This is a genomic window from Kitasatospora sp. NBC_01539, assembly GCF_045040525.1.
Classification (GTDB): Bacteria; Actinomycetota; Actinomycetes; order Streptomycetales; family Streptomycetaceae; genus Kitasatospora.
In genome coordinates this window covers 7,553,479-7,609,636 of the sequence record NZ_CP109390.1, presented here as the reverse complement: position 1 = coordinate 7,609,636, position 56,158 = coordinate 7,553,479, and the positions used below count along the sequence as shown (strand labels likewise).

The window sequence follows — 56,158 nt, the reverse complement described above, 5'->3', positions numbered from 1 at the left end:
GGTGAGGTGGGTGCTCGGCAGGTGTGCGGCCATCGCTTCGGCGCGGGCGCCGGCGGGGGGCGGGTCGGTGAGTGCGTCGAGGTCGGCTTCGGTGTCGAACAGCTTGAGGAGCGCTTCGAGTTGGGGCCGGTGGATCTGCTGGTCGATGGGCATGTTGCTGGCCAGGGTGCTGACGACGAGGGCGTTCGGGTCGGCCTTGAGCACCGGGGGCAGCAGGTAGTGGTAGTAGGGCTCGTAGGCCTGGACGACGACGGGTTCGCCGGCGAAGCGGTCGCGCAGGAAGCGCAGGCCGGAGACCTGGAAGACGAGCGGTTTGAAGAAGGCGAGGTCGGTGCCCTCGCTGCTGCGGGCGGGGTAGATGCGCTCGGGCAGGAGGTCGAGGTATTCGTCGGAGAGGAAGTAGAGGTCGACGCCCTCGTGGCGCAGCAGGTGGGCGCGGGTGGTGAGGTGGAGGTCGATGGCGGGCGGGTGTCCTGGCCAGACGTCCGGGTCGAGGACGAGGGGCACGGTGTGCCGGTCGGTGTGGTCGAGGTCCTCCAGCGGGTAGCGGGCCCGCAGGTGGTCGAGGCAGCCGTGGGCGGGGGTGATCACCGAGACGCGGTGGCCCTGGTCGGCGAACTCGCGGGCGAGGTTCCAGACCAGCGAGGCGAGCCCGCCGCGCATCATGCGGACGTCGAAGCCCACGCTCTCGAAGGCGAATTGGACGATGTGCACCGTCGGCGTTCCTCTTTCTCGTCGCGTGTCAGGCCGGGTCGGCGGCGTGCAGCCCGAGGAGGGCGTGGGCGGCCAGGGTGGCCGCGTCGGTGATCCGTCCGGAGCGGACGAGGTCGCGCCACTGCGCCGGGTCGGCCCAGCGCTGGCGCATGTCGGCCTCGGTGGGTTCGCGTCGGGGCGTGCCCGCGGTGAGGTCCTCGGCGAGGAAGACGTGGCAGCCCTGGCTGGCGTAGCCGTAGGCGACGTGCAGGCGGCCGAGGTAGGTCATCCGGGCGGCGCGCAGGCCGGTCTCCTCGCGCAGTTCGGTGCGGGCGAGTTCGAGCGGGGCGTCGGGGTGCCGGGCATCGGCCCAGGAGCCCTGCGGGAACTCCCAGTAGCGTCCGCCGACGGGGTAGCGGTACTGCTCGACGAGGTGCACGCGGCCGTCCTGGCGGGGTACGACGAGGGCGTAGTCGGGTTTGTCGACGACGCCGTAGCGGCCGGGGCTGCCGTCGGCGTGCTCGATGTCGTCCTCGCGGACGCTCATCCACGGGTTGCGGTAGACCTCGCGGGAGCGGACGGTGCGGATCACGGGGCGGCCTCCAGCAGGGTGCGGACTCCCTCGGCGACGCCGCGTACCCGCAGGCCGTGGGCGGCGAGCAGGGTGTCGAGGCGGTCGCTGGTCAGGCAGGTGTTGGCGGGGCGGCTGGCGTAGCGGCCGGCGGCCCGGGGCACGGGCCGGACGCGGTTCCGGGGCACGCCGAGGCCGTCGGCGACCGCCTGGGCCCAGGCGGCGCGGGAGATGCGGTCGGGGCCGCCGAGGTGGAGCAGCGGGGGTGTGCCGGCGGTGAGGGCGGCGGCGGTGACCGCCGCGACGTCGTCCACGAGCACGGGGGTCGTCCACTGGTCGTCGGGCGCTTCGACGGTGTCGCCGGCGCGCAGCCGGTGGGCGCAGGAGGCGAAGAAGTTGAGCCACTTGCCGCTCTCGGGCGGCTCCCATCCGTAGACGAGGCTGACGCGGAGCACGGTGGTGTCGGGGGCGGCGCGAACAACGTGTTCGGCGCGGAGTTTGGCGCGGCCGTAGGCGTTGGCGGGGGCGGTGGGGGTGGATTCGTCGTTGTGCGGCGAGGTGCCGTCGAAGACGTTGTCGGTGGAGACGAGCACGGTGCGCAGGCCGGGGGCGGCGGCGGTGAGGTTGGCGGCGGCCGCGGTGTGCAGGGCGGCGGCCCGTGCGGGGTCGGCCTCGCACCAGGTGACGTCGGAGGGGCCGTGCACGAGCACCAGCCGGTCGGGCCGCACCCGGTCGACGGTGCGGGCGCAGGCCTCGGCGTCGGCGGCGTCGAGCGGCACCCAGTCGAGCGGCACCCAGTCGAGCGGCACCCAGTCGAGCGGCTCCCGGGGGCCGGCCGGTACGGCGGGCGGGCGGCGGGAGGCGAGGACGGGGCGGTCGCCGGTGGCGGCGAGGCGGGTGGCGACGGCGCGTCCGACGAAGCCGCTGCCGACGATCAGGGTGCGGGTCATGCGACCGTCACCGCCTGCCGGGTGGTGCTGCGGGCGGCGAGGAGGCGTCCGGCGCCGATCAGGCCGTGGTCGTCGTCGGGTGCGCCGAGTTCGACCATGCGGCGGATCTCCTCGGTGGTGAGGCCGAAGCAGCCGAGGCGTTCGATCTCCTCGGTGAGGAGCCGGGCGAAACGGGGGCCGACGGCGAGGGCGAAGCCGCCCATGAGGACGTAGCGGCGCACGCCGATGGAGGTGAAGACGGAGGTGACGGCGGAGGCGAGGTGGGCGAGTCCGCCGCGCAGGACGGCGGTGGCGAAGGGGTCGTCGGCGCGGATCGCGGCGACGAGGGTGCGGTTGTCGAGCAGGTCGGCGGCGGGTGCGGCGAGGCCGAGGTAGGAGCGGGCGTAGCCGTCCGGGTCGGCGAGGGCGGCGCGGCGGGCGGCGGCCTGCAGGCCACGGCCGGAGGCGATGCCGCCGAGGTGGCCGCGGCCGCCGCAGTCGCAGAGCGGGGCGTGCGGGGAGGGGTCGCACGTCCAGTGGCCGATTTCGCCGCCGTGGCCCTCCGGGTCGAGGAGCACCTCGCCGGCGCGGTAGACCTTGCTGCCGATCCCGGAGCTGACGGTGATCAGGCAGAACGGCTGCTCGCCCGGGCCGGTGACGTAGCGCCAGACGGCGGCGGTGAGGTCGTTGACGACGACGACGGGCAGGCCGAGGCGTTCCTCCAGGCGCAGGCGCAGCGGCAGCGGGTCGCCGCGTTCGCCCCAGACGGTGGGGGCGGTGACGACCCGGCCGTCGGCGGTGACGGGGCCGGCGAAGGCGACGGCGAGTGCGGTGCTGCCGTGGCGTCCGACGGCTTCGGCGGTGAGGTCGGCGAGCTGGCGTACGACGCGGTCCTGGAGTTCGGGCACGGGTGCGCCGGGGTGGCGGGCCATGCCGTCGGTGGGGGTGCGGCGGATGTCGGTGAGGGTGCCGGTGCCGGTGTCGTAGCGGGCGGTGCGCAGGGTGGTGCCGCCGAGGTCGGCGACGGTGAAGGCGGGTTCAGACACGGGCCTCTCCCCGGGCGTACGGTGTCTCCATCTGCTGGACGAAGCCGTCCTCCAGGACGATCGCGGAGTCGATCGCGGCGCCGTCCGGCACGCTCGCGCCGGGCAGCAGGACGCTGCGGGTGACGTGGGCGCCGGCGCCGATGCGGACGCCGGGGAAGGCGACGCTGTGCGCGAGGCGGCCGTGGTTGACGAGGTCGGCGGGGACGATGCTGCGTTCGACGCCGGGGGCGTCGGCGACGAGGCTGCGCGGCACGCCCGGGGCGAGGGTGCGGGGCAGCCGGTCGAGCGGCAGGGCGGGCGGGTCGCCGAGGAGCGCGAGGTGGGCGCGGTGGTAGCGGTCGACGGTGCCGATGTCCTCCCAGTGGCCGTGCACCTCGTGGCCGAGGATGCGTTCGCCGCCGGCGAGCATGGCGGGGATGACGTCGCGGCTGATGTCGTGCTGCCAGTCGGTGCCGTCGAGCCGTTCCAGGTAGCGGTGGAGCACGGCGGCGTCGAAGACGCAGAACGCGGCGAAGACGAGGTCGCTGGTGGGGTCGGCGGGCTTCTCGACGAAGCGGGTGAGCTGTCCGTCGGCGTCGAACTCGACCATGCCGAAGAGGTGCACCCAGCGGCGGTCGATCCGCTGGTGGGCGACGGTGAGGGCGGCGCCGGAGGCGCGGTGCCGGGCGATCAGCGGGCCGTAGTCGTAGCGGTAGACGTGGTCGGCGTGCAGCACCAGCACCTCGGAGGTGCCGGGGCCGAAGACGTACGGGGCCTTGCGGATGAGGGCGTCGGCGGTGCCGCGTTCGGGCGGTCCGGCGGGCGGCGGCGGGCGGCGGCCGGTGCCGTCCCGGTAGGCGCGGTCGTACGGGCCGAAGTGCACCCGGAAGCCGGGGCGCCGCCAGGTGCGGTGGAGGTCGTCCATGAGCTGCCGTTCCTCGTACTGGGAGAGCAGCAGCACCTCGTCGAGGCCGGAGTCGGCGGCGTTGGCGAGGGAGAAGTCGATCAGGCGGCAGGACCCTCCGAAGGGTACGAGGGGCTTGAGCCGGCCGTGGCCGAGGCGGCCCATCCGGCGGCCTTCGCCGCCGGCGAGCAGCACGGCGCGCACTCCGTCAGCCATGGCGCACCACGTCCCAGGTGGTGCGGCCGCCGGTGAGGGTGAGCAGGAGGTGGAGTTCGGTGCCGGTGGCGGGTGCTGCGCCGGTGAACTCGTCTCCCCGCTTGTCGAGTTGCCGGACGGTCACGGTGCGGCGGCCGCTGCCGTGCGGGGCGGGTTCGACCAGTTCGACCCGTTCGGCGTGCGGCAGCCGGTAGGTGACGATCCCGTCGTCGACGGTGCAGCGGCCGTCGAGCCGGGCGCGGAGCGCCGGGTCGCTGTCGGCGGTGCGGGCGCAGCGGGCGAAGTCGGCGCGGGCCCAGGCGGCTTCGAAGAGGGCACGGGTGGTGGCCGGGTCGGGTGCGTGGCAGCGGCGGTGGGTGTCGGCGTCGCCGAGGCGGAGCGCGGCGGCGGCGACGGCGTCCCGGTGGGTGGTGCAGGCGTCGTCGGGCAGCAGGTCGAACCAGCCGTGGCGGAGGATCAGTTCGGTGCGCAGTGCGGGGCGGCGGCCCTCCCACAGCGGGGTGAACGCGTCGAGGTGCAGCCGGGCGGCGCGCTCCCAGGTGAACTGCCGGGCGTTGGCGGTCGCGTTGGCGCGTAGCCGCCGGTACTCCTGCGGCTGTTCGTGCAGCAGGGCGGCGGCCTGGTGGATGCGCCGGGCGAGGGCGTCGGTGAGCAGCGGGTCGTCCTCGGTGAAGGAGCGGTCGACGGCGAAGCCGGTGGCGGTGGCCGCGCCGGGGCCGGTGAGCGGGTCGGCGGTGTGCCCGAAGTGCGCCATGCCGAGCTGGGCGGTGGCGATCGGGACAGCTCCGGCGGCCATCGCCTCGCCCTGGGCGATGAGGAAGGTGTCCATCTCGAACTTCGACGGGAAGAGGCAGTAGTCCGAGGAGGAGGCGTACTCGACGATGCGCCGTTCGTCGACGCGCTGCCACTCCAGGTGGACGCGGTCCTTGTGGCGGGCGGCCACGTCGTGGACGTACGGGTCGGGGATGCCCTCGTCGCTGATGCAGCGCAGCACGAAGTTGGCGGCGAGGCCTTCGGTCAGCACCCGGTCGACGGCGCGGAACAGCTCGACCTGGCCCTTGTGGTTGACCGCGTAGCGGGCGTTGTGGAAGAAGGTCGGCAGGGCGGGGTCGAGGCCGAGGCCGCCGAGCACGGCGGCGCGGTCGACGGCGGGCAGGTCGCCGCTCGTCCAGGTGTCGCCGACGGCGCAGCCGCCGACGAAGCTCTTGTGGGCGTTGCGGCGCACGGTGTCGTGGACGGGCAGCCGGGTGAAGATCTGCTCGAACGGCGTGTCGGCGAAGTCGGTGTAGAAGTCCTGGTGGCCGGGCGAGAGGAAGTCGACGAGGTCGGCGTGGTCGGCCACCAGGTCGTAGACGCGCACGTGGCCGGGCCCGTACTCGTAGTGCAGGTGGGTGTGCTGCTGGTAGGTGCTCATCACCTGCTCGTGCTCGGTGAGCGGCAGGTCGGCGTCCTCGGCGGGCAGGGTGACGTCGGCGCCGAGGAACTCCAGCAGGCGTTCCACCTTGGGGCGGTAGACCTTCTTGGTGATCGGCATGTTGCTCTGCACCGTGCCGGCGACGAGCTTGTCGGGGTCGGCGCGGAAGGCGGCGGGCAGCAGGTAGTGGTAGTACGGCTCGTGGGCGTGCACGACGGCCTTCTCGCCGGCGAAGTGCGCGCGGATGAAGCGGATGCTGTCGACCTGGTAGGCGAGGGGCTTGAAGAAGACCAGGTCGTGGCCCTTGCTGGAGTAGGGCGGGTAGAACCGGTCGGGCAGTCGGTCGAGCAGGTCGTTCGAGAGGAAGTACAGGTCGACGCCTTCCAGGCGCAGCCGGTGCGCGGTGGTCGTCAGGGGGATGCGCACCTCGGCGGGGAAGCGTTCGCCCCAGGTCTGCGGGTCGAGCACGAGCGGCAGTTCGTAGCTGTCGCGGTGGTCGAGGGTCTCCAGCTCGTGGTAGCGCCGCAGGTCGTCGAGCCGGCCGTGGGCGGGCGTGACGATGGAGACGCGGTGGCCCTGGTCGGCGAGGGCCTTGGAGAGGTTCCACAGGTAGACGGACGTGCCGCCCTGGATGAGGCGGTGGTCGAAGCCGCCGCAGTCGAAGTAGGTCTCGATGATGTGCACGGGTGTCAGTCCTTCGCCCTGGTGTCCGGCCGGCCCGCGGGGGCGGGCAGGGGTGCGGCGGCCGGCCGGGCCGCGGTGTCCGGCGTGCCGTCCGGTGCGGCGGCGGCCTCCACCGCGTGCCGCAGGTTGATGGCGGCGTGGTAGCCGCGGTCGTGGGCGTACGCGTGGTCGAGTTCGTGGATCAGGCGGCGCAGCCGGAAGAGCCGCCAGGCGGGGTGGCCGGCGAGGGGTTGCGCGTCGGTGACGAGGAGGCCGCCGATGCGGGCCGCCCAGAGCCGGGCGGCCTCCTGCAGGCGGGCGAGTTCGGCGAGGTCGTGCCGGGTCCAGCCGGGGGTGTCGGGGCGGATGCCGGCGGCGGCGAGGAGGGCGGTGCGGCAGGTGTCGTCGGGGTCCTTGCCGAGGACGTGCGCGGCGCGGTCGGTGAACTCGTCGGCGGTGAAGATCTCCAGGCCGCGTTGGAGGGCGGCGAGGTCCTGCCAGGGCGACTGCGCGGTGGCGGGGTCGTCCGGGTCGGGGTGCGGGGTGGAGAGGTCGATGATGCACAGCTCCCAGCTGCCGTCGGGAAGTTCGCGGCGCAGCAGGTGGGAGAGGTGGAGGTCGCCGTGGCCGGGTCCGGCGGGCCAGGGCTGCGGTGGTGCGGCGGCGGCCAGGACGAGTTCGCGGTCGAGGCCGGCGGCGGCGGCGCGGCGGACGGCGCCGGGGTGGCGGTCGTCGCCGAGCAGGTGGGGGCGGAGTGCGGCGATCCGCGCGGCGGTGTCGGCGAGGACGGCATGTACGGGGAAGTCGGGGTGCGGGCCGAGCCGTTCGGCGAGGTCCTGGTGGAAGGCGCGCAGGAACAGGCCGGTGTCGCGCAGCGGGGCGAGGAGCGCGCGCTGGGACGCGGTGACGGCGGCCTGTGGGTCGGCTCCGTCCCGGAGGAGCGGCCAGAGTGCGCGGATGCCGTCCCGCAGCGGCACGTTGAGGCCGTCGCCGTCGGCGTAGCGGTAGAGCACGCCGAGCGGGTCGCGGCGGCCGGTGGCGGTGTCGACGTAGGTGTACTCGCCGACGGGCTGCTGGGTGCGTCCGCCGGGGGCCATCAGCCGGAGCAGTTCGGGCTCGCGGGTGCCGGTGCCGATCCGCCGGTACGTCTTGTGGGCGTGCGCGGTGCCGCCGAGGTCGAGCAGGGAGAGCGTGTTGGAGGACCAGCCGGGGTCGAAGGGCAGTTGGCTCCGGAACTCCGCGGGTGTGCCGTCGAATTCGACGAGGTTGCCGCGCCGGGTGGGCAGGCGCAGGCCGTCGCGGAGGGCCTGGACGACGAGCCGGTCGAAGTCCTCGGTGCGGTCGGCCGGGCGGCCGGGGTCGTCGTCGGCGACGGGCACGAACCAGCGGTCGGTGCCGCCGCCGGCGGGGGCGACGAGCAGCAGGCGGACGGGGCCGAGGAGGGCCTCGTCGAGGAGGTCGAAGCCGGGTGCGCGGCGGGCGGTGCCGTCGGTCCAGGCGGCGCCGCGGAGGAGTTCGACCGTGGCGGGCGGGGGGCTGCCGAGCAGCAGGGTGTCCATGGTTCAGCTCCCGGTCATCTCGTAGCGGTCGACGCCCCGGTGCCAGACCAGCAGGGCGATCGCCGCCAGGGCGGCGGTCACCACGGGCAGCCACGGCAGCAGCTCTGTCCGCCCGAAGAGCAGGTAGGACGCGGGGACGTAGGCGGTGAAGGCGTAGGGCAGCGCCCAGGTGAGCAGCCACCGCAGGGAGGGGTGGTACAGGTCGAGGGGGTAGCCGGAGAAGTCGCCCAGCTGGTTGGCCGAGTAGAGGGCGGGGAAGCTGCTGGTGGTCCAGAAGGCGAGGGCGGCGAACGTCGTCTTGATCGAGGCGAGGATGACGGCGCCGCACAGCGCGAGGAGCGGCAGCAGCAGGAGTTGGCCGAGGGTGAGGCCGACGGGCAGGCAGCTCGCGGCGTACCAGAGGATGGCGATGCCGGTGAGGAGTTCGCCGAAGCCGTCGGGGTAGAGGAAGCGTTCGGAGAGCACGGCGTAGAGCGGGTGCACCGGGCGGATCAGGTAGCGGTGGAACTCGCCGGACTGCACGAGGCGTTGGGCGAGGATCCACAGCTGGTCGGTGAAGAGCCGGTCGAGGCCGCGCGGCAGCAGCGAGAAGCCGATCAGGAAGAGCACCTGGTGGTAGTTCCAGCCGGCGACGAGCGGCACCTGCCGGAAGACCATGGAGACGACGGCGAGTTGGCAGCCGACCCGGAGCAGCAGGCCGCCGGCGCCGAGCAGGAAGTCCATCCGGTACTCGGTCAGCCGGCTGAGGCTGACCACGCTGAGGTGCCAGGTGAGCCGGGTGTAGCGCAGGGTGGTGGCGACCGGTGTCATCCGCCGAGCACCTCCAGCCGGCGTACGGCGGAGCGCCAGGCGAGGGCGGCGAGCCCGGTCAGGAGGGCGGCCCACGCGGCCTGGACGGCGAGGATGCCGGCCGCCCCGGCGGGTCCGGTGTAGTGCCCGAGCAGCAGGCGCAGCGGCCCGTCGACCATGCCCTGGAAGGGCAGCGCGTGGGCGACGGCGGCGAGCGGGCCCGGCATGAGGGCGAGCGGCACGACCTGGCCGGCGAAGAACGCGACGACGCCGTCCTTGATGATCCGCACGCCCCAGATGTTGGTGGTGACGAAGGCGGCCAGGCCGACCAGCAGGTTGACGGCGAAGCCGATGACCAGGGAGAGCGCGGCGGAGACGGCGAAGAGCACCGCGCCGGCCCAGGTGGGTGCGGTGAGGGGCAGCAGCAGCGCGTACAGGGCGACGACCGGTGCGGCGACGAGGGCGGCGTTGGCGAGCGAGACGGGCAGGCCGGTCGCGAGGCGGGTGAGCGGGTAGTGGACGGGCCGCAGGAGGGAGACGGCGATGTCGCCGCGTCGCACCTCCTCGGAGACCTCCTGGTCGACCCGGTTGGCCTGCAGCAGCGCCAGCATCTGGGCGAGCAGCACGTAGGTGGTGAGCTGCGGCAGGTCGTAGCCGCCGGGCAGGGCGCCGGTGCGGCCCGCGTACACGGCGCGCCACAGGAAGACCTGCAGGCCGACGGCGGTGGTGGCGGTGACGGCGTTGACGAGGAAGGTGGAGCGGTACTGCAGCAGGCCCTGCAGGCTGCCCGCGGCGAACGGCGTGTACCGGCGCAGGCCGGCGGCGGCGGTCACACCGGCACCCCCTCGGCTGCGGGGCGGCCGGTGTAGATGCGGCGCAGCACCGTCTCCAGGTCGGGTTCGGGGGCGACGCAGTCGACGAGGTCGAAGTGCTCCAGGAGGAAGCCCATCACCTGCCGGGCGGACCACCGGCCGACCGGGTAGTCGACGCGGATCCGTCCGCCGTCGGCGGCGCGGGCGGTGACGCCGGGGAGGCTGCTCTCGACGAGGGCGACGGCCTCGGCGGTGCCGGGGCCGTCCTGGTGCTCGAAGACGACCGCCCGGGTGTCGGCGGTGCGCAGCAGTTCGTGCATGCCGCCCTGGTGCACGACCTCGCCCCGGTTGACGACGAGCACCTGGTCGCAGATCGCGGTGATGTCGCCGATGTCGTGGCTGGTCAGCATGACGGTGGTGCCGAGTTCGGCGTTGACGTGGTTGACGAGTGCGCGGACGGCCTCCTTGAGCACGAGGTCGAGGCCGACGGTGGGTTCGTCGAGGAAGACCACCGCCGGGTCGTGCAGGAGGCTCGCGGCGACCTCGGCGCGCATCCGCTGGCCGAGGCTCAACTGCCGTACGGGGGTGGTGCCGAGGGCGTCGAGGTCGAGGAGCCGCCGGTAGAGCTCCATGTTGCGGTGGTACACCGTGTCGGGGATGTCGTAGATGCGGCGCAGGATGCGGAAGGAGTCGGCGACCGGGAGGTCCCACCAGAGCTGGCTTCGCTGGCCGAAGACCACGCCGATGTTGGCGGCGTTGCGCCGCCGCTCCCGGTAGGGTTCGAGGCCCGCGACGAGGCCGCGGCCCGAGGTGGGGCTCATGACGCCGGTCAGCATCTTGACGGTGGTGGACTTCCCGGCGCCGTTGGCGCCGATGTAGGCGGCCTTGACGCCGGCCGGGATCTCGAACGACACCCCGGAGACGGCGCGGACGATGCGGTGCTCGCGGCTGAGGAGCGTGCCGAGGCTGCCGAGCAGGCCCGGCCGGCGCTCGTACACCCTGAACTCCTTGACGAGGTTCTCGGCGACGATCATCGGGTGGCCTCCGTGACGCGTTCGATGGCCCGGCCGAGGAGGGTCACGCCTTCGTCCAGGAGGGCCCGGTCGATGGTGAACGGCGGTGCGAGCCGGATGATGTGGCCGCCGATGGAGGTCCGCAGGCCGAGGTCGAGGGCGGCGAGGTAGACCGCGCGGGCGATGTCGGGTGCGGGCTCGCGGGTCTCCCGGCTGCGGACGAACTCCAGTCCGTGGAGCAGGCCGAGCCCGCGGACGTCGCCCAGCACGTCGAAGCGGGCGTGGAGTTCGGCGAGCCGCTCGTCGAGCAGTTCGCCGAGGCTGCGGACGTTGTCGATCAGGGTGTCGCGGGCCACCACCTCCAGGGTGGCGCGGGCGGCGGCGATGCCCAGCGGGTTGTTGGCGTAGGTGGAGGCGGTGGAGCCGGCCCGGGCCGCGTCGGGGTGGCGCAGCACGTCGGACCGTCCGGCCAGCACGGCGAACGGGAAGCCGGAGGCCATGCCCTTGGAGAGGGCCACCAGGTCGGGTTCGAGGCCGAACTGCTCGACGGCCAGGAAGGTGCCGGTGCGTCCGCCACCGGTCAGCACCTCGTCGGCGACGAGGAGCACGCCGTTGTCGCGGCACGCGTCGCCGATCTGCTCCCAGTAGCCGGGTGGCGGCACGATGACGCCGGCGGCGCCGAGCACGGGCTCGAAGACGAGCGCGGAGACGTTCGGCTTCTCGGCGATGTGCTTGCGGACGAGCGTCGCGCAGCGCACCCCGCAGGAGGGGTGTTCGAGGTCGAGCGGGCAGCGGTAGCAGTACGGGGAGTAGCCGAGGATGCTGTTGCCGGCGTGCGCCTGGTTGCCGATGTCCCAGTGCACGAGCATGCGGGCGCCCTGGGTCTTGCCGTGGAAGCCGTGCCGCAGCGCCCCGATGCGGTTGCGGCCGGGTTCGGCGACGGCCTGCACGGCGCGCAGGGCGGCCTCGACGACCTCGGCGCCGGTGGAGAAGAAGCCGTAGGTGTCGAGCTGTTCGGGCAGCAGGCGGGCGAGGAGGTCGCAGAGTTCGGCGCGGCCCGCGGTCGAGAAGTCGTGGACGTTCCAGAGCCGGGCGGCCTGTTCGGTCAGGGCGGCGACGACCTCGGGGTGGCAGTGGCCGAGCGACTGGGTGAGGGTGCCGGCGGCGAGGTCGATGTACTGGTTGCCGTCGAGGTCGGTGAGGACGGCGCCGCGGCCCTCGGTGAAGACCCGGCGGCCGAGCGCGGACTCCTCCGAGGCGCCGGGGGCGAGGTGGGCGGTCTCCCGGGCCAGCAGGTCGAGCTGGCGGGGGCCGGTCACCGCGCGCCGCCCAGCGGGCCCATCTCGAAGACCAGCAGCTGGAGGTCGTCCTCCGTGTGGTTGGCGAGCGCGTGCTCGCCGTACGGGCGGTTGGTGACGACGTCGCCGGCGCGCACCTCGAACTCCTCGGCGTCCAGGGTCATCCGGCCGCGGCCGGTGAGGATCACGTACGTCTCCTGGTCGTCGGCGTGGCGGTGCAGGCCGATCGAGGTGTGCGGGGGGAGCACGACGAGGTCGATGAAGGCGATCCCGGCCGGGGCACCGTCGCGCCGGTAGGCGCGGTGGGCGTGGATCGTGCCGGCGCCGCCGTGGTCCGACGTCACCGCGCGGAGGAGTCCCTCGTGCAGGTTGGAGACCCTGCTGCGGGTCACACCCCGGGCGGGCGGCGGCGGTTCGGCGAGGCTCATCGGTGTGGCTCCTGTGGGGCGACGGCAGGCGGCGGGCGGACGGGCAGCGGACGGGCGGACGGGCGGTCCGGCAGCCTGCGGGGACGGCCGGGAGCGGGGACGGGGACGGGGGCGTGCGGGAACGGCCGGGAGCGGGAGGGGCCGGCCGTCAGCGGGCCACGGCGAGCGGCCCGGGCCGGACGGCGAGCGCGTCGAGCGCCTCCTCCAGGGCGGCGGGCGGCACGTCCTCCAGGTCGTCGACGAACACCGCCGAGCCGATCCCGTCGGGCACGACCAGGTGCAGGCGCCGTCCGCGGCGCTCCCAGGAGGCCCGCAGGGCACGGTCCATGAGCTCGGGTGTGCACGTGGCGGGGTCGTGGACGGGCAGGCCGAGGGCGGCGACGAGGCGGACGATCCGTTCGCACTCCTCGGCGCCGATCAGGCCGAGCACCCGGGCGAGTTCGGTGGAGATCGCCATGTCGATGGCGACGGACTCGCCGTGCGCGATCCGGTAGTCGCTGGCCGTCTCGACGACCGGTCCGAAGGTGTGTCCGAAGTCGACCAGGCGGGCCAGGTCGTGCTCGCGGAGGTTCGGGCGGAGCTCCTCCATCATGAGCGCCATGGAGGTGCGCAGCACGTAGTCCTCCAGGCCGCGTCCGCGGGCCGCGGCCGGCAGCCACGCGGGCTCCGGGGCGGGCTGCCGGAACACCTCCGGGTGCTCCTCCAGCGCACGGAAGAGGTCGGCGTCCCGGATGATCGCCATCTTGGCGATCTCGCCTAGGCCGCAACGGATCTGACGGTCCGGCAGGGTCCGGAGGAGGGCCGGGTCGTTGATCGAGGCGTGCGCGGGGTGGTAGGCGCCGAGCATGTTCTTGGTGCCGAGCGCGTTGACGCCGGTCTTGACGCCGACACCGACGTCGACCTGTCCCACCAGCGTGGTGTTGACCTTGACGTAGCGCACGCCCCGGCTGTAGATCGCCGCGGCGAACCCGACCAGGTCGCACGTGACACCGCCGCCGACGGCGATCATCACGCCGCGCCGGTCGAGACCGGCGGCCTTGGCGGCGGCGCAGATCTCCTCGACGGCGTCCATCGTCTTGTGGTCCTCACCGCCCCCGATCCGCACCACCCGCCAGCTGCCCGGGGCGAGGTGCGCGGCCAGGTACCGGCGCAGCCGCTCGCCGTACAGCCGGTCGACGGTCGGGCCGAGGAAGGCGACGGCCCTGCGCCCCTCGACGGCGCGCGCCAGCAGGGGGTTGTCGGGGTCGAGGACCCCGTCGGTGATGTCCACGCGATAGGAGATCCCGTCCGGCGAGGTGAGGGTGAATCCCCCCTCGTCGGACCTGACACCGTCTTCGGCGACTGTTGTCTGCGCCGTCACGACACTCCTCGGATCGGCCGGCTCGATGCCGGACTGACCGTCAACTGCGGTAACCGGGGCTGATTCAAACAGTCGATCGACCCCGACGGCAAGGATCTTCGGAAATTTGCTGCAAGTACTTGCAGGCATGCCGACCCGCTGCGACCATCAGGTTCATGACCGGTCCGTGTGCCTCCCGTCCGGGGCATTCACCGGTCTCCCCCACCGCGCGGACCACGCCCCGACCCCGCCTGACCAGCCGTTCCCGTACGGCGTTCCACGCGGTTCACGCTTCGGCGGCCCCACGGCCCGGACCGTCACGCCCGGTACCGCCGACCCGCGCGCCCGGCCGTCCGGGCGCCCGGACGGCCGGGCGCCACGGTGCGGCCGCCAAGGCCGGGGCACCGCCGTCCGGGTGGGCCGGACCGGGCACGGCCGCCCCCCACCCACCCACCGCCAGCCGAGGAGATCTCCCATGACCGCACCCACCACCACAGCCCCGGCCAGGGGTCGCACGCATCCGGGCTGGTGGCAGGAGGCCGTCATCTACCAGGTCTACCCGCGCAGTTTCGCGGACGCCGACGGCGACGGCTGCGGCGACCTCGCCGGCATCCGCAGCCGGCTCGGCTACCTGCGCGACCTCGGCGTCGACGCGCTCTGGATCTCGCCGTTCTACACCTCGCCGCAGGCCGACGGCGGCTACGACGTCGCCGACTACCGGGCCGTCGACCCGGTCTACGGCAGCGTCGCCGACGCCGACGGCCTCATCGCCGACGCGCACGCCCTCGGGCTGCGGGTCGTCGTCGACGTCGTCCCCAACCACTGCTCCGACCAGCACCCGTGGTTCCACCAGGCGCTGCGCGAGGGCCCGGGCTCACCACTGCGCGAGCGCTTCCACTTCCGGCCCGGCCGCGGCGCGGACGGCACCGAGCCGCCGAACGACTGGATCTCGCTCTTCGGCGGCCCCGCCTGGACCCGGACCACCGACCCCGACGGCACCCCCGGCGAGTGGTACCTGCACCTCTTCGCCCCGCAGCAGCCCGACCTCAACTGGGACTCCCCCGCCGTGCAGGACGAGTTCCGCTCGATCCTGCGGTTCTGGCTCGACCTCGGCGTGGACGGCTTCCGCGTCGACGTCGCCCACGGCCTGGTCAAGGCCCCCGGCCTGCCCGACCTCGGCCACTGCGAACAGCTCGCCCTGCTCGCCGAGAAGCGGGTGCCGTACTTCGACCAGGACGGCGTGCACGAGATCTACCGGTCCTGGCGCACCGTGCTGGAGGAGTACCCGGGCCAGCGGATCGCCGTCGCCGAGGCCTGGACGGACACCCTCGACCGCACCGCCCGCTACGTACGCCCCGGCGAGCTCCACCAGGCCTTCAACTTCAAGTTCCTGAACGCCTCCTGGGACGCCGACCAGTTGCGTGAGCTCGTCGCCCTCTCGCTCGACGCCATGCGGGCCGTCGACGCACCCACCACCTGGACGCTCTCCAACCACGACGTCGTCCGGCACGCCACCCGGTACGCCGACGGCGACCCCGCCCGCGGCGTCCGCCGGGCCCGCGCCGCCGCCCTGCTGATGCTCGCCCTGCCCGGCTCCGCCTACCTCTACCAGGGCGAGGAGCTCGGCCTCCCCGAGGTCACCGACCTGCCCGACGAGGTCCGGCAGGACCCGTCGTTCCTCCGCCCCGACGGCGGCAACGGGCTGCGCGACGGCTGCCGCGTGCCGCTGCCCTGGTCGGGCGCCGAGGCGCCGTACGGCTTCGGCCCGGTGCCGGGCGGCCCCGCCTGGCTGCCGCAGCCCGCCGCGTGGGCCGGGCTCAGCGTGGAGGCCCAGGCCGGTGACCCGCGCTCCGTGCTGGAGCTCTACCGCAGCGCCCTGCGCGTGCGGCGCAGCCACCCGGCGCTCGGCGCCGGCCGCGCGGTGGAGTGGCTCGACCTCGGCCCCGGCGTGCTCGCCTTCCGCCGCGAAAGCCCGGAGGGCGCGCTGATCTGCACCGTCAACACCGCCGGCCACCCGCTGCCGGTGGACGGCTCCGCGCTCGGCAGCCTGCTGCTGAGCTCCGCCGAGCCCCCGTCGTCCATCGCCGCCGGGAACGCCGGGAACGCCGCGGGCGGGGCCGGGATCCTGCTGCCGGCCGACAGCACCGCGTGGTGGCAGGCCCCCTGACCGGCGGGGGCGACCACGGCCGGGGCGACGGGCGCGCGGCGGGCGCGTGCCGGGCGGGCGCACGCCGTCGGCCCGACGCCCGGCACCCGGCCGGCCCGGCACCCCGGCCGGCCGGGCGCCTCAGCCCACCTCGGCGGTGATCGCGCGGACGAACCGGGCGAGCTCCGCCCGCGCGGCCGGGTCCGGCACGGCCTCCGGCAGCTCCCGGAGCGCGGCCTCGGCGTGCTCGCGGATCCGCTCCTCCAGCCACGCCCGGCCGCCGCACTCCTCGACGAGCGCGGCGGCCCGCCGCAGCTCGGCCGGGCCGGGCTCGGCGGTGTCGTCGTAGTACGCGGCGAGCTGGTCGCGGGCCGGCCCGGCGGACTGCAGGGCGAACGCCGCGAACGCCCGGGCCTTGCGCCGCCGGAGGTCGGCGAAGGCATCCTCCAGGTCGTCCCGCGAGGTGCCCCAGACCCCCTCCCAGTCGTCGAAGTAGGCCATCGCCATGCCCGCGTGGTAGCCGAACCGCTCGGCCGCCGCGACCGCGTCCTCCGACGCCCCGCGGACCACCGCACCGACCACGCAGACCCCGGCCGTGGGCATCGCGATGGTGCTCTCCAGCAGCCGCTGCGCCGCCGGCAGGCTCATCCGCGAGGAGCCCTCGCACTCCAGGTCGAGGATCTGCCCCGAGCAGCACTCGCGGACCGCGAACGCCGCCCGCCGGGCCAGCTCCCGCGCGGCCTCGCCCGGTTCGGCGGCGAGCAGCTCGAACGCCAGGCAGTGCAGGGCGACACCGACCTGGACGGCGGAGGGCACGCCGACCGCGTTCCACAGCGTCGGCCGGCCCTTGCGCACCATCTCGCGGTCGCCGATGTCGTCGTGCACGGTGCCCGCCGCGGAGAGCAGGGTGCCCGCGACGGCCGCCGTCCGCACGGCGTCCCAGGCCGCCCGGCTGCTGCCGGCGCAGAGCAGCGCGAGCAGGGCCGGGCGCCGCCGGAACCCGACGGGCACCGAGGGCCGTCCCTCGGCGTCGACCCACCCGAAGTGGTACTCCGCCATCCGGCGTACGGGCAGGCTCAGCCGTCCCACGGCCTCGCGCAGTGCGGGCTCCAGGTAGGCGGTCACGTCCTCGGCGGTCTGCTGCGCGGTGCGGTCGGTCTGCACGGGGCTCTCCCGGGGGGTCGGTATGCGGGACGGAGATCCGTCCCGCCCTGCCATGACCGCCCGGCGGTCCACCGCGCGCAACCCGGCGCCGCCCGCCGTGCACGGGCCACCGGGCCACCGGGCCACCGGGCCACCGGGCCACCGGGCCACCGGGCCACCGGGCCACCGGGCAGGATCGGCTACCCGGCGAGTGCGCGCAGCGCGCCGGGCCGGCGTCCGGCCAGCCGGTCGAGCGCGGCGGCGGTCCGGTCGTCGGCGGGGAGGTGGACGACGAGCCGCAGGCCGTCGTCGGCGGGCAGGTCGAGGATCTCGTAGGCGAGCCGGAGCGTTCCTTCGTCCGGGTGGAGCAGCCGCTCGACCCCGGTGGTGCGCGGCAGGCCGGGCACCTCGGCAAGGCGCCGGGTGAAGGCGGCGCCGGCGGCGAGGGCGAGTTCCTCGGCGAGCGCGGCGATGTGGCGGTCGGACCGGCCGGGGCCCTGCTTGAGCGCCGCGACCTGCTGGTCGGCGACGCACTCCCAGTCGGGGAGGGCGGTGCGGGCGCGGCCGTCGGTGAAGACGAAACGGGCGAGGTTCGGCGGGGTGCCGTCCAGGAGGCCCACCGGTCCGACGAGGCGCCGGTAGCCCTCCGTGCAGGCGACGACGTCCGAGAACCGGTTGAGCAGCACGGCGGGGGCCGGCTCCAGGCGGTCGAGCAGGGCCTGCACGGTGGGCCGCACGGTGGCGGTGGGCCCGGCCCCGCCGGTGCAGGTGAAGCCGCCGTCGGCCGCCTTGGTGAGACGGTGCAGGTGGACGCGTTCGGCGGTGGTGAGGCGGAGGGCCTCGGCGAGCGCGGCGAGCACCGGGGCGGAGGGCCGGCGGTCGCGGCCCTGCTCCAACCGGGTCACGTACTCGACGCTGACGCCGGAGAGGGCGGCGAGTTCGGCCCGGCGCAGGCCGGGGGTACGGCGGCGGGGGCCGGTGGGCAGGCCCGCCTCGGCGGGGGTGACGGCCTCCCGGCGGCTGCGCAGGAAGAGTCCGAGCTCGTTGTCGCTCACCGGTCGAACGTAACAGCCGACCGCCGCCCGGGTCGTGGCCCTGCCACTACCAGTCCCGGCCCGGTCTCCCTGCGGGCGCAACGGACCGGCAGGTTGGTGGTGCGGGCTCCGGCGGATGCCGTCCGCGCCCCGCCCGCCATCTCCGTCCCCACTCGCCAGGGAGCCTTCCCGTGCCAGACACCCCTCTGCAGCTCCTCGTCGTCACCGGCAGCGTCCGGGAGGGCCGGTTCGGCCCCACGGTCACCCGCTGGTTCGCCGAACAGGCCGCGCTGGACAGCCGGTTCACCGTCGACACCGTCGACCTCGCGGACGTGGAGCTGCCGCTCGCCCTGCCCGCGGTCCCGCCCGCGCTCCGGCCGGACCTGCCGCGGCCCACCGGAATGGCCGCGCTGACCGACCGCCTCGACGCCGCCGACGCGGTCGTGGTGGTCACGCCCGACTACAACCGGAGCTTCCCCGCCGCCCTGAAGGCCGCGATCGACTGGCACTACACCCAGTGGCAGGCGAAGCCGGTCGGCTTCGTCGGCTACAGCGGCGCGAGCGGCGGCCTGTTGGCGATCGAGCAGCTGCGGCAGGTCTTCAACGAGCTGCACGCGCACACGGTGCGCGCGTACGTCTCGTTCCCCCGTTACTACGAACTCTTCGGGCCGGACGGCACGTTGAAGGATCCCTCGGGGCCGGCCGGCGCGGCACGGCTGATGCTGGACGGCCTGCACTGGTGGGGCGAGGCACTGCACGAGGCCCGACGGGCGCGGCCGTACCCGGCCTGACCGCGGCCCGGCCGGGCCAACCGCACACCGGCGGTCGGGCGGCGCGCCTCGGCGCGGCACGCGGTCGGCGGGTGCGGCCCCGGAGGGGACATCGGTGGAACACTGCGGAGCGGTCGTCCTCCACGGCCGCAGGTCGTCCGCCCCCGCCCTCGGGGGTCCGGGGCGGCTCCGCGGCCACCCGGTTGGACGGCACCCGCCGGATTCGTCTACATTCCTGTAGACATAAACGGCGGGCCGACGCCGACTCCCCGGGGACCACCGCACCAGGCCCGTCCGCCGCGTGCCCGCATGCCCGCCGGACGGCGGGCGCCGGGTGTGCGCGGCATCCCTCGGACCATGGGTAGGCGCACGTGAGCGTGATCACCGTCGGGCAGGCCGTCGTCCTGGGCGTGGTCGAGGGGGTGACGGAGTTCCTGCCCATCTCCTCCACCGGCCACCTGAAGATCACCGAGGGCCTGATGGGCATCCCGGTCGACGACACCTCGGTCATCGGCTTCACCGCCGTCATCCAGGTCGGCGCGATCGCCGCCGTGCTCCTCTACTTCCGCAAGGACATCGCACGGATCGTCACCGCCTGGGGCCGCGGCCTGGCCGACCGCGAGGAGCGGTACCACCACGACTACAAGTTCGGCTGGTGGGTCATCTACGCCACCATCCCGATCGTCGTGGTCGGCCTCGCGGCCAAGCCGCTGATCGACGGCCCGCTCGCCTCGCTCTGGGTGGTCGCGGGCTCCCTCATCGCCGGCAGCGCGGTCATGTGGGCCGCCGACCAGATGGGCCGCCACAAGCGGGGGGAGGACGACACCGGCTTCAAGGACACGATGATCGTCGGCTCCGCCCAGATCCTCGCCCTGCTCTTCCCCGGCTTCTCCCGCTCGGGCGCCACGATGTCGGCCGGCCTGATGCTCGACCTCGACCGGGTCGCCGCGACCCGGCTGTCGTTCTTCCTCGGCATCCCCGCCCTCACCGGCGCCGGCCTGTACGAGCTCAAGGACGCCCTCGGCTCCGGCATCGACCCGCTGCCCCTCGTCGTCGGCACCGCCGTCTCCTTCGGCGTCGCGTACGCGTCGATCGCCTGGCTGCTGAAGTACGTGGCGAAGCACTCGTTCAACGCGTTCGTCGTCTACCGCGTCGTCATCGGGCTGCTGCTCCTCGGCCTCCTCGGCACCGGCACCGTCAGCGCCTGACGCCGCCGTCCGCGCCCCCGGCACCGGCACCGGACCCCGCCACCGGACCGGCCCCGGCACCCCGCCGGGGCCGAAAACCGGTGGACCCCGCTGACATGATCAGTGGCACGGCGGCGTTCACGGCCGCCGGGCGGCGCCCCGCGGCACGGCAGCGCGGCGGCAGGCGCGGCATCGGGCGACGGAGCGAGGGGTCGATGGGTTTCATGCTGGAGGGGCCGGTGCTGGAGGGCGGGCTGGTGCGTCTCGAACCCCTGCACCGGCGCCACGCCGCGGAGCTGGCCGCCGCCTCGGAGGAGGACCGGAGCACGTACGGCTTCACCTGGGTGCCGACGGCGGCCGAGGTCGGGCCGTACATCGAGGCGCAGCTCGCCCGCGCCGCGACGGGCAGGCTCGCCCCGTACGCGCAGATCGACCTCGCCTCCGGGCGGGCCGTCGGGGCGACCTCCTACTGGGAGCCGCGGCTTCGGCCGGAGACGGACGAGCTGTACGCGGTCGAGGTGGGCTTCACCTGGCTCGCGCGCTCGGCGCAGGGCACGGGGCTGAACACCGAATCCAAGTACCTGCTGTTCCGCCACGCCTTCGAGAACTGGGGCGTGGCCCGGGTCGACCTGAAGACGGACGCCCGCAACGCCCGGTCGCGGGCCGCGATCGCCGGGGTGGGGGCGCAGTTCGAGGGAGTGCTCCGCAACTGGTCCCGCTCCTGGGCGCCCGGCGAGGACGGGCTGCTGCGCGACGCCGCGATCTTCTCGATCATCGCCGGGGAGTGGCCCGAACGACGGGCCGCACTGGAGGAGCGGATCGCCGCCCGCCGGGCGACGCCCAGCAGGTAGCGGGTAGCGGGTGGCCGACGGCTGCCGGGCGTCAGCCGTACCAGGACGCCTCCGTCGGCCGGGCGTGGCGGGGAATCTCCCGCTCCGGCAGCGGCAGCTCGGTGCCGTCGACGACCAGCACGCAGACCGGCACGCCGTCCTGCCCGCCGGCCAGGTCGACCCGCACCTCGGCGGGCCGCGGCGGGTACGTCGGCAGCGTCGTCGCCAGCACCATCTGCTCCACGTGGTGGTCGTGCGCGCGTTCGAGGCCGACCTCCTTGCCGTCGACGAGCAGTTCCACCTCCGGGTGCCGGCCCAGGCGTACGCCGACGGTCACGGAGCAGACCTCGTACTCGCGGTGGAAGTGGTACGCACGGCCCATGACCGCCTCCTCGTTCGCGCGACCGGTGCCCTCCATCGTGGCACCGGGCGGGGTCGGCGGCAGATCGGGCGGCGACGGCCGGGCCCTGCCCGGCCCCGGCCTACGCGCGCTGCGCGCCGTCGGTGAAGGCGTCGGTGAAGGCGTCGGTGAAGGCGTCGGTGACAGCGTCCGTGGCGGCGTCCGTGACAGCGTCGGGCAGGACGTCGGGCAGCGGGTCGAGCAGGGAGTCGAGCAGGGAGCCGACGAAGCGGCCGCGCGGCTCGGGCCGGTCGGAGAACCACGCGCCGAGGCGGTGGTCGGCCCCGGTCTGGAGGAGCCGGGCGAACCGGGCGCGGCCGCTCCCGAGAGCGGCGGCGACGGCGTCGGTGACGGCCTCGGGGACGACGGCGTCGGTCTCCGGCACGGCGAGCACCGCACGGCTCCGCACGGAGCGGAACACGTCGAACGCCGGGGAGCTGCGCCAGCTGCCGGAGGCACGGATGATCCGGGTGAAGTCGGGCCCGAAGGGCACGGACCAGGCGTCGGCCGCGTAGACGGCGGGCGCGCACAGGCCGAGGGCGGCGACCCGGGTGCCGTGGTGGGCTGCGAGGTCGGCGACGGTCTGACCGCTCATGCTGAAGCCGACCAGCACCAGCCGGTGGCCGCCGGGCACGTGCCGGTCGATGACGGCGCGGGCCTGGTCGAAGCGCCGCTGCAGGCTCTGGCCCGGCAACCGGCCGGTGCTGTCGCCGTGGCCGGCGAAGTCGAAGGTGAGGGCGTGGACGCCGCGGGCGGCGAAGTCGGCCATCATGCCCGCGAGCGGCGCCCGGTCGGCGGTGCCCGCGCCGTGCAGCAGCACCGCGGTCAGGGCGGGCCCGGCGGCCGCGGCCCGCGCCGCCGGGGCGGCGGCGGAGCAGCCGAGCTCCTCGGACCCGACCCGGGGGCGGAAGTGCCGGAGCGGCACGCCGGGGGCCCCGGTCACGCGGCCTCGGCCTCCTTGCGGCCGGCGGTGCCGGTCGGCGCGGTCCGCGGGCGCGGGGACGCCAGGATCCCGGCGGCGCACACCGCGGCGGCGCAGCACGCCACGGGCAGGAGGAGCGCGAGGTTGAGCGGGACGAGCCGGGTCAGCGGCCCGATGACGGCCGGGCCGGCGAGCATGCCCAGGTAGCCGAGGCCGGCGACCCGGGAGACGTTGGATCCGGCGGCGTCCGGGTCGAGGTGTCCGGCGGCGCTGAACAGCTGGGGGATGCAGCCGGAGAGTCCGATGCCGAAGACGACCCAGCCGGCCAGGGCGAGCGGGACGCTCGTGGAGAGCGCCGCCGTGGTGAGTCCGGCCGCGGCGACGGCGGAGCCGTACCGGAGCACGGCGGCCGCCCCGATGCGGGCGGTGACGCGGTCGGCGAGCAGCCGGCCGACGGTCATGGCGGTCGCGTAGGCGCCGTAGGCGAGGGCCGCGGTGGCGGAGGGCGCGCCGAGGACGTCCTGGAGGTGGAGCACGCTCCAGTCGTTGGCGACGCCTTCGCAGAGCATCAGCAGGAAGGCCAGCGCGGCCAGCAGCCAGATCCGGGCGGGGGTCCGGCGGCGGCCGGCGGGACGGTCCGTACCGGCGGCTGCCGCGTCGGTGTCCACCGCGTCCAGCGCGTCGGCCGCGTCGGCTGCGTCGGCTGCGGGCCCGGGCTCGGGCCGCAGGAGGGCGGGGGCCGCGGCGGCGGAGGCTGCGAGGCAGAGCACCGCCGTCACGGTGAGGGTCGCGGCCGGGCTCCATCCCGAGGCCAGGGTGCGGGCGCCGGCCAGTGCGGCGAGGACGCCGCCGATGGAGAAGGTGGCGTGGAAGGCCGACATGACGGGCCGTCCGTAGCCGCGTTCCACCTGTACGGCGTGGGCGTTCATGCTGACGTCGAGGAAGCCGTTGCCGACGCCGAGGGCGAACAGCGCCGCGCCGAGCGTCCAGGCGTCGCCGGCGAGGCCGGGCAGCAGGACGGCGGCGCTGCAGAGGGCCGCGCTGAGCGGGACGACGGTGCGGACCCCGAGGCGGTCGGTCAGCGGTCCGGCGATCTGCATGCCGGCGAAGGCGCCGGCCCCGAGCAGCAGCAGGAGCTGGCCCAGGACGGCGTGGCCGATCCCCGCGCGGTGCTCGATCGCCGGGATGTGGACGACCCACATGCCGAGGACGAAGCCGTTCAGCGTGAAGTAGGCGAACGTCGCGAGGCGGGCGTCGCGCAGGTGTCTCTCCATGCCGCACAACGTATCGAACATTTTCTGTGTTCGTAACCTTGCGATCCGAACATCACAGGTGTTTGATGTGCGGTATGGGGAGTGCAGAACGACTGCGAACGATCACCGAGGCCGTACGCGCGGCCGGCACCGTCGGCGTGGCCGACCTCGCCGAACTCACCGGGGCGTCGGAGATGACCATCCGCCGCGACCTGGAGGCGCTGGCCGCCCAGGGCGTGCTGGAGCGCTACCGCGGCGGGGCGCGCAGTCTGCTGCTGCGCGGCGAGGAGCCGCCGTTCGCCCTGCGCACGCAGAACGGCGTGGAGGCCAAGCGCCGCATCGCCGCCGAGGTCGCCGCACTGATCGGCGACGGCGAGTCGGTGGTCCTCGACAGCGGCACCACCTGCCTGGAGGTCGCCCGTGCGTTCGAGCACCGGCGCCTCACCGTGATGCCGCTGTCGCTGCACGCCGTGAACGCGCTCACCGCGGCGCCACAGGTCTCCCTGCTCGTGCCCGGCGGCCGCCCGCGGCCGGGGGAGCTCGCCCTCACCGGGCCGCTGGCGGAGCAGTCGATCGCCTCCCTGCGCTTCGACACCGCCGTCATCGGCTGCTGCGGCCTGAACGCCGCGCACGGGCTCACCGCCTACGACCTGGAGGAGGCCACCCTCAAGCGCGCCGCCATCGCCTCGGCCCGCCGGGTGATCGCCGTCGCGGACGGCGCGAAGCTCCACCGCACCGCCCTCGCCCTGGTGGCACCCGCCGCCGCCCTCCACGTCGTCGTCACCGACGAGGACGCCCCCCGGGAGGAGACGGACGCCCTCGCGGCGGCCGGCGTCACCGTCCACCGGGCCTGACCACGGCCCGCGTCCGCCCACGAGCCCCTCGGCCCGTCCGTCCGCCCGCCCGCCGGTCCGCCCGCCGGTCCGCCCGCCGGTCCGCTCGCGGCGTTCGCCGGAGTGCGGAGCCCGCGTGCGGCGCGGTCAGCGCAGGCTGCGCAGGAACTCCCGGTTGAGGCTGCCGATCGCCGACAGCGGGATGCCCTTCGGGCAGGCGGTGGCGCACTCCCCCGTGTTGGTGCAGCCGCCGAAGTCCTCGGCGTCCATGGCGGCGACCATGCCGCGCACCCGGCTGCCGCGTTCGGGCGCACCCTGCGGCAGCACGTTGAGGTGCACGACCTTGGCCGCGGTGAAGAGCATCGCCGAGCCGTTCGGGCAGGCCGCGACGCACGCGCCGCAGCCGATGCACGCGGCATGCTCGAAGGCGGTGTCCGCAGCCTCCTTGGGAACGGGCGTGGCGTGCGCCTCGGGCGCGCTGCCGGTCGGGGCGGTGACGTAGCCGCCCGCGCCGATCACCCGGTCCAGGGCCGAGCGGTCCACGACCAGGTCGCGGACGACCGGGAAGGCCGCGGCCCGCCACGGCTCGACGTCGACCGTCTCGCCGTCGCGGAAGTGCCGCATGTGCAACTGGCAGGTGGTGGTGGGCTGGGGGCCGTGCGCCCGGCCGTTGATGACCATGCCGCAGGCCCCGCAGATGCCCTCGCGGCAGTCGTGGTCGAAGGCCACCGGTTCCTCGCCGCGCAGGATGAGTTCCTCGTTGAGCGTGTCCAGCATCTCCAGGAACGACATGTCCGGGCTGATGTCGCGGACGTCGTACGCGGCGAAGCCGCCGGGTGCGTCCGGGCCGGCCTGGCGCCAGACCCGCAGGGTGAGGTTCATGCGTAGCTCCGCTGGGTGGGGTGGACGTGCTCGAAGTCGAGCCGCTCGCGGTGCAGGACGGGCGCCGCTCCGGTGCCGGTGAACTCCCAGGCCGCCGCGTAGGAGAAGGCCTCGTCGTCGCGGAGCGCCTCGCCCTGCTCCGTGCGGCTCTCCTCGCGGAAGTGGCCACCGCAGGATTCGGTGCGGTGCAGCGCGTCGAGGCACATGAGCTCGGCGAGTTCGAAGTAGTCGGCGACCCGGTTCGCCTTCTCCAGCGACTGGTTGAACGCGTCGCCGGTACCGGGCACCATCACCCGCCGCCAGAACTCCGCCCGCAGTTCGGGGATCCGCGCGAGGGCGCGGCGCAGCCCGGCGTCGGTGCGCGCCATCCCGCAGTCGTTCCAGAGCAGTTCGCCGAGCTCGCGGTGGAAGGACTCGGGGGTGCGGTCGCCGCGCACGGCGAGCAGCCGGGAGATCCGGCCGGTGACGGCGCGCTCGGCCTCGACCACGGCCGGGTGGTCGGGGGCGACCGGCTCCGTGCGCTGCCGGGCGAGATGGTCGTTGACGGCGGGCGGCAGCACGAAGTACCCGTCCGCGAGGCCCTGCATGAGGGCGCTGGCGCCGAGCCGGTTGGCGCCGTGGTCGGAGAAGTTGGCCTCGCCGATCGCGAACAGGCCCGGGATCGTGGTCTGCAGGTCGTAGTCGACCCAGAGTCCGCCCATCGTGTAGTGCACGGCCGGGTAGATCCGCATCGGCACCCGGTACGGGTCCTCGGCGGTGATCCGCTCGTACATCTCGAAGAGGTTGCCGTACCGGGCGGAGACCGCGTCGCGGCCGAGCCGGGCGATCGCGTCGGCGAAGTCGAGGTAGACGCCCTGGCCGCCGGGGCCGACGCCGCGGCCCTCGTCGCAGACGGCCTTGGCGGCGCGGGAGGCGATGTCGCGGGGCACCAGGTTGCCGAACGACGGGTAGACGCGCTCCAGGTAGTAGTCGCGCTCGTCCTCGGGGATGTCGGCGGGCGGCCGGGTGTCGCCGGCGGCCTTCGGCACCCAGATGCGGCCGTCGTTGCGGAGCGACTCGCTCATCAGCGTCAGCTTCGCCTGGTGGTCGCCGGAGCGCGGGATGCACGTCGGGTGGATCTGGGTGAAGCAGGGGTTGGCGAACCACGCGCCGCGCCGGTGGGCCCGCCAGATCGCGGTGGCGTTGGAGTTCTTGGCGTTGGTGGAGAGGTGGAAGACGTTGCCGTAGCCGCCGGTGGCGAGGACGACGGCGTCGGCGAGGTGGGTGGAGACCGCACCGGTGACGAGGTCGCGGGCGACGATGCCGCGGGCGAGGCCGTCGACGACCACGAGGTCGAGCATCTCCGTGCGCGGGTGCATCTCGACGGCGCCGGCGGCGATCTGCCGCGACAGTGCCTGGTAGGCGCCGAGCAGGAGTTGCTGGCCGGTCTGGCCGCGTGCGTAGAAGGTGCGCTGCACCTGCACGCCGCCGAACGAGCGGGTGTCGAGCAGTCCGCCGTACTCGCGGGCGAACGGCACGCCCTGCGCCACGCACTGGTCGATGATCTCGACCGAGATCTGGGCGAGGCGGTGCACGTTGGACTCACGGGCGCGGAAGTCGCCGCCCTTGACGGTGTCGTAGAAGAGCCGGCGCACGCTGTCGCCGTCGTTGCGGTAGTTCTTGGCCGCGTTGATGCCGCCCTGCGCGGCGATGGAGTGCGCCCGGCGGGGGGAGTCCTGGAAGCAGAACTGCACGACGCGGTAGCCCTGTTCGGCGAGGGTGGCGCCGGCGGAGGCGCCGGCCAGACCGGTGCCGACGACGATCACCGTGTTCCGGCGCCGGTTGGCCGGGTTGACCAGCTTGGCCTCGAACCGCCGCTGGTCCCAGCGCTGTTCGATCGGCCCGGCGGGCGCCCTGGTGTCGGCGACGGGCTCGCCGACGGTGTGGTCGAGGTAGGAGGTCACTGCACCGCTCCGATCATCACGGCGACCGGCACGGCGAGGAAGCCGGCGGTCAGCACCAGCGCGAGCCCGTTGGCCGTCGCCTTCAGCACCCGGTCGCGCCGCGGGTTGTTGAGCCCCAGGGTCTGGGCGGCGCTCCAGAATCCGTGCCGTACGTGCAGGCCGAGGGCGAGCATCGCGACGATGTAGATCCCGCCGCCGTACCAGGTGGAGAAGGACGCCACGATGTTCTGGTAGGGGTGGCCCTCCTCGGCCCGCGGGTTCACCGTGAGCGTGGTGAGGTCGAGGATGTGCCAGACGAGGAAGAGCGCGAGGATCACGCCGCCCCAGCGCATCGTGCGGGTCGCGTAGCTCGAACGCGCCCTCCGGCGGGCGTACTTCTGCGGCCGTGCCGCCAGGTCGCGGCGGCTCAGCTGGTACGCGGCGACGCCGTGCGCCAGCACCGAGGCCAGCAGGACCACGCGGGCGATCCACAGGAACCAGGCGTGGCCGAGGAACGGCTGCCCGACGGTGCGCAGCCACGCCGCGTAGCCGTTGATGTCGTCGGGCCCGAAGAAGACCTTCAGGTTTCCGAGCATGTGGGCCACCAGGTAGAGCAGCATCACGGCACCACTGGCGGCCATCACCGCCTTCTTGCCGATCGTCGATCCCCACAGCGCCGCCACCGCGGGCTGCCGCCGATCCGTTCCACGCGCCAGAGCCATGACGACCACGGTAGGAAGCGGCCGGGGGTGACGTCCAAGACATGGTGGGGCTCGTCACGATAGGGAGGGACTATCGTGCGGCGCCTACGATGGCGCCATGCAGCTCCAGCAGCTCCGCTACTTCGCCGCCGTCGCGGACCTCCGCAACTTCACCCGCGCCGCCGAGCGGCTGCACGTCGCCCAGCCGTCGCTGTCGCAGCAGATCCGTTCCCTGGAGCGGGAGCTGGGCGGTGAGCTGTTCCACCGCACCCGCGGCAACATCGCCCTCACCGACGCGGGCGAGGCGCTGCTGCCGCTCGCCCGGCGCATCCTCGCCGACACCGACAGCGCCCGCCTCGCCGTGCAGGAGACCGTCCAGCTGAGGCGCGGCCGGGTGCGGCTCGGTGCCCCGCCCAGCCTGTGCACCAGTCTCGTGCCGGACGTGCTCGGCGCGTTCCGCAGCCGGCACCCCGCGGTGGACCTCCTCGTCCGCGAGGGCGGCTCCGGCGACCTCACCGCCGCCCTCACCGCGGGCGAGCTCGACCTCGCCCTGCTCATCGACCCGGCGAGCGGCGAGGCACCGGCCGGCCTCACCGTCACCCCGCTGCTCCACGAGGACCTGGTGCTCGTCAGCGCGGCGCCGCTGCCCGAGGGCCGCATGCCGGTGGCCGCCCTGCGCGACCGGCCGCTGGTGATGTTCCGCGAGGGGTACGCGCTGCGCGACAGCACCCTCGCCGCCTGCCGCGCGGAGGGTTTCGAGCCCCGCTTCGCCGTCGAGGGGGGCGAGATGGACGCGGTGCTCGGCTTCGTCCGGGCGGGTCTGGGGGCCGCGGTCGTTCCGGCGATGGTCGCCGCCCGGTCCGGCCTCGCGGCGGTCCGGTTCGGCGGAGCCGGACTCGGCCGCACCGTCTCGCTCGCCCACGGGCGCGACATCCCGCTGGGCCGGGCGGCGGACCGGATGCGCGCGACCGTGCTCGACCGGGTCGCGGCCCTGGCCCAGGGCGGCGCGCTGCCGGACGGTACCCGGCTGCTCACCCCCGGCCACCAGGGGTGTTAGACCGTGCGTACACGGGCAGCACAGAGGGAGGGGGCCACTGCGGACACGCGCGGAGGTGGGACGGTGGACGGGCCCTCACTCTCGTGGCACGAACTCAAGCTGCTCCAGGAGATCGAGCGGGAGCTGCGTACGGACACGGCGCTGGACCGCCGGCTCAGCACCATGCGCACCGGCCGGTTCGCCTCGACGTACCACTCGCTCGTCCGGGGACCGGTCGCCCCGGTCGTCCTGCTGCTGGTGGGCTCCTTCGGCCTGCTGGCCCTGGGCGCGACCGTACCGGCCGCCGCCGCGTGGACGGTCTTCGGCGCGGTCTGGCTGGCCGCCGCGATCGAGGTCGTGCTCGGCGTCCGGCGGCTCGCCGCACGCCACCGCCGCCACCCGGAGCCGCCGGGGGCGTGACCGCACACGGGCCGGGCGGACCGCGCGGGCCCACAGGTGCCAGGACAGGCGCACGGGCGGACAGGACCGGCAGGGTGAGGGCCGCTGCTCGACGCCGCGCTGACGGAGCCTCCGCCGGGCCGTCCGCGGAGGGGCAGCGGGCGCAGTGGAAGGCGTTCCGCACCGAGGTCGCCGAGCACGTGCGCCGCAACGTGGCGGAGACCGCCTCGGCGGCCGCCCGGCACGCCGTGCCGCTGTTCGACGCCGCGCTGACGGAGCGGGTGCGGCGCATCGACCGGGTGGCGGGCCGCACGGTCCCGGCGGAGGAGGCGACCGCCCTCGCCCGGGATCTGTACGCCACCGCCTCGCGCCGCCAGGCCGCCGCCGAGGCGGACTCCCGTACGGCCGACTGGCAGGCGTTCGAACCGGCCGCACTGCGGCTCACCGCCAAGCTGCGCAGCGGGCTGGACACCGTGCGGCGGCGGATCTCCGTCAACCTGACCCTGCCCAGGGACGAGGCGGCGAAGGTCGACGCGGAGATCCGCCGGCTGCTCACGGAGACGCAGGACGCGCTGGCCGCCGCGGCCGGGCCGGGATTCCACCGGCTCGGCACCGACCTGCTGGGCGTCACCGCGGAGGCCCTCACCGCGTACGACGCCCGCCTCCCCACCGGAACGGCACAGGCTCCGGACGCCCCCGTGGAGGCCGGCCCGCTCGCGGTCGGTTCGTATTCGTACCAGAGCGCGGGTGACATCTTCAACGAGATCGGGGAGGACGGCGTCTCCGGCTTCCTCGTCGCCCTGCTGCCCACCACGTGGGGCGGGCTGATCGGGTTCCACTACCTCGGCGGCGGCCACCTCGGACACACCCTGCGACTGCTGCGGGCGACCCGCAAGGAGATCGAGGCCAACCTCGCGCCGGCCGCCGACACCGGCTGCGCACCGACCTGGCTGGCCGCCCGCCGGTCGATGGCCGCCGGCGCCGGGACCGAGGTGCGGCGGCTGCTCTCCGCACGCGCCGTCGTCGCCGCGGCACCGCCCGCCGACGCCTCGGCACGGCTGGCCGCCGAGCGCCGCGGCATCGAGGCGGCCCGCCGCGACCTCGCGGCGCAGCGGGACCGCCTCGACGCCCCCGGCCGTCAGTAGTCGACGGAGAGGTCACCGCCCCACGAGGAGAGGTCGGTCACGGTGCCGTCCTCGATCGTCCGGGTCTCCTCGTGGTGCACCTCTCCGGTGACGGAGACGCCGCCGTCGCCGCCGGTCCCGTCCCACGCGTCCGGGTAGTCGAGGGTCACCCCGCCGCCCACCTCCTCCCGGTCGGTGCTGCTGCCGCCCCCGACGGTGTGCGTCTCCTCGACGTACGCCTCGCCGGACAGCGAGAGACCGTCCGGCCGGGCCGCCTCCCCGCCTTCCCCGCCGCCCGACTCCGGCTGGTAGTCGTCCCAGTTCTCCGACCCTGCCATGGCACACCCCTCCCGACGTACGGAACCGTGGGCACCGGCCTACCCCTCCGGCGCGTCCGGTACGCCGCGGGCCGTCCGGGCGGGACCGACACCCCCGGACGGGGTAGACCCCCAGGGAGAGTTCCCGACCCGGAGGACCGCCCCGTGCACCCTGGCGACTGGCTGCTGACCCCCGACGAACGCGGCAACCCCGCGACCGGGATCGACGACGGCCGCCCCGGCGGCAGGGCGTGGTCCGACGGCAACCTCGTACGGCCGCTGGTGCACGGCGCCGCGTACTTCGCCGAGCTCCTGGCCGCGGTACGGCGGCTGCGCGCGGGCGACCTGCTGCTGTTCACCGACTGGCGCGGCGACCCGGACGAACGGCTCGCCGGCCAGGGCACCGAGGTCGGGGACGTGTTCGCGGCCGCCGCGGCACGGGGCGTCACCGTCAAGGGACTGGTGTGGCGCTCCCACCTGGACCGCCTGCAGTTCAGCGAACGCGAGAACCGCCACCTCGGCGAGGAGATCGAGGAGGCGGGCGGCGAGTGCCTGCTCGACATGCGGGTGCGCCCCGGCGGCGCGCACCACCAGAAGTTCGTCGTGCTGCGCCACCCCGGCCGCCCCGAGCAGGACGTCGCGTTCGTCGGCGGCATCGACCTCTGCCACGGCCGGCGCGACGACGCCCGCCATCAGGGCGACCCGCAGGGCCGGCCGATCGCGGACGCCTACGGCCCGCACCCGCCCTGGCACGACGTGCAGCTCGCCGTCCGCGGCCCGGCGGTGGGCGTCCTCGACGCCTGCTTCCGGGAACGCTGGGACGACCCCGCCCCGCTGAGCCGCAGCCCGCTCACCCGGCTGCGCAGCCTCGTCCACCGCGAGGACACCGCGGCCGGCACCCTGCCGCCCCGGCTGCCCGACCCCCCGGCCTGCGGCCCGCACGCCGTGCAGGTCCTGCGCACCTACCCGAACCGGCTGCTGCGCGGCTTCCCCTTCGCGCCGGACGGCGAGCGCAGCATCGCCCGCAGCTACCTCAAGGCCCTGTCGCGCGCCCGCGCCCTCGTCCACCTGGAGGACCAGTACCTGTGGTCGCCGGAGGTGGTCTCCTGCTACGCCCGCGCCCTGGCCGACTCCCCGGGGCTGCGCCTCGTCGCGGTGATCCCCTCGGTGCCCGAGCAGGACGGCCGGCTGACCCTCCCGATGAACCTGATCGGCCGGATCACCGCCCTGGAGGAGCTGCGCCGGGCCGGCGGCGACCGGGTCGCGGTGTACGGCGTCGAGAACCACGCCGGCACCCCGGTGTACGTGCACGCCAAGGTCTGCGTCGTCGACGACGTGTGGGCCTCGGTCGGCTCCGACAACATCAACCTGCGGTCGTGGACGCACGACTCGGAGCTCAACTGCGCCGTCCTGGACGGCACGCCGGACGGCCGGACGCCCGCCGACCCGGGCGGCCTCGGCGACGGGGCCCGCCGGTTCCCCCGGGAGCTCCGGCTGCGGCTCGCCCGCGAACACCTCGACGCGGGCGAGGACGCCGCGACCACGGCGGTGCTGTGCGATCCGGCGGGCGCGTTCCGGGCGTTCGCCGACTCGGCGGCCGCACTCGACGCCTGGCACGAGGGCGGGCGGCGCGGACCGCGGCCGCCGGGCCGCCTGCGCGCCTACCGCCCGCCGGAGCTGTCGCGGACGGCCACCACGCTCGCCCGGCCGCTCAACCGGCTGGTGGCCGACCCCGACGGGCGGCCCCGACGGCTGCGGCGCCGCCGCACGTTCTGACCGCCGCCCCGCCCGGGATGATCCGGCTGCCTCAGGCGTGCGCCGCCGCGCACTCCGGGTGGCCCCAGCCCGCGCCGACCTTGGTGATCGTGTCGCCCTTCGCGTACGGGCGGGCGCACGGGCACGTGCCGGGGAACCGCGCCGCCAGCGTGCGGGATCGACCCGCCCCGCCGGTCGCGGTGCCCGTGCGGGCGCCGCCCGACGCCGCCGGGCGGCGGGCGCCGCGGGCCTTCGGCGCCGCGACCGGGTCCGGCACCGGCAGGTCGGCCGCCGTGCCGCCCGCCGCCTGCTGGGTCCGGGCCACGTCGCTGGCGGCCTTGTCGGCGATCGCGTTCAGCGGATCGCCGTCCACCTGGTGCGCGGCCACGTACACGAAGGTGACGTCGCGGCCCTCCAGCAGCGCGTCGATGCGCTGGATGAGCTCCTGGTTGGCGACGGGCTTGCCCGCGGCGGTCTTCCACCCGTTGCGCTTCCAGGCGGCCAGCCACTTGGTCACCGCGTCGCGGGTGTAGGTGCTGTCGAGGCGCACCTCCAGCGGAGCGGCGGGCGGCACCGCGCCGAGCAGCTGCTCCAGCGCGGTCAGCTCGCCCACGTTGTTCGTGCTGTGCCCGAGCGGACCGGCCTGCCAGTGCTGCGGCGCGCCCGCCGCGTCGGCGACCACGTACGCCCAGGCCGCCGGGCCCGGGTTGCCCTTGGCTGCTCCGTCACATGCTGCGATGACTCGTTCGACCATGCCCTCCATGATCCCAGACCCGGCGGCCTGCTCCGAACGGCTCCGCCGGGCCCGCCTACGCGGCCGCCGGGTCGGGCCTGCGGTCCGTCCACGGCGCGGCGCGTTCGAAGGCCGCGGCGACGCGCAGCACGGTGGCGTCGGCGAGGTGGCGGCCGACGATCTGCAGGCCGACCGGCAGACCGTCCCGCGTCCACCCGGCGGGGACGCTGACGGCCGGCTGGCCGGTGAGACTCGCCGGGTAGTTGAAGCCGATCCAGGCGTTCTCCCCGACCTCCCGGCCGTCGGTCACCGTCGGGCCGGCGATGCCGACCGGGAACGGCGGCACCGCCGCGGTGGGGGTGACGAGCACGTCGTACCCGGTCATCAGCCGGGCCATCCGGTTCACGAGGGCCTTGCGCGCGATGTTCGCGTCGGTGAGCTGCTCGGCGGTCCACGGGCGACGCATCCAGGCCACCAGGTGCGGGGACATCCGCGGCCCGTGCTCGTCGATCGTCCGACGCATGCCGCGCAGGTCGGTCTCGGCGACGACCAGGGCCTCGAAGGCCGCGGCCGGGTCGTCCCAGCCCGGTGTCACCTCCTCGACCCGGCAGCCGAGTCCGCGCTCCAGCACGGCCACCGCCGCGCCGGTGACGCGGCGCACCTCGGGGTCGACCGCGAGGTACCCGAGGTCCGGACTCCAGGCGACGCGCAGGCCCGCAACGCCGTCCGCCGCGCCCCGGCGGACGGCGTCCTGCCAGTCGACGTCGCCGCACGGGATGGAGTGCCGGTCCCGCGGGTCGGGCCCGGCGAGCACGGAGAGCATCAGCGCCGCGTCGGCGACGGTGCGGGTGAGCGGGCCGATGTGCTCCAGGCTCTCCCAGCCGGAGACGCCGGGCAGCCGCTCGTCCCGGCAGCCCGGGTAGACCGGCACCCGTCCCATCGACGCCTTGAAACCGACCAGGCCGCAGTGGGCGGCGGGCACCCGTACCGAGCAGCCGCCGTCGCTGCCGAGCGCGACCGGGCCGAGGCCGGCGGCGACCGCCGCGGCGGATCCGGCGCTCGAACCGCCCGGCGTCAGCGCGGTGTTCCAGGGGTTGCGGGTGGGCGGGAAGAGCGGGTTGTGGCCGACGGCGCTGTAGCCGAACTCCGTCGTGTTGGTCTTGCCGAGCAGCACCGCCCCGGCCGCCGCGGACCGTTCGACGACGATGTCGTCCTCGTCGGGCACGTGGTCGGCGTGCACCACCGAACCCGACGTCGTGCGCACCCCTGCGGTGGAGAGCAGGTCCTTCACGCCGATCGGCACCCCGGCGAGCGGACCGGTCGGCCGGCCGTGCACCAGGTCGTCGGCGAGCCGGCGGGCGCGCTCCCGGGCGATCTCGGGAGTCGGCGTGCAGAACGCCCCGAGCAGCGGGTCGAGTTCGGCGGTGCGGTCGAGCACCGCGTCCACGATCTCGACCGGCGAGAGGGTACGGCGCCGCACCTGCGCGACCAGGTCGGTGGCGGGCAGGAAGCAGATCTCGTCCCGGGCGGCGCGGTTCACCGGCCCTCCCCCGCCACCGGCACGGCCACCAGGGCCGGGCCCTGCGCCAGCCCCTGCGCCGTTCCCTGCACGGGCGGTTGCTCCGCGACCGGGCGGCGGAGCAGCGCGAGCCCCGCGTACGCGGCGCCGGCGACGGCGATCCCCACGAGCGCGTCGACGGAGCCCGGTGCCAGCGCGTGCACCAGCGCGGCCGCACCCGCACCGGCCCCCCAGGCTGCGAGGGCCGACACCCGGAAGGCCTCCGCGGGCCGCCCGGCCGCACGCCACCGCGGCATCAGGTGGTCGGCGATCAGCACCGCGCCGATCGGGGGCACCACGATGCCGAGCAGCGACAGCCACTCCACGATCGAGCTCCACACCCCGGTCAGTGCGACGGCCAGGCCCACCGCCCCGAGGACGAGCGCGAGCGTACGCATCCGGGCCCGGGTGACGCCCGACCACCCGACGGCGCCGTTGTAGAGGCAGTGCGCGGCGACGGAGCCGAGGTTGGTGAGGACGAACAGCACGGCGACCCCGGTGAGCAGCGCGCCGTGCCCGGTCAGCAGGCCGAGGAACGCGCCGCCGTCGTGCGCGGGGTCCGCGGCGCCGCCGACCGCGACGACGAGCCCGCCGACCAGGTAGGCCGCCGTGTTGGCGAAGGGGAACGCGGCAGCAGTGGCGGCGACGGCCGACCGACCGTCACGGGCCCACCGGGTGAAGTCGGCCGTCATCGTGCCGGAGTCCGCGAACCCCGCGATCACGATGCTGCCGGCCGCCCAGAACGGCAGGGCGTGCCCCTCGCCGCCGTACGCCAGCGCGGTGGAGAGCGAGGCGCCGTCGCGGGTGCCGAAGTACAGCGCGACCGCCCCCAGGACGAGGAACAGCGGCGTGCCGATCAGCCCGATCAGCGACAGCGCCCTGATGCCGGCCACCGCGGCCGCCGTGTAGAGGAGACAGCCCAGCAGCGCGCCCCAGGCGGGCGCCCAGCCGAACAGCTCGTGGAACGTGCTGCCGGTGAGGCCGATCTGGTACGAGAACCAGCCGATCACCACGGTGGAGAGGAAGCCCACCACCAGGGCCCGGCCGCGGTGTCCGAAGGTGGTGAGCGACTGCAGCGAGAAGTTGTCGCCCGTCCGGCCGGAGAGGTGGGCGAGCGTGCCGACGTACCCGAGGAGCACGAGGTTGCCCACGAGGACGGCGAGCATGCCACGCAGCAGGCCGAGGTTGTAGACAATCAGGCCGCCGAACACGGCGTTGCCCAGGCACATGGGGAATCCGCCCCAGACCGCGGCGACGGAGAGCAGGCTGCGGCGCGCCTCGGGCGGCACGGGCCGGTGCTCGTACTCGTCCGCCCCGCCGCCGCTCGGGGCGGTGTACGGGGTGGTCTCGGGTGCGGCGTCCGGTCTCATCGGTCTCCTCGGATCCAGGCGATCGCGTTTTTGTATACGAAATCGCGGTGCGCCCGACCGTAGGTCCGCCGGATTGCCTGGACCGTTCCGCCGTGTAACACCGGCGTATCGGACCCCTCACGGCCCCCTCCCTGGTGGCCGGCGGCCGGCGGACGGCGGGCCTGCCGTCACACGGTCGTGCCGGAGCTGCCGACGCGCTCCTCGACGGCGACGCCCGACCCGGCGCCGGCCGCCCCGGCTGCTGCCGCGGACCCGCTCGCGTCCGGGTGATCCGCCGCCGCCCAGCGGCGGGCGAGCACCGTGCAGGCCATCAGCTGCAGCTGGTGGAAGAGCATCAGCGGCAGGGCGATCAGGCCGAGATCGGTGGGCGTGAACAGCACCGCGGCCATGGGAAGTCCGCTCGCGAGGCTCTTCTTGGAACCGCAGAAGACGACGGTGATGCGGTCGGCACGCGAGAAGCCGAGAGCCCGTGCGCTCCGGTCGGTGACGGCCAGGGCGGCAGCCAGCAGCAGCGCGCAGACGGCCAGGAGGAGTCCGACCCGGCCCGGCGAGGTCGTGCGCCAGACCCCGGCGACCATGCCCTCGCTGAAGGCGCCGTAGATGACGACGAGGATGGATCCGCGGTCCACGGCGGTCACGACCGGCTTGTGCGCGGCGATCCACGAGGCCGTCCAGCGGCGGGAGAGCTGGCCGAGGAGGAACGGCAGCAGCAGTTGGAGGACGAGGGTCAGCACCGCTCCCCCGTCGAGCCGCACCGCGCCCGCGCCGCCGAGCAGCACGGAGGCCAGCAACGGGGTGACGACGATGCCGAGCAGGCTGGAGAAGGACGCGGCGCAGACCGCGCCCGCGGTGTTGCCGCCCGCGATCGCGGTGAAGGCGATCGACGACTGCACCGTGGAGGGCAGCAGCGAGAGGAAGAGCACGCCGCGGGCGAGTTCGGGCCCCAGCAGGGGCGACGCGAGGGCGTGCGCGGCCAGGCCGAGCAGCGGGAGGACGACGAACGTGGCGGCCAGGATGGTCAGGTGGAGCCGCCAGTGGGTGGCGCCCTCCAGTGCGGCGCGGGGCGAGAGCCGGGCGCCGTAGAGGAAGAACAGCAGGCCGACGAGCCCGGAGGTGGTGTCGGCGAGGCCGTGGGCGGCCGCGCCGCGGGCCGGCAGCAGGACGGCGAGGCCGACGGTGGCGAGGATGGCCAGCAGGTAGGGGTCGATGCCGAGTCGTGCGGTGACGGTTTTCATCGGGGGCCTTTCGCTGTGGTGCCGTCCGGGGGCGGCCCTCCGGCCGGCCCCGCACCGGTCGGCCCCGCACCGGTCGGCGGGTCGAGCGCGGCGAGCAGGTCGAGCAGGTGTTCGTCGGAGCCGGGGGCGGCGACGAGGCAGAGCCCGAGCGGGGCGCCGTCGAGGCGGACGGCGGGGAGGCAGAGGGCGGGTGCGCCCGCGGCGGAGGCGAGGCAGGTGAGCAGCACGGTGGCCGCCCGGCGGTCCGCCGCGGGCGGCACCGCGGGAGCGGCGCCGCCGGTGAGCAGCGGTGCCGGGCCGGGTGCGGCGGGGAGCAGCAGCAGGTCGCCGTCGTGGAGGAGTTCGAGCAGCGGCGCGATGTCGGCGGCCAGGTCGGTCCTGGCCTGTGCCGCCCGGTCCGCCGTGACCTCGGCGGCGGCGGCGAAGCGGGCGCCGACTCCGGGCCCGAACTCCGGTTGCCGTGCGGTGATCCAGGCGCCGTGCGCGGCCCACGCCTCGGCCGCCTGGACGGTGGAGAACGCCTCGCGGGTGCGGTCCCAGCCCGGTGAGGCGGCGGCCCGGAACGTCCGCCGGTCGGTGGGGGCCAGGTGGGCGAGCGCGGCCACCGGCCCGGCGAGCGCGGCGGTGACGGCGTCGCCGGCGCGGGCCCACAGGTCGTCGGGCACCAGCAGACGGCGTACGGGCCGGGGTGCGCGCGGGTGCTGCTGCTCCGGGCCGGTGCCGAGGAGCACCCGCAGGCCGGCGTCGAGCACGGCGGGGTCGCGGGCGAGCAGGCCGGGCACGTCGAAGGACGGCGCGAGCGGGACGATCCCTGCGCGGGGTGCCCGCCGGTGGGTGGGCCGGAAGCCGTACAGGCCGCAGTAGGAGGCGGGGACGCGGACGGACCCGGCCGTGTCGGTGCCGAGGCCGAGGTCGGCGGCGCCCGCGGCCACGGCGGCGGCCGTACCGCTGGAGGAGCCGCCGCAGACCCGGTCGGGTGCTGCGGGGTTGGGCACGGCGCCGTAGTGGGCGCTGGTGCCGCCGAGGCTGTAGGCGAGCTCGTCGGTGTGGGTCTTGCCGACGAACGCCGCACCGGCGGCCCGCAGCCGGGCCACGGCCTCGGCGTCCCGCTCGGCGGGCGGGTGGGTGAGGAGCCGGAGCGGGTGACCTGCGCCGGTGGGGAGTCCGGCGACGTCGACGACGTCCTTGACCGCGAGCCGGACGCCGGCGAGCGGGCCGTCCGGCGCGGGCGGGGCCGGGTCCGGCGGCGACGGGTCCGGCGGCGCGGGGAGCCATTCCACGAACGGGCCGGGACGGGGCGTCATGCCGTGTCTCCTTCACTGCGGGGGTTGTCGGTGCCGCCGGTCCCGAGGCCGGCGAGGTCGGCCTTGGGCAGGACGAAGTGGACGCCCTTGACGCGGTCGACGACCTGGGAGATCCGGACGTCGCAGGCGGCACTGAGGTAGGCGAGCGCGACGGCGGGCGGCAGGCCGTGCCGGGCGCGGAGGAAGGCGACGGCGTTGCGGGTGGCCTGCCGGACGGCCGTGTCGAGGTCGGGGTCGAGGCCGAGCACGAGGTGGGCGTCGGCCGTCTCCGCGAACGGCAGGGCGAGGTCGGCGGCGAGGCGCCGGACGGCCTCGTCGCGGTGCACGGTGAGCCGCAGGGTCGCGCGCAGCGGCGCCTCGAAGGCGGTCAGCGAGACCTCGCCGTCGCCCTGCGAGAAGTGCGGGTCGCCGGTGTAGAAGAGGGCGCCGTCGGCCTGTACGGGCAGGTACAGCCGGGCGCCCTCGGTGAGCATGCGGATGTCGAGGTTGCCGCCGTGGGGGCCGGGTGGCACGGAGTCGTGCGGCCGGTCGCCGGCGGTGGCGACGCCCAGGATGCCGAGGAACGGGGCGAGCGGGAAGTGCAGGTGCCGGCCGTCGCCGGTGGGCAGGACGCCGCGGCCGTCCTCGTCGACGTGGGCGACCAGGCTGACGGTGGGTACGGGCTGCCCGGCGGGCCAGCCGTGCGGGGGTATCGGGTGTTCGCCGGCGAGGGCGCCTCGCCCGTGCCGGTTGCTGATCACGCCGTAGGGGGCGCGGCGCAGCAGGCTCAGCACCTCGACCTCCAGGACGTCGCCGGGGCGGGCGCCGCGGACGGCGACCGGTCCGGTGACGATGTGCGGGCCGGTGAGGTCGGGGCGGTGGGTGAGGGCGGCCGCGATGTCGCGGGCGTCGGAGAGCAGGTGGTTGCGGGCGATGCCGGCCGCGCCGAAGAAGGCGGCGGGGTCGCCGCCCTGGTCGGCCAGCAGGCCCTCGTGGCTGACGGTGTCGAAGCAGACCGTCGAGCCGGAGTCGACCGTGAGGACGGGCCGGTCGGCCGCGGTGGGCAGCAGGCCCCAGGAGACGGTGTCGGGAGTGGAGCGCAGGTACGCGTCGCCGTGGATCGGGCCGGTGCCGGGTTGTAGTACGTTCGCCACGCCAAGCTCTTTCGCCGAAGGAGCGGCGATTGTATCCAATCGGGGATGATCATGGGTGACGAGGCTGGACAGTCCGCGTCGGACCGGGGGCGGGTGTCGCCGCAGGCGGTCGTCCGGGCGATCCGCGAGGACCTGATCCGGGGGGTCCACCGGCCGGGCCAGCGGCTCACCGAGGAGGCGATGGCCGCCCGGTACGGCGTCTCACGGGTGCCGGTGCGCGAGGCCCTGCGCGCGCTGGAGGCGGAGGGCTTCCTGGCGAGCCGGCCCTACGCGGGCATCGCCGTGGTGGAACTGAGCGACGACGAGGCGGAGGACCTGCTGGAGATCCGCGGCCTGCTGGAGCCGCTGGGTGCGGGCCGGGCGGCGCTGCGCCGGACCCCCGAACAGGTGGGGCGGATGAAGGAGCTCGTCTCGCTCGGCTTGGAGGCGGCCGAGGACGGCCGGCTGGAGGAGCTGGCCCGGCTGAACAGCCGCCTGCACGAGGTGATCGCGACGGCCTCCGGCAGCCGCACGCTCAGCCAGCTGGTGACCCAGCTCAGCCACAAGATCGCCTGGGTGTACGCGGCCGAACTCCCGCGCCGGGCCGTCGACTCCTGGCGGGAGCACGCGGAGATCGTGGCCGCGATCGAGGACGCCGACCAGGACCGCGCCCGCGACCTGGTGGCCCGTCACATCGTGAAGGCGCAGTCCGCGTACCGGCGACGCGAGCCGGGCACCGCGGCCGCGGACGGACCGGCGTAGGACCCGTCCCGCCCGACCGCCTCCCGCCGACCGGCCGCACCGAAACAGGGGTGTATCCGGGGAGGCGTTTTCGCGCAACAAACGACTTGTATACAACCGGTGGACAAGCTCGGCGGCGCCTCCGGAGGACCCCTCTCCCGCGGCGCCCCGCCCCGGAGGGATCCGCCCGTATGCACACGCGCCGCCTGCCCGACCTCGTCCTGCGCGACGCCCGGATCGCCGACCGCGCCGAGCCCGTCGACATCCACCTGGGCAACGGCCTGATCCGCTCGATCGGCAGCCGGTCCGCCGCGGCGCCGGACGCCGAAACCCTCGACTGCGCAGGGCGCGTGGTGATACCCGGCCTCATCGAATCCCACCTGCACCTCGACAAGGCCCTGCTCGACCGTGAACGGCCCAACCCCGACGGCTCGCTGGCCGGGGCGATCGCGGTCACCGGGGAACTCAAGCGTTCCTTCACCGCGCAGGCCGTCCGCGGACGCGCCAGGAGCGTGATCGAGCAGGCGGTGGCGCACGGCACCACCCTGATCCGCGCCCACCCCGACGTCGACCCGATCATCGGCCTGCTGGCCCTCGACGTCGTGCTGGAGCTTCGCGAGGAGTACCGCGACGTGGTGGACCTCCAGGTGGTGGCCTTCCCGCAGGAGGGGGTGCTGCGCGCCGAGGGCACCCTGGACCTGCTGCGCGAGGCGCTGCGCCGCGGTGCCGACGTCGTCGGCGGCTGCACCTACAACGAGGCGGACGTCGCGGACTGCCGGCGCCAGGTCGACCTGGTGCTCGACCTGGCCGTCGAGTTCGGCGTGCCCGCAGACCTGCACGCCGACTTCGCGGACGACACCGCCGATCCGCGGTTCGCCATGGCGGAGTACATCGCCGGGGCGGTGGTGCGGCGAGGTCTGCAGGGCAGGGTCGCGCTCGGCCACATGACCTCCCTGGCCGGCCGCCCGCCCTCCGAACGCCGGAAGGTGCTCGCCGCCCTGGCGTCGGCCGGGGTGGCGGTCGTCCCGCTGCCCGCCACCGACCTGCACCTCAACGGCCGCGCCGACCCGGTGAACGCACGGCGCGGCGTCGCCCCCGTCCGCGAGCTGTGGGAGGCGGGGGTGACGTGCGCGTACTCCTCGAACAACATCCGCAACGCGTTCACCCCGTACGGCAACGCCGACTTGCTCGACATCGGGCTCCTGCTCGCCCAGACCGGCCACCTGGCCGGGCCGGACGACCTCGCCCGGGTGCTCGCGATGGCCACCACCGAGGCGGCCCGGGTGGTCGGCGTGGCCGACCGGTACGGCCTCCGGCCGGGCGCCGCGGCCGACCTGGTGGTACTGGACACCCTGGACGTGCACGACGTCCTGCTGGACCGTCCGGTGCGCACCGCGGTCATCAAGGGCGGCCGAGTGGTCGCCCGTTCGACCCGGAGCACCGAGCTGCTGTTCCGCACGGCCTGACCCGGCCCGGGCCGTCCTCCCCCACCGCGACTCGCTCCCTCACCGATGCACTCGCTCACCGACTCACTCGCTCACCGATGCACTCCCTCACCGATGCACTCGCTTCCCCACTCACTCCCTCACCGACTCACTCCCCACGTCACCCTCCTTCCCCACGGAGTCCCCCCCCATGCGTGAACGGATCCCCCACGAGATCGCGGCGTCCGTCCTGGCCGCCTCCACCGCCTTCATCGGCGGCACCGCCCTCGACCTCCCGCCCTGGGCGATCTTCATCTCCTGGGCCGCGACCTTCCTCGCGGGCGGCCCGAGCCTGCCGGTGGCCCGGCGGCTGTGGGTGGCCATGCCGGCGGGGTCGTTCTTCGCCCTGGTGATCGTGCTGGTGATGCAGCGGGTCGGCGGCCTGGTGTCCGGGCAGCTCGCCCGGGACGCCGTGCTGGCCGCCGTCATCCTGGTGGTCAACACCGTTCTGATGTACACCGGCCGGCTGCGGCTGTTCTCCCTCGTGCCCGGCATGTTCCTCGGGTTCGCCTCGTACTTCGCGACGTTCTTCGGCGGTTTCGGCTTCCGTGCCGGCGACCCGTGGGCGGCCTGGCTGTCGGTGGTGGCGATGAACGCGCTCGGCCCGGTCTTCGCCCACCTGGCGGGCAGGCTGACGTTCCCCGTCAGCGAGCACGCGGCCGCGGCCGCCGACGGCGACGCCCCGCTCGGCGCGGCGGCCGCCCGGTGAGCGGGGCCACGGAGCCGGCGGAACTCGTCGTCGACGACCCGGCCGTGCACGCGGAGGTCCGTGCGGCGTTCGCCCGCTACGAACGCGCCCTCACCTCGAACGACGTCGCCGTGCTGGACGAGCTGTTCCTCGACGCCCCGCACACCGTGCGGTTCGGGGCCGACGAGGAGCTCTTCGGGTATGCGGAGATCGCCGCGTTCCGTCGAGCCCGCCCGGCAGCCGGGCTCGACCGCACTCCCGAGCGCGTGGCGGTCACGACGTACGGCGACGCGTTCGCCGTGACCTCCCTGACGTTCCGCCGGGAGGGCGTGCCGGGGGTGGGCCGCCAGTCCCAGACCTGGGTGCGGATGCCCGGGGTGGGCTGGCGGATCGTCTCGGCCCACGTCTCCCGGCGCATCTGACGCGCCGCCCGGCAACGGGCGCGGGCGTGGCCACGGTCCGACGGGTACGACGGGGTCTGGCGCGGTACGACGGGGTGCGGCGGGGTGCGGCGGGAACCGTCAGTGGTCGACCGCGACGACGATCTTGCCCACCTGGGTGCCCACCTCCAGGTAGCGGTGGGCCTCGACGATCCCGTCCAGGCCGACGCTGCCGGAGGCGGCGGTGAGCACGACGGTGTCGCCCGCGAGGAGTTCGACGCGGCCTTCCCCGGTCTCCTCGACGCCGTCGTGGCCTGCCCGGCATCGGCGGCTGACCCGCCCGCGCACCCGGGCCCATCCACGCCGCTGCGCCCACGAAGGCCCGCGCACGACGGCCGGCCCGGCGGCGGTCGGCCGCCGCGGGCGCAGCCGGTCGGGTGACTCCCCGGGCGGTGTTGCGCCGTCCGGCCCCTCCCCTGCGTCACGATCGGCTGGGACGCACCCGCGGAGCCCGGTCGGCGGTCTCCGGTCGGCGGTCTCCGGCCGCCGGGCGGCCCGCACCGGCCGGGGGCGGCCACCATCGACCGGGACCGGGTGCTGCCCGCAGCAGGCCGGCCGGTCGCCGGTTCGGACCAATCCGGAGGCCACCCCGACCGGAGGACTGCTAGGAAGTCAGAGAGTCCGTTTCATCGGTCTCGTCCCTTTTGCAAGGAGGCATCCTCATGGGTGCTGCAGCAACGACCGCCGACACCGGCGGCACCCCCGGCGATGTGGAGACGCCACCCGTCCACATTCTGTGGATCAACGCCGGCCTCAGCTGCGACGGCGACTCCGTCTCGCTCACCGCGGCCATGCAGCCGAGCATCGAGGAGATCGTCACGGGCGCCCTCCCGGGCCTGCCCGAGATCGCCGTCCACTGGCCGCTGATCGACTTCGAGTGCGGGCCCGTGCAGGGCGCCGACAACTTCGTCGAGTGGTTCTTCAAGGCGGAGCGCGGCGAGCTCGATCCGTTCGTCCTCGTCGTCGAGGGTTCCATCCCGAACGAGCGCATCAAGCCCGAGGGCTACTGGTGCGGCTTCGGCGACGATCCCGAGACCGGCCAGCCGATCACCACCAGCGAGTGGCTCGACCGGCTGACCCCCAAGGCCACCGCCGTGGTGGCGATCGGCACGTGCGCGACCTACGGCGGCATCCACGCCATGGCGGGCAACCCGACCGGCGCGATGGGCGTGCCCGACTACCTGGGCTGGGACTGGACGTCCAAGGCCGGGCTGCCGATCGTCTGCGTGCCCGGCTGTCCGATCCAGCCGGACAACTTCGCCGAGACGCTGACGTACCTGCTGTACCAGCTGGCGGGTTCGGCGCCGATGATCCCGCTGGACGACAAGCTGCGCCCGGCCTGGTTGTTCGGCGCGACGGTGCACGAGGGCTGTGACCGCGGCGGCTACTACGAGCAGGGCCAGTTCGCGTCCGAGTACGGCACGCCGGAGTGCCTCGTACGGCTCGGCTGCTGGGGCCCGGTCGTCAAGTGCAACGTCACCAAACGCGGTTGGATCAACGGCGTCGGCGGCTGCCCCAACGTGGGCGGCATCTGCATCGCCTGCACGATGCCGGGCTTCCCCGACAAGTTCATGCCGTTCATGGACGCCCCACCCGGCTCCACCGTCTCCACCGCCGCCAGTTCGGCGTACGGCACGCTCATCCGCCGGCTCCGCTCGATCACGCTCAAGACCGTGGACAAGGAGCCCAAGTGGCGCAAGACCGGCCGCAAGGTGACGACGGGCTACCGGCCGCCCTGGTGATCCTCCGCGAGGCCGCCCGCCGTGCGCGGGCGGCCTCGTGCCGCCCCCTCCCGCTTCCACCCCGCAGAAGGGCACGACAGAGACGATGACGCAGACGACGAGGGCAGCCGGCGACGGCAGCGGCCTGGTGGAGATGTCCTGGGACCCGATCACCCGGATCGTGGGCAGCCTGGGCATCCACACGAAGATCGACTTCAAGCAGAAGCGGGTCGCGGAGTGCTACAGCACCTCGTCCGTCTTCCGCGGCTACAGCGTCTTCATGCGCGGCAAGGACCCGCGCGACGCGCACTTCATCACCAGCCGCATCTGCGGCATCTGCGGCGACAACCACGCCACCTGTTCGGTGTACGCGCAGAACATGGCGTACGGGGTCAAGCCGCCGCACCTGGGCGAGTGGATCATCAACCTCGGCGAGGCCGCCGAGTACATGTTCGACCACAACATCTTCCAGGAGAACCTGGTCGGGGTCGACTACTGCGAGAAGATGGTCCGCGAGACCAACCCGGGCGTGCTGGAGCGGGCCGAGCGCACCGAGGCGCCGCACGCCGCCGACCACGGGTACCGGACGATCGCCGACATCATGCGCTCGCTCAACCCGATCGAGGGCGAGTTCTACCGCGAGGCGCTGCAGGTCAGCCGCTACACCCGCGAGATGTTCTGCCTGATGGAGGGCCGCCACGTGCACCCCTCCACGCTCTACCCCGGTGGTGTCGGCACCGTCGCCTCCGTGCAGCTGTTCACCGACTACCTGACCCGGCTCATGCGGTACGTGGAGTTCATGAAGAAGGTCGTGCCGCTGCACGACGACCTCTTCGACTTCTTCTACGAGGCCCTGCCCGGGTACGAGGAGGTCGGCCGCCGCCGCATCATGCTCGGCTGCTGGGGCGCGCTCAACGACCCCGACCACTGCGACTTCACCTACGCCAACATGACCGACTGGGGCCGGCGGATGTTCGTCACCCCCGGCATCGTCGTCGACGGCAAGCTCGTCACCAACGACCTCACCGAGATCAACCTCGGCATCCGCATCCTCCTGGGCAGCTCGTACTACCAGGACTGGGAAGGCCAGGAGCAGTTCGTCACCCACGACCCGCTCGGCAACCCCGTCGACCCGCGGCACCCGTGGAACCAGCACACCATCCCCGCGCCGCAGAAGCGGAACTTCGACGACAAGTACAGCTGGGTGATGTCGCCGCGCTGGTTCGACGGCAAGGACCACCTCGCGCTCGACACCGGCGGCGGCCCGATCGCCCGCCTCTGGTCGACCGCCCTCTCGGGGCTCGTGGACATCGGCTACGTCAAGGCCACCGGCCACAGCGTGCAGATCAACCTCCCCCGCTCGATGACCAAGCCCGAGGTCACCTTCGAGTGGAAGATCCCGCAGTGGTCCAACGCCCTGGAGCGCAACCGCGCCCGCACCTACTTCCAGGCGTACGCGGCCGCCGTGGCCCTGCACTTCGCGGAGAAGGCGCTGGAGGAGGTGCGCGCCGGACGCAGCCAGACCTGGGAGAAGTTCGAGGTGCCGGACGAGTCCATCGGCTGCGGCTTCACCGAGGCCGTCCGCGGCGTTCTCTCGCACCACATGGTGATCCGCGACGGCAAGATCGCCAACTACCACCCGTACCCGCCGACCCCGTGGAACGCGAGCGTCCGCGACACCTACGGCACGCCCGGCCCGTACGAGGACGCCGTGCAGAACACGCCGATCTTCGAGGAGAACTCCCCGGAGAACTTCAAGGGCATCGACATCATGCGCGCCGTCCGCAGCTTCGACCCCTGCCTCCCCTGCGGCGTGCACATGTACGTCGGCGGCGGGAAGACCGTGCAGAAGATGCACGTCCCCACCGGCCTGAGCGGACTCGCCGGATGAGCGCCGAACAGACCGGCCTGCGCGTGCAGGAGTGCCTGGACCGGCTGGCCGGCGCCGGACAGGGCGAGGCCGCCGAGGAACTCGTGCGGCTGCTCATGGACTTCTACACCGGTGGGCTGGAGCGGATGGCCGCCTTCCTGCCTCCGCAGGCGCTCGGGGAGCCGCTCGTGTCGGGGCTGCTCGTGCTGCACGACCTGCACCCGGAGAACGTCGAGACCCGGATCGGCCGCGCGCTGGAGAACGAAACGGGCTGGCAGGTCGCGGAGTTCGACGCCTCGACGGGCAGCCTGCGGCTGCGCGGCGAGGACTCCGGCGGCGGCTGCGGCTGCGGTGGCGCCCAGGCCGAGGAACGGCTGGAGGAGTCGCTGGCCTGCTTCGCCCCCGAGGTGACGGCCCTCCACCTGGAGCGGACCCCCGCCCTGCTGCAGATCGGCACCCGGCCGGTGGCGGTGGAGCGGTGAGCGTACGCCAGATCGACCGGCCCGGCACCGCGCTCCTGCGGAGGCTCCGCGAGCCCGCCCCGCCGCAGCCCGAGGCCTGCGCCTTCTGCGGCCAGCGCCTGCCCGGCGGCCACCGCCACCTGGTGGACGTCGAGGAGCGCTCGCTCGCCTGCGCCTGCACCGCCTGCGGCCTGCTCTTCCACCAGGACGGCGCGGCCGGCGGCCGCTACCGACCGGTGCCCGACCGCTACCTCGTCGACCCGGAGCACCGCGTCACCGACGCCGTGTGGGACTCGCTGCGGATCCCCGTCAGCACGGTGTTCTTCCTCCGCAACGCGGCACAGGGACGGCCGATCGCGCTGTACCCCAGCCCGGCCGGCGCGACCGAGAGCGAACTCGACGAGGACGACTGGCAGGCCGTGCTGGGCGGCAGCCCGCTCGCCGCACTCCTGGAACCGGACGTCGAAGCCCTACTCCTGCGCCGCTCCGACGGACACAACCGGGCCTACCTGGTGCCGGTCGACGCGTGCTACGAACTCGTCGGCCGGATGCGCCTGCACTGGCAGGGCTTCGACGGCGGCGCCGAGGCCCGCGCCGAACTCGACGCCTACTTCGACCGGTTGGACGCCCGGGCCCGGCCGTGCACCACGGGCGGTGCGCCGTGACCGGACTCGACTTCCAGTGCACCGGCGTCCGCGCCGACGGCTACGCGGCGGGCCCCACCCTGGTGTTCCGGCTCCGCATCACCGCCCAACCCGGCCTGCAGGTGCACGCGTTGGCCCTCCGCTGCCAGCTGCGCATCGAACCCGCCCGGCGGCGCTACAACGACGCCGAGGCGGAACGGCTGGGCGACCTCTTCGGGGAGCGCGCCCGCTGGGGCACCTCGCTCAACCCCATCCAGTTCGCCCAGGTGCCCCTGATGGTCACCGGGTTCACCGGCGAGACCGAGGTCGACCTGCCGGTGCCCTGCTCGTACGACCTGGAGGTCGCCGCCGGGCGCTACCCGCACGCACTGGAGGACGGTGAGGTGCCGCTGCTCATGCTGTTCTCCGGCACCGCGTTCTCCGGTCCGTCCGGCTTCCAGGTCAGCCCGGTGCCGTGGGACCGCGAGGCGACCTGTCGCCTTCCGGTGCAGGTCTGGCGGGACATGATGGAGCAGCACTTCCCCGGCAGCGGCTGGCTGCGGCTGCGCCGCGACACCCTGGACGCGCTCCTGGCCCACCGGTCGCGGCACGCCCTGCCGTCCTGGGAGGCCACCGTGCAGTCGCTGCTCGACGCCTCCGCACCCTCCGTTTCTCCGGCCCCCGCAACCACCCCCGTAACCACCCCCGCCCCCGCAACCGCCCCTGCGCCGGCCCCCGCCGGGCTCGCCGCCACGGCCGACGGAGGTGTGCGATGAGCGACTTCACGACCGCCCGCAGGATCGCCGACGCGGTGCTGTTCGAGGGCTACGTGCTCTACCCCTACCGGGCGTCCGCGGCGAAGAACCGGCTGCGCTGGCAGTTCGGCGTCCTCGTGCCGCCCGCGTACGGCGAGGACGAGGGCGAACACGCCTTCCAGCGGACCGAGATGCTCATGGAGCCCCGGCAGGGCTCGGTGCTCTCCGGTGAGCTGCGCTTCCTCCGCGCCCAGCGGCGCACCGTCAAACAGGCCGACCCGCAGGGCGGGTTCGTCGAGGTCGACTCGCTGGAACTCCCCGACCGGGTGCTGGTGCCCTGGGACGAGGGTGTCGAGGACGCCGTCACCTTCTCCGTACCGATCGACCGGCTGCTCGCGGAGGGGCTGACCGTGCCCTTCCACCGGCCCGCCCGGGACGAGCAGGAGGCGGTCTCCGCCGGCGAAGGTCCGCCGGTCGGCCGGCTGAGCCGGCGCTGCGAACGGCTCGACGGCCTGGTGCGCGTCACCGCCGAGGAACTGCCCGGCCCCTACCGGGTGCTGCGCCTCATCGCCGTGGTGGAGAACATCACCGAGTGGACGCCGCCCGCCGACGCGGACCGGGAGTCCGCGCTGCGGCACTCGCTCGTCTCCACCCACCTGCTGCTCGGCCTGGACGGCGGCGGCTTCCTCTCGATGACCGACCCCCCGCAGTGGGCCGCACCCGAGATCGCGCGCTGCCGCAACCAGCACACCTGGCCCGTGCTGGCCGGCGAACCGGGCCGCCCGGACGTCGTGCTCTCCTCGCCGATCATCCTGGAGGACCACCCGCAGATCGCCCCGGAGAGTCCCGGTGCGCTCTACGACGCCACGGAGATCGACGAGATCCTCGCGCTGCGCACCGCGACCCTCACCGACCAGGAGAAGCGGGAGGCCCGCGGCACGGACGAGCGGGCCGGCGCCGTCATCGACCTGGCCGACTCCATGCCGCCGGAGGTCATGGAGCGGCTGCACGGCGCCGTCCGCGCCCTCCGTGACATCACCGACCCCGCACCGGCCGCCGCCGACCCGTTCGCCGCACCGGACACCCCCTGGTGGGATCCGGGCCGGGACGCCGAGGTCGACCCCGGCACCGACCGGGTGGTGGTCGACGGGCGGTCCGTCGGCGCGGGCAGCCGCGTCCGGCTGAAGCCCGGCCTGCGGCGCACCGACGCCCAGGACATCTTCCTGCACGGCCGGGAGGCCCTGGTCGAGGCGGTGCTCCACGACGTGGACGGCTCCGTGCACGTGGCGGTCACCGTCGACGGCGACCCCGGGGCCGACCTCTGGCGGGCCCAGGGCAGGTACCGGTACTTCCAGACGGACGAGATCACCCCGCTGGAGGAGTCGTGAAGGACGTCCTGGTGGCCGGGGTCGGCAACATCTTCCTCGGCGACGACGGCTTCGGCGTCGAGACCGTCCGCCGACTCGCCGAACGGCCGCTGCCCGACGGCGTGGAGGTCGTCGACTTCGGCGTACGCGGCGTCCACCTCGCCTACCAACTCCTCGACGGCTACCGCGTTCTGGTGCTCGTGGACGCCACCGAGCGGGGCGGCGAGCCCGGCACCGTCTACCTGATCGAGGCCGACCACGAGCCGGCCGAGACCCCCACCGGGGCACCGGCCGTCGACGGGCACCGCATGGGCCCCGACGCCGTGCTCGCCCTGCTCGGCGCGCTCGCCGCCGGCACCGGCGGACGGCCGCCGGAGCGGGTGCTCGTCGTCGGCTGCGAACCGGCGGCGCTGGACGAGGGCATGAGCCTCAGCGCACCGGTCGCCCAGGCCGTCGACCCCGCCGTGGAGTTGGTCCTGCGGGTCATCGAAGAGAACCGGAAGCCCGGCGAACGGGCGGACAGGAAGGCGTCACCATGTGGAAGTTCGTGATCGGCACCGCCGTGGCGGCGGCGGCCGTCGTACTCCTGGGCAACCTGGGAGACCTCCGGCGGTACCTGCGCATCTCCCGGATGTGAGGACGGCCGGGCGCCCCCGCGCCCGGCGCTACTGCAAATGGCTTGGCCTCCGGTGCGACGGCGGCGCGGCTTCGGACCCGCGCCGCCGCCGCACCCTGTACTGGACCCGCTGTGGACCCTCCCCGGGAGTGAGGCCGATGCACGAGATGTCCATCGCGGCGGCCGTCGTGGAGCAGGTGGCGCAGGCCGCCCGCGAGCACGGCGCCGGCGCCGTACGGCGCGTCCGGCTGCAGGTCGGCGAACTCGCCGGCGTGGTGCCGGAGGCACTGGCCTTCAGCTTCGAACTGGCCTGCACCGACACGGTCGTGGCCGGCGCGGAGCTGATCACCGAGACGGTCCGGGCCCGCGCCCGCTGCACCGGGTGCGACACCGAATGGGCCGTCGGCATGCCACCCGATCTCACCTGCCCCCGCTGCACCACCGGACAGGTCGACCTGCTGTCCGGCCGGGAGCTGCAGATCATCGGCGCCGAGTGGGACGACCACCCGGCCTACGTCCAGGAGGGCTGAACGCCCATGTGCCGCATGCTCGATCTCCACCAGGCCGTACTCGCCAGGAACGACGCCGACGCCGAGCGGCTGCGGGCCGAACTCGCCGCCCGCGGCACGGTCGCGGTCAACCTGCTCTCCAGCCCGGGCAGCGGCAAGACCGCGCTGCTGGAGGCCGAGCTGTCCCTCGCCACCGAACGCGGCATCCCCGTCGCGGCGCTCACCGCCGACCTCGCCACCGAGAACGACGCGCTACGGCTGGCGCGTTCGGGAGCCCCGGTCAAGCAGGTGCTCACCGACGGGCTCTGCCACCTGGAGACGGACATGCTCCGCGGGCACCTCGCCGGCTGGCTGCCGGACGACACCCGGCTGCTCTTCGTCGAGAACGTCGGCAACCTGGTCTGCCCCGCCTCGTACGACCTCGGCGAGTCGCTGCGGGTGGCCCTGGCCTCGGTCACGGAGGGCGAGGACAAGCCGCTCAAGTACCCGACGGCCTTCGGGCTGGCGCACCTGGTGGTGGTCACCAAGACCGACCTCGCGGAGGCGGTCGACTTCGACCGGGCGGGGTTCCTCGCCAACGTCGCCCGGGTCAACCCCGGGGTGGAGGTCGTCTTCACCTCCGTCCGGACCGGGCAGGGCCAGGGGGTGCTGCTGGACCGGGCGCTCGCGGTGCTCGACGGCGCGCCCGTGCACCGGCCCGTGATGGCCGCCGCACCGTCGCACCACGGACACGGGCACGGGCACGGGCACGTCCATGGGGACGGCCACACGCACGAGCACGGGCCGCACGAGCACGCACCGCACGAGCACGGCACGGTGGGCAGCCTGTCGTGACGACGGGCCAGACGGCGACCGCGCCGCAACGCCGACGGCTCGCCGTCCACGGCGTCGTCCAGGGCGTCGGCTTCCGCCCGTTCGTCTTCGCCCTGGCCACGGAGCTCGGCCTCGCCGGACACGTCACCAACACCGGCGAGGGCGTGCTGGCCGAGATCGAGGGCCCGGCCGACGCCCTGGACGCGTTCTGCCGCCGCGTGCGGACCGAGGCGCCGCCGCTCGCCGAGGTCGCCGAGGTCGCGCACGAGCCGCTCGCCGCCACCGGCGCCGCCGGGTTCACCATCGCCCCCTCGCTGGCCACCGGTCCGCGCCGCGGCGCCATCCCCCCGGACGTGGCCACCTGCGACGACTGCCTGGCCGAACTCGCCGACCCGGGCGACCGTCGGCACCGTCACCCCTTCATCACGTGCACCAACTGCGGGCCGCGCTTCACGATCGTCACCACACTGCCCTACGACCGGGCCAACACCACGATGGCGGGCTTCCCGCTGTGCCCGCGGTGCACCCGCGAGTACACCGACCCGGCCGACCGGCGCTTCCACGCGCAGCCGCTGAGCTGCCACGCCTGCGGCCCCACCCTGTCGTTCACCGAGCCGGGCCGGGCCGCCCGCGCCGGGGAGGCCGCCCTCGCGCGGGCCCGGCGGATGCTCGCCGACGGCGCGATCCTCGCCGTCAAGGGCATCGGCGGCTACCACCTCGTCTGCGACGCCGCCGACCCGCACGCCGTCGCCGAGCTGCGCCGGCGCAAGAACCGCGGCGACAAGCCGTTCGCGGTGATGGCCGCCGACCTCGCCGCCCTGCACCCGCTGCGGCCCGACGCCGACGAACGGGCGGCCCTCACCTGCCCCGCGCGGCCGATCGTGCTGCTGCGCGCCGCCACGGGCGGCCGGGCACCAGTGGCCGACGCGGTCGCCCCGCGCAGCCCCGACCTCGGCGTCATGCTGCCGTACACGCCGCTGCACCGGCTGCTGTTCGGCCTGCCGGGCGATCCGCCGGGGCCCCGGCTGCTCGTCACGACCAGCGCCAACCGCTCCGGGGAGCCCATCGTCACCGACGACCGCGAGGCACTGGACCGCCTCGCCCCGCTCGTCGACGGCTGGCTCGCGCACGACCGGGCGATCCGGGTGCCGTGCGACGACTCGGTCGTCCGCGTCGTCGACGGCGGCCTGCTGACCCTGCGCCGCTCCCGCGGGTACGCCCCGCTGCCGCTGACGCTGCCGATCCCCGTGCGCCCGGCGCTCGCCGTCGGCGGCGACCTCAAGAACACGTTCGCGCTCGGCCGCGACCGCCAGGCGTGGCTGTCCGCGCACATCGGCGACATGGACGACCTCGCCACCCTGCGCGTCTTCGGGTCGGCGGCGGAACACCTGGGCGCCGTCACCGGCACCCGGCCCGAACTCCTCGCCGCCGACCGGCATCCCGGCTACCGCTCGGTCGGCGCGGCCACCCGGATCGCCGCCGGACGACCGGTGCACCGCGTGCAGCACCACCACGCGCACGTCTGCTCCGCCATGGCCGAACACGGCCTGGACGGCAGCAGTCCGGTACTCGGGGTCGCCTTCGACGGCTCGGGCCACGGCGACGACGGCGCCGTCTGGGGCGGCGAGCTGCTGCTCGCCGACTACGCCGGCGCCCGCCGCCTCGCCCACCTGCGCTACGCCCAACTGCCGGGCGGCGACGCCGGGGTGGAGCGCCCGTACCGGATGGCGCTGGCCCACCTGCATGCGGCGGGCATCGCCCGGTCGGAGGATCTGCCGTGCGTGCGGGCGTGCGGCGACGGCGAGTCGGCGGTGCTCGAACGGCAACTGGCGCGCGGGGTCAACTGCGTGCCGACCTCCAGCATGGGCCGGCTCTTCGACGCGGTCTCCTCGCTCGCCGGGATCTGCCACCGGTCCGGCTACGAGGCGCAGGCCGCGATCGAGCTGGAGGCGGCCGCCGCCGAGTACGGCCCGGTGCCGGCGTCCGACCGCTACGCCTTCGAACTGCGCACGGGCGACGGTCCGTCGATCGCCGACCCGGGCCCCGTGCTCGCCGCGGTGGTGGCCGACGTGCGGGGCGGCGCACCGGCCGGGCTGGTCGCGGCGCGGTTCCATGCGGCGGTCGCCGACCTGGTGCACCGGATGTGCGGCGCGGCCCGGGCGGACCACGGCCTCGCCACGGTCGCGCTGACCGGCGGCGTCTTCGCGAACGCCCTGCTCTCCTCGGCCTGCGCGCAGGCCCTGGCGGCGGACGGATTCACCGTGCTGCGGCACCACCGGGTGCCGCCGAACGACGGAGGGCTGGCGCTCGGCCAGTTGATGGTGGCCGCGCGGGCGGCCCGCTGAGAGGAGACGTGCCCATGTGCCTGGCGGTGCCCGGCAGAGTGGTGGAGATCGAGGAGCGCGACGGCGCCCGGATGGCGGTCATGGACTTCGGCGGCGTCGTCAAGGACGTCTGCCTGGAGTACCTGCCGGACCTCGGGGTGGGTGAGTACGCGATCGTGCACGTGGGGTTCGCGTTGCAGCGGCTGGACGAGGAGTCGGCCCGCAAAACACTCGACCTCTTCGCCGAACTCGGCCTCCTTCAGGAGGAGTTCGGCGACCCGTGGGAGGCGGCCGCGGGCGCGGCGGCCGGCCCGGCGACTGGCCCGGCGGAGTACGACCCGGCGGCACAGGGCCTGTCGGCGGTGCAGGGCGGTTCGGCCGCGCAGGGCGGTCCGGCGGCGCACGAGGGGGTGGAGCGGTGAAGTACCTGGAGGAGTTCCGCAACCCGGAGCTGGCCCGCGGCCTGCTCGACGACATCCGGGCGACGGTGACGCGCCCGTGGGCGCTGATGGAGGTGTGCGGCGGCCAGACGCACACCATCATCCGGCACGGCATCGACCAACTGCTGCCCGAAGAGGTCGAGTTGATTCACGGACCGGGCTGCCCGGTCTGCGTGACGCCGCTGGAGGTGATCGACAAGGCGCTGGAGATCGCCTCCCGGCCCGACGTGGTGTTCTGCTCCTTCGGCGACATGCTGCGCGTGCCCGGCACCGGCCGCGACCTGTTCCGGGTGCGCGGCGAGGGCGGTGACGTCCGGGTGGTGTACTCACCGCTCGACGCGCTGCGGATCGCCCGCGAGAACCCGCACAAGGAGGTGGTGTTCTTCGGCATCGGCTTCGAGACGACGGCACCGCCGAACGCCATGACGGTGTACCAGGCGCGCAAGCACGGCATCCGCAACTTCAGCATGCTCGTCTCGCACGTCCGGGTGCCGCCCGCCATCGAGGCGATCATGCAGTCGCCGGACTGCCGCGTGCAGGGCTTCCTCGCCGCCGGTCACGTCTGCAGCGTGATGGGCACCGACGAGTACCCGGCCCTCGCCGAGCGGTACCGCGTGCCGATCGTCGTGACCGGCTTCGAGCCGCTCGACATCCTGGAGGGGATCCGCCGCACCGTCCGCCAGCTGGAGCGCGGCGAGCACACCGTGGAGAACGCGTACGCCCGCGCGGTGCGGCCCGAGGGCAACCCGGCGGCCCGCACGATGCTGGAGGACGTCTTCGAGGTCACCGACCGGGCCTGGCGCGGCATCGGGGTCATCCCCGCGAGCGGCTGGCGGCTCTCCGAGCGCTACCGCGACCACGACGCGGAGCACCGCTTCGACGTCGGCGGCATCACCACCCGCGAGCCCGCGCAGTGCCGCGCCGGCGAGGTGCTGCAGGGCCTGATCAAGCCGCACCAGTGCGAGGCGTTCGGCACCGACTGCACCCCGCGCAACCCGCTCGGCGCGACGATGGTCTCCAGCGAGGGCGCCTGCGCCGCCTACTACCTCTACCGCCGGCTCGGTACGCCGGCCGTCCCCCGGGAGGCGAGCCCCGTTGGCTGACACCGAGACCCTCACCGCGCCGGACTTCTCCGGCTGGACCTGTCCGCTGCCGCTGCGGGACCACCCCCGGGTGGTGATGGGCCACGGCGGCGGCGGCGCGATGTCCGCCGAACTCGTGGAGAACCTCTTCGCCCCCGCCTTCGGGAACAGCATCCTCGCCGGCCTGGGCGACTCCGCCGTGGTCGACCTGGGCGGCGCACGGCTGGCCTTCTCGACCGACTCGTACGTGGTGCGCCCGCTCTTCTTCCCCGGCGGCAGCATCGGCGACCTGGCGGTCAACGGCACCGTCAACGACCTCGCCATGAGCGGGGCCCGCGCCTCCTACCTGAGCTGCGGTTTCATCCTGGAGGAAGGCGTCGAGACCTCGGTCGTCGGCCGCATCGCGCAGGCGCTGGGCGCGGCCGCCCGAGCCGCGGGCGTCGAGGTCGCCACCGGCGACACCAAGGTGGTGGAGGCCGGCCGCGGCGACGGCGTCTACCTCAACACCGCCGGGATCGGGCTCGTGCCGCAGGGCGTCGACATCCGTCCGCAGCGCGCGCGGCCCGGCGACGTGGTGATCGTCAGCGGCGAGATCGGCCTGCACG

The 56,158-nt window shown here is 74.6% G+C and carries 56 protein-coding genes (2 of these 56 running past the window's edge); 27 read left to right on the top strand and 29 right to left on the bottom strand.

Going from position 1 to position 56,158, the window contains the following annotated elements:
- The 13 genes from OG335_RS32970 to OG335_RS32910 form a co-directional block, all read right to left on the bottom strand.
- On the bottom strand, positions 1–714 hold the beginning of the coding sequence (locus OG335_RS32970) for a glycogen/starch synthase (protein WP_405014802.1). It extends 1,437 nt beyond the left edge of the window; the window shows 714 of its 2,151 coding nt (coding positions 1–714); the start codon lies at positions 712–714; the stop codon falls past the left edge of the window.
- 28 nt (positions 715–742) lie between these two features.
- Complete coding sequence (locus OG335_RS32965) at positions 743–1,285, bottom strand: NUDIX domain-containing protein (RefSeq protein ID WP_405014801.1); 543 nt, start codon at positions 1,283–1,285, stop codon at positions 743–745.
- Entirely contained in the window at positions 1,282–2,214 is a 933-nt protein-coding gene (locus OG335_RS32960) for an SDR family oxidoreductase (protein ID WP_405014800.1), read from the bottom strand. The genes OG335_RS32965 and OG335_RS32960 overlap by 4 nt, the downstream gene beginning before the upstream one ends.
- Positions 2,211–3,239: an ROK family protein gene (locus OG335_RS32955; RefSeq protein ID WP_405014799.1), complete on the bottom strand. Its 1,029-nt coding sequence runs from the start codon at positions 3,237–3,239 to the stop codon at positions 2,211–2,213. The genes OG335_RS32960 and OG335_RS32955 overlap by 4 nt, the downstream gene beginning before the upstream one ends.
- Positions 3,232–4,338, bottom strand: coding sequence for a sugar phosphate nucleotidyltransferase (locus tag OG335_RS32950; protein ID WP_405014798.1), 1,107 nt, complete (start codon positions 4,336–4,338; stop codon positions 3,232–3,234). Before OG335_RS32950 ends, OG335_RS32955 begins: the two co-directional genes overlap by 8 nt.
- Positions 4,331–6,436, bottom strand: coding sequence for a glycogen/starch synthase (locus OG335_RS32945; RefSeq protein WP_405014797.1), 2,106 nt, complete (start codon positions 6,434–6,436; stop codon positions 4,331–4,333). Before OG335_RS32945 ends, OG335_RS32950 begins: the two co-directional genes overlap by 8 nt.
- Positions 6,437–6,441: 5 nt before the next feature.
- Positions 6,442–7,974: a hypothetical protein gene (locus OG335_RS32940; protein WP_405014796.1), complete on the bottom strand. Its 1,533-nt coding sequence runs from the start codon at positions 7,972–7,974 to the stop codon at positions 6,442–6,444.
- Between the two features lie 3 nt (positions 7,975–7,977).
- Positions 7,978–8,784: an ABC transporter permease gene (locus tag OG335_RS32935; RefSeq protein ID WP_405014795.1), complete on the bottom strand. Its 807-nt coding sequence runs from the start codon at positions 8,782–8,784 to the stop codon at positions 7,978–7,980.
- A complete protein-coding gene (locus tag OG335_RS32930) occupies positions 8,781–9,596 on the bottom strand; it encodes an ABC transporter permease (RefSeq protein WP_405014794.1) in 816 nt (271 codons plus the stop codon). The genes OG335_RS32935 and OG335_RS32930 overlap by 4 nt, the downstream gene beginning before the upstream one ends.
- Positions 9,593–10,609, bottom strand: coding sequence for an ATP-binding cassette domain-containing protein (locus OG335_RS32925; protein WP_405014793.1), 1,017 nt, complete (start codon positions 10,607–10,609; stop codon positions 9,593–9,595). The genes OG335_RS32930 and OG335_RS32925 overlap by 4 nt, the downstream gene beginning before the upstream one ends.
- Entirely contained in the window at positions 10,606–11,907 is a 1,302-nt protein-coding gene (locus OG335_RS32920) for an aspartate aminotransferase family protein (RefSeq protein ID WP_405014792.1), read from the bottom strand. Before OG335_RS32920 ends, OG335_RS32925 begins: the two co-directional genes overlap by 4 nt.
- Entirely contained in the window at positions 11,904–12,314 is a 411-nt protein-coding gene (locus tag OG335_RS32915) for a cupin domain-containing protein (RefSeq protein ID WP_405014791.1), read from the bottom strand. Before OG335_RS32915 ends, OG335_RS32920 begins: the two co-directional genes overlap by 4 nt.
- Positions 12,315–12,462: 148 nt before the next feature.
- The gene (locus OG335_RS32910) at positions 12,463–13,584 is read right to left on the bottom strand and encodes a sedoheptulose 7-phosphate cyclase (RefSeq protein ID WP_405014790.1); all 1,122 of its coding nucleotides are present in this window, start codon (positions 13,582–13,584) and stop codon (positions 12,463–12,465) included.
- A 544-nt stretch (positions 13,585–14,128) separates the two neighbouring features.
- Between OG335_RS32910 and OG335_RS32905 the strand changes: the two genes are divergently transcribed.
- Complete coding sequence (locus tag OG335_RS32905) at positions 14,129–15,820, top strand: glycoside hydrolase family 13 protein (RefSeq protein ID WP_405014789.1); 1,692 nt, start codon at positions 14,129–14,131, stop codon at positions 15,818–15,820.
- 120 nt (positions 15,821–15,940) lie between these two features.
- Here OG335_RS32905 and OG335_RS32900 read toward each other — a convergent pair whose 3' ends face one another.
- Positions 15,941–16,963, bottom strand: a complete 1,023-nt coding sequence (locus OG335_RS32900; protein ID WP_405014788.1) for a polyprenyl synthetase family protein — start codon at positions 16,961–16,963, stop codon at positions 15,941–15,943.
- A 179-nt stretch (positions 16,964–17,142) separates the two neighbouring features.
- The gene (locus OG335_RS32895; RefSeq protein ID WP_405014787.1) at positions 17,143–17,997 is read right to left on the bottom strand and encodes a helix-turn-helix domain-containing protein; all 855 of its coding nucleotides are present in this window, start codon (positions 17,995–17,997) and stop codon (positions 17,143–17,145) included.
- 170 nt (positions 17,998–18,167) lie between these two features.
- Here OG335_RS32895 and OG335_RS32890 point away from each other — a divergent pair, with 170 nt between their 5' ends.
- The 3 genes from OG335_RS32890 (at position 18,168) to OG335_RS32880 (ending at position 20,784) form a co-directional block, all read left to right on the top strand.
- Positions 18,168–18,767: an NADPH-dependent FMN reductase gene (locus OG335_RS32890; RefSeq protein WP_405014786.1), complete on the top strand. Its 600-nt coding sequence runs from the start codon at positions 18,168–18,170 to the stop codon at positions 18,765–18,767.
- A 350-nt stretch (positions 18,768–19,117) separates the two neighbouring features.
- Complete coding sequence (locus tag OG335_RS32885) at positions 19,118–19,954, top strand: undecaprenyl-diphosphate phosphatase (protein ID WP_405014785.1); 837 nt, start codon at positions 19,118–19,120, stop codon at positions 19,952–19,954.
- Positions 19,955–20,148: 194 nt separating this feature from the next.
- Positions 20,149–20,784 (top strand): GNAT family N-acetyltransferase, encoded by a 636-nt coding sequence (locus OG335_RS32880; protein WP_405015608.1) that lies wholly within the window; start codon positions 20,149–20,151, stop codon positions 20,782–20,784.
- A gap of 31 nt (positions 20,785–20,815) precedes the next feature.
- On the opposite strand, the gene OG335_RS32875 is transcribed toward OG335_RS32880, so the two are convergent.
- The 3 genes from OG335_RS32875 to OG335_RS32865 form a co-directional block, all read right to left on the bottom strand.
- Entirely contained in the window at positions 20,816–21,145 is a 330-nt protein-coding gene (locus OG335_RS32875; protein ID WP_405014784.1) for a hypothetical protein, read from the bottom strand.
- Between the two features lie 100 nt (positions 21,146–21,245).
- Positions 21,246–22,106, bottom strand: a complete 861-nt coding sequence (locus OG335_RS32870) for an alpha/beta fold hydrolase (protein ID WP_405014783.1) — start codon at positions 22,104–22,106, stop codon at positions 21,246–21,248.
- On the bottom strand, positions 22,103–23,359 hold the full coding sequence (locus OG335_RS32865) for an MFS transporter (protein ID WP_405014782.1): 1,257 nt from the start codon (positions 23,357–23,359) through the stop codon (positions 22,103–22,105). The genes OG335_RS32870 and OG335_RS32865 overlap by 4 nt, the downstream gene beginning before the upstream one ends.
- Positions 23,360–23,433: 74 nt before the next feature.
- Between OG335_RS32865 and OG335_RS32860 the strand changes: the two genes are divergently transcribed.
- The gene (locus OG335_RS32860; RefSeq protein ID WP_405014781.1) at positions 23,434–24,192 is read left to right on the top strand and encodes a DeoR/GlpR family DNA-binding transcription regulator; all 759 of its coding nucleotides are present in this window, start codon (positions 23,434–23,436) and stop codon (positions 24,190–24,192) included.
- 126 nt (positions 24,193–24,318) lie between these two features.
- On the opposite strand, the gene OG335_RS32855 is transcribed toward OG335_RS32860, so the two are convergent.
- Genes OG335_RS32855 through OG335_RS32845 form a run of 3 tightly spaced genes read right to left on the bottom strand, consistent with a single transcriptional unit; the run spans position 24,319 to position 27,697 of the window.
- Positions 24,319–25,053 carry a succinate dehydrogenase/fumarate reductase iron-sulfur subunit gene (locus OG335_RS32855; RefSeq protein WP_405014780.1) on the bottom strand — a complete coding sequence of 245 codons (735 nt, stop codon included), beginning with the start codon at positions 25,051–25,053 and terminating at the stop codon, positions 24,319–24,321.
- Positions 25,050–26,996, bottom strand: coding sequence for a fumarate reductase/succinate dehydrogenase flavoprotein subunit (locus OG335_RS32850; protein WP_405014779.1), 1,947 nt, complete (start codon positions 26,994–26,996; stop codon positions 25,050–25,052). The genes OG335_RS32855 and OG335_RS32850 overlap by 4 nt, the downstream gene beginning before the upstream one ends.
- Positions 26,993–27,697 carry a succinate dehydrogenase cytochrome b subunit gene (locus tag OG335_RS32845; RefSeq protein ID WP_405014778.1) on the bottom strand — a complete coding sequence of 235 codons (705 nt, stop codon included), beginning with the start codon at positions 27,695–27,697 and terminating at the stop codon, positions 26,993–26,995. The genes OG335_RS32850 and OG335_RS32845 overlap by 4 nt, the downstream gene beginning before the upstream one ends.
- A 97-nt stretch (positions 27,698–27,794) precedes the next feature.
- Here OG335_RS32845 and OG335_RS32840 point away from each other — a divergent pair, with 97 nt between their 5' ends.
- From OG335_RS32840 to OG335_RS32830, 3 genes are all read left to right on the top strand, one after another.
- Positions 27,795–28,733: a LysR family transcriptional regulator gene (locus OG335_RS32840; protein ID WP_405014777.1), complete on the top strand. Its 939-nt coding sequence runs from the start codon at positions 27,795–27,797 to the stop codon at positions 28,731–28,733.
- Between the two features lie 63 nt (positions 28,734–28,796).
- Entirely contained in the window at positions 28,797–29,132 is a 336-nt protein-coding gene (locus OG335_RS32835) for a DUF3040 domain-containing protein (protein WP_405014776.1), read from the top strand.
- A gap of 74 nt (positions 29,133–29,206) precedes the next feature.
- Positions 29,207–30,256: a hypothetical protein gene (locus tag OG335_RS32830; protein ID WP_405014775.1), complete on the top strand. Its 1,050-nt coding sequence runs from the start codon at positions 29,207–29,209 to the stop codon at positions 30,254–30,256.
- Here the strand turns inward: OG335_RS32830 and OG335_RS32825 are convergent.
- Positions 30,250–30,573, bottom strand: a complete 324-nt coding sequence (locus tag OG335_RS32825; protein WP_405014774.1) for a hypothetical protein — start codon at positions 30,571–30,573, stop codon at positions 30,250–30,252. The two genes, OG335_RS32830 and OG335_RS32825, sit on opposite strands and share 7 nt — an antisense overlap.
- 144 nt (positions 30,574–30,717) lie before the next feature.
- Between OG335_RS32825 and OG335_RS32820 the strand changes: the two genes are divergently transcribed.
- On the top strand, positions 30,718–32,328 hold the full coding sequence (locus OG335_RS32820) for a phospholipase D family protein (RefSeq protein ID WP_405014773.1): 1,611 nt from the start codon (positions 30,718–30,720) through the stop codon (positions 32,326–32,328).
- Between the two features lie 31 nt (positions 32,329–32,359).
- Here the strand turns inward: OG335_RS32820 and OG335_RS32815 are convergent, their stop codons facing one another.
- The 6 genes from OG335_RS32815 to OG335_RS32790 form a co-directional block, all read right to left on the bottom strand.
- Positions 32,360–33,061 (bottom strand): ribonuclease H, encoded by a 702-nt coding sequence (locus OG335_RS32815; RefSeq protein ID WP_405014772.1) that lies wholly within the window; start codon positions 33,059–33,061, stop codon positions 32,360–32,362.
- 55 nt (positions 33,062–33,116) lie between these two features.
- Positions 33,117–34,580: an amidase gene (locus OG335_RS32810; protein ID WP_405014771.1), complete on the bottom strand. Its 1,464-nt coding sequence runs from the start codon at positions 34,578–34,580 to the stop codon at positions 33,117–33,119.
- Positions 34,577–35,968, bottom strand: a complete 1,392-nt coding sequence (locus OG335_RS32805; protein WP_405014770.1) for a purine-cytosine permease family protein — start codon at positions 35,966–35,968, stop codon at positions 34,577–34,579. Before OG335_RS32805 ends, OG335_RS32810 begins: the two co-directional genes overlap by 4 nt.
- A 167-nt stretch (positions 35,969–36,135) precedes the next feature.
- Complete coding sequence (locus tag OG335_RS32800; protein WP_405014769.1) at positions 36,136–37,203, bottom strand: bile acid:sodium symporter family protein; 1,068 nt, start codon at positions 37,201–37,203, stop codon at positions 36,136–36,138.
- Positions 37,200–38,507, bottom strand: coding sequence for an amidase family protein (locus OG335_RS32795; RefSeq protein ID WP_405014768.1), 1,308 nt, complete (start codon positions 38,505–38,507; stop codon positions 37,200–37,202). The genes OG335_RS32800 and OG335_RS32795 overlap by 4 nt, the downstream gene beginning before the upstream one ends.
- Positions 38,504–39,640, bottom strand: a complete 1,137-nt coding sequence (locus OG335_RS32790; RefSeq protein ID WP_405014767.1) for an acetamidase/formamidase family protein — start codon at positions 39,638–39,640, stop codon at positions 38,504–38,506. Before OG335_RS32790 ends, OG335_RS32795 begins: the two co-directional genes overlap by 4 nt.
- A 45-nt stretch (positions 39,641–39,685) precedes the next feature.
- Here OG335_RS32790 and OG335_RS32785 point away from each other — a divergent pair, with 45 nt between their 5' ends.
- The 4 genes from OG335_RS32785 (at position 39,686) to hpxZ (ending at position 42,954) form a co-directional block, all read left to right on the top strand.
- Complete coding sequence (locus OG335_RS32785; RefSeq protein WP_405014766.1) at positions 39,686–40,381, top strand: GntR family transcriptional regulator; 696 nt, start codon at positions 39,686–39,688, stop codon at positions 40,379–40,381.
- 170 nt (positions 40,382–40,551) lie between these two features.
- On the top strand, positions 40,552–41,826 hold the full coding sequence (locus OG335_RS32780; RefSeq protein ID WP_405014765.1) for an amidohydrolase family protein: 1,275 nt from the start codon (positions 40,552–40,554) through the stop codon (positions 41,824–41,826).
- A gap of 169 nt (positions 41,827–41,995) precedes the next feature.
- Positions 41,996–42,553, top strand: a complete 558-nt coding sequence (locus tag OG335_RS32775) for a DUF1097 domain-containing protein (RefSeq protein WP_405014764.1) — start codon at positions 41,996–41,998, stop codon at positions 42,551–42,553.
- Positions 42,550–42,954, top strand: a complete 405-nt coding sequence (gene hpxZ, locus OG335_RS32770) for an oxalurate catabolism protein HpxZ (protein ID WP_405014763.1) — start codon at positions 42,550–42,552, stop codon at positions 42,952–42,954. Before OG335_RS32775 ends, hpxZ begins: the two co-directional genes overlap by 4 nt.
- A gap of 99 nt (positions 42,955–43,053) precedes the next feature.
- On the opposite strand, the gene OG335_RS32765 is transcribed toward hpxZ, so the two are convergent.
- Positions 43,054–43,260 carry a hypothetical protein gene (locus OG335_RS32765; RefSeq protein ID WP_405014762.1) on the bottom strand — a complete coding sequence of 69 codons (207 nt, stop codon included), beginning with the start codon at positions 43,258–43,260 and terminating at the stop codon, positions 43,054–43,056.
- Between the two features lie 374 nt (positions 43,261–43,634).
- Between OG335_RS32765 and OG335_RS32760 the strand changes: the two genes are divergently transcribed.
- The 14 genes from OG335_RS32760 to hypE all read left to right on the top strand — a co-directional run.
- Positions 43,635–44,714 (top strand): hydrogenase expression protein HypE, encoded by a 1,080-nt coding sequence (locus OG335_RS32760; protein ID WP_405014761.1) that lies wholly within the window; start codon positions 43,635–43,637, stop codon positions 44,712–44,714.
- Between the two features lie 85 nt (positions 44,715–44,799).
- Positions 44,800–46,584, top strand: a complete 1,785-nt coding sequence (locus OG335_RS32755; RefSeq protein WP_405014760.1) for a nickel-dependent hydrogenase large subunit — start codon at positions 44,800–44,802, stop codon at positions 46,582–46,584.
- The gene (locus OG335_RS32750) at positions 46,581–47,045 is read left to right on the top strand and encodes a hypothetical protein (RefSeq protein ID WP_405014759.1); all 465 of its coding nucleotides are present in this window, start codon (positions 46,581–46,583) and stop codon (positions 47,043–47,045) included. The genes OG335_RS32755 and OG335_RS32750 overlap by 4 nt, the downstream gene beginning before the upstream one ends.
- Positions 47,042–47,689: a DUF5947 family protein gene (locus OG335_RS32745; protein ID WP_405014758.1), complete on the top strand. Its 648-nt coding sequence runs from the start codon at positions 47,042–47,044 to the stop codon at positions 47,687–47,689. Before OG335_RS32750 ends, OG335_RS32745 begins: the two co-directional genes overlap by 4 nt.
- Positions 47,686–48,423, top strand: a complete 738-nt coding sequence (locus OG335_RS32740; protein ID WP_405014757.1) for a DUF6084 family protein — start codon at positions 47,686–47,688, stop codon at positions 48,421–48,423. The genes OG335_RS32745 and OG335_RS32740 overlap by 4 nt, the downstream gene beginning before the upstream one ends.
- The gene (locus OG335_RS32735; RefSeq protein WP_405014756.1) at positions 48,420–49,790 is read left to right on the top strand and encodes a hypothetical protein; all 1,371 of its coding nucleotides are present in this window, start codon (positions 48,420–48,422) and stop codon (positions 49,788–49,790) included. The genes OG335_RS32740 and OG335_RS32735 overlap by 4 nt, the downstream gene beginning before the upstream one ends.
- On the top strand, positions 49,787–50,320 hold the full coding sequence (locus OG335_RS32730) for a hydrogenase maturation protease (RefSeq protein WP_405014755.1): 534 nt from the start codon (positions 49,787–49,789) through the stop codon (positions 50,318–50,320). The genes OG335_RS32735 and OG335_RS32730 overlap by 4 nt, the downstream gene beginning before the upstream one ends.
- The gene (locus OG335_RS32725; protein WP_405014754.1) at positions 50,305–50,406 is read left to right on the top strand and encodes a DUF6893 family small protein; all 102 of its coding nucleotides are present in this window, start codon (positions 50,305–50,307) and stop codon (positions 50,404–50,406) included. Before OG335_RS32730 ends, OG335_RS32725 begins: the two co-directional genes overlap by 16 nt.
- Before the next feature lie 137 nt (positions 50,407–50,543).
- Complete coding sequence (gene hypA, locus OG335_RS32720; protein WP_405014753.1) at positions 50,544–50,915, top strand: hydrogenase maturation nickel metallochaperone HypA; 372 nt, start codon at positions 50,544–50,546, stop codon at positions 50,913–50,915.
- A 6-nt stretch (positions 50,916–50,921) separates the two neighbouring features.
- Positions 50,922–51,728 carry a hydrogenase nickel incorporation protein HypB gene (hypB, locus tag OG335_RS32715; protein WP_405014752.1) on the top strand — a complete coding sequence of 269 codons (807 nt, stop codon included), beginning with the start codon at positions 50,922–50,924 and terminating at the stop codon, positions 51,726–51,728.
- Complete coding sequence (hypF, locus tag OG335_RS32710; RefSeq protein ID WP_405014751.1) at positions 51,725–54,052, top strand: carbamoyltransferase HypF; 2,328 nt, start codon at positions 51,725–51,727, stop codon at positions 54,050–54,052. Before hypB ends, hypF begins: the two co-directional genes overlap by 4 nt.
- A 14-nt stretch (positions 54,053–54,066) precedes the next feature.
- Positions 54,067–54,453: a HypC/HybG/HupF family hydrogenase formation chaperone gene (locus OG335_RS32705; RefSeq protein ID WP_405014750.1), complete on the top strand. Its 387-nt coding sequence runs from the start codon at positions 54,067–54,069 to the stop codon at positions 54,451–54,453.
- Positions 54,450–55,574, top strand: a complete 1,125-nt coding sequence (gene hypD / locus OG335_RS32700; RefSeq protein ID WP_405014749.1) for a hydrogenase formation protein HypD — start codon at positions 54,450–54,452, stop codon at positions 55,572–55,574. Before OG335_RS32705 ends, hypD begins: the two co-directional genes overlap by 4 nt.
- A protein-coding gene (gene hypE, locus OG335_RS32695; RefSeq protein ID WP_405014748.1) for a hydrogenase expression/formation protein HypE crosses the window boundary here: on the top strand, positions 55,567–56,158 show its 5' portion. It continues 482 nt past the right edge of the window; 592 of the gene's 1,074 nt are visible here — the first part of the coding sequence; the start codon lies at positions 55,567–55,569; its stop codon lies off the right edge, out of view. The genes hypD and hypE overlap by 8 nt, the downstream gene beginning before the upstream one ends.

Excerpts from the sequence above, each read along its gene's own strand:
- OG335_RS32865 (WP_405014782.1), bottom strand. The coding sequence starts at position 23,359 with ATGGAGAGACACCTGCGCGACGCCCGCCTCGCGACGTTCGCCTACTTC.
- OG335_RS32915 (WP_405014791.1), bottom strand. The coding sequence starts at position 12,314 with ATGAGCCTCGCCGAACCGCCGCCGCCCGCCCGGGGTGTGACCCGCAGC.
- OG335_RS32750 (WP_405014759.1), top strand. The coding sequence starts at position 46,581 with ATGAGCGCCGAACAGACCGGCCTGCGCGTGCAGGAGTGCCTGGACCGG.
- OG335_RS32805 (WP_405014770.1), bottom strand. The coding sequence starts at position 35,968 with ATGAGACCGGACGCCGCACCCGAGACCACCCCGTACACCGCCCCGAGC.
- OG335_RS32950 (WP_405014798.1), bottom strand. The coding sequence starts at position 4,338 with ATGGCTGACGGAGTGCGCGCCGTGCTGCTCGCCGGCGGCGAAGGCCGC.
- OG335_RS32880 (WP_405015608.1), top strand. The coding sequence starts at position 20,149 with ATGGGTTTCATGCTGGAGGGGCCGGTGCTGGAGGGCGGGCTGGTGCGT.
- OG335_RS32875 (WP_405014784.1), bottom strand. The coding sequence starts at position 21,145 with ATGGGCCGTGCGTACCACTTCCACCGCGAGTACGAGGTCTGCTCCGTG.
- hypB (WP_405014752.1), top strand. The coding sequence starts at position 50,922 with ATGTGCCGCATGCTCGATCTCCACCAGGCCGTACTCGCCAGGAACGAC.
- OG335_RS32905 (WP_405014789.1), top strand. The coding sequence starts at position 14,129 with ATGACCGCACCCACCACCACAGCCCCGGCCAGGGGTCGCACGCATCCG.
- OG335_RS32860 (WP_405014781.1), top strand. The coding sequence starts at position 23,434 with ATGGGGAGTGCAGAACGACTGCGAACGATCACCGAGGCCGTACGCGCG.
- OG335_RS32840 (WP_405014777.1), top strand. The coding sequence starts at position 27,795 with ATGCAGCTCCAGCAGCTCCGCTACTTCGCCGCCGTCGCGGACCTCCGC.
- OG335_RS32940 (WP_405014796.1), bottom strand. The coding sequence starts at position 7,974 with ATGGACACCCTGCTGCTCGGCAGCCCCCCGCCCGCCACGGTCGAACTC.
- OG335_RS32795 (WP_405014768.1), bottom strand. The coding sequence starts at position 38,507 with ATGACGCCCCGTCCCGGCCCGTTCGTGGAATGGCTCCCCGCGCCGCCG.
- OG335_RS32815 (WP_405014772.1), bottom strand. The coding sequence starts at position 33,061 with ATGGTCGAACGAGTCATCGCAGCATGTGACGGAGCAGCCAAGGGCAAC.
- OG335_RS32855 (WP_405014780.1), bottom strand. The coding sequence starts at position 25,053 with ATGAACCTCACCCTGCGGGTCTGGCGCCAGGCCGGCCCGGACGCACCC.
- OG335_RS32935 (WP_405014795.1), bottom strand. The coding sequence starts at position 8,784 with ATGACACCGGTCGCCACCACCCTGCGCTACACCCGGCTCACCTGGCAC.
- OG335_RS32725 (WP_405014754.1), top strand. The coding sequence starts at position 50,305 with ATGTGGAAGTTCGTGATCGGCACCGCCGTGGCGGCGGCGGCCGTCGTA.
- OG335_RS32760 (WP_405014761.1), top strand. The coding sequence starts at position 43,635 with ATGGGTGCTGCAGCAACGACCGCCGACACCGGCGGCACCCCCGGCGAT.
- OG335_RS32960 (WP_405014800.1), bottom strand. The coding sequence starts at position 2,214 with ATGACCCGCACCCTGATCGTCGGCAGCGGCTTCGTCGGACGCGCCGTC.
- OG335_RS32845 (WP_405014778.1), bottom strand. The coding sequence starts at position 27,697 with ATGGCTCTGGCGCGTGGAACGGATCGGCGGCAGCCCGCGGTGGCGGCG.
- OG335_RS32800 (WP_405014769.1), bottom strand. The coding sequence starts at position 37,203 with ATGAAAACCGTCACCGCACGACTCGGCATCGACCCCTACCTGCTGGCC.
- OG335_RS32925 (WP_405014793.1), bottom strand. The coding sequence starts at position 10,609 with ATGATCGTCGCCGAGAACCTCGTCAAGGAGTTCAGGGTGTACGAGCGC.
- OG335_RS32780 (WP_405014765.1), top strand. The coding sequence starts at position 40,552 with ATGCACACGCGCCGCCTGCCCGACCTCGTCCTGCGCGACGCCCGGATC.
- hypA (WP_405014753.1), top strand. The coding sequence starts at position 50,544 with ATGCACGAGATGTCCATCGCGGCGGCCGTCGTGGAGCAGGTGGCGCAG.
- OG335_RS32785 (WP_405014766.1), top strand. The coding sequence starts at position 39,686 with ATGATCATGGGTGACGAGGCTGGACAGTCCGCGTCGGACCGGGGGCGG.
- OG335_RS32735 (WP_405014756.1), top strand. The coding sequence starts at position 48,420 with ATGAGCGACTTCACGACCGCCCGCAGGATCGCCGACGCGGTGCTGTTC.
- OG335_RS32775 (WP_405014764.1), top strand. The coding sequence starts at position 41,996 with ATGCGTGAACGGATCCCCCACGAGATCGCGGCGTCCGTCCTGGCCGCC.
- OG335_RS32755 (WP_405014760.1), top strand. The coding sequence starts at position 44,800 with ATGACGCAGACGACGAGGGCAGCCGGCGACGGCAGCGGCCTGGTGGAG.
- OG335_RS32825 (WP_405014774.1), bottom strand. The coding sequence starts at position 30,573 with ATGGCAGGGTCGGAGAACTGGGACGACTACCAGCCGGAGTCGGGCGGC.
- OG335_RS32705 (WP_405014750.1), top strand. The coding sequence starts at position 54,067 with ATGTGCCTGGCGGTGCCCGGCAGAGTGGTGGAGATCGAGGAGCGCGAC.